General features: G+C 64.3%; 49 protein-coding genes and 1 tRNA gene (2 of these 50 cut by a window edge). 25 read left to right on the top strand and 25 right to left on the bottom strand.

Going from position 1 to position 57238, the window contains the following annotated elements:
- On the top strand, nt 1–23 hold the end of the coding sequence (locus ACQ4WO_RS00520) for a DMT family transporter (protein WP_436479802.1). The gene continues 922 nt to the left of window position 1, outside the view; only the last 23 of its 945 coding nucleotides appear in the window; its start codon lies off the left edge, out of view; its stop codon occupies nt 21–23.
- Nucleotides 20–526 (top strand): GNAT family N-acetyltransferase, encoded by a 507-nt coding sequence (locus tag ACQ4WO_RS00515; RefSeq protein ID WP_436479801.1) that lies wholly within the window; start codon nt 20–22, stop codon nt 524–526. The genes ACQ4WO_RS00520 and ACQ4WO_RS00515 overlap by 4 nt, the downstream gene beginning before the upstream one ends.
- A 304-nt stretch (nt 527–830) precedes the next feature.
- Here the strand turns inward: ACQ4WO_RS00515 and ACQ4WO_RS00510 are convergent, their stop codons facing one another.
- Nucleotides 831–1187 carry a hypothetical protein gene (locus tag ACQ4WO_RS00510; protein WP_436479800.1) on the bottom strand — a complete coding sequence of 119 codons (357 nt, stop codon included), beginning with the start codon at nt 1185–1187 and terminating at the stop codon, nt 831–833.
- Between the two features lie 3 nt (nt 1188–1190).
- Here ACQ4WO_RS00510 and ACQ4WO_RS00505 point away from each other — a divergent pair, with 3 nt between their 5' ends.
- On the top strand, nt 1191–1370 hold the full coding sequence (locus ACQ4WO_RS00505; RefSeq protein WP_034746290.1) for a hypothetical protein: 180 nt from the start codon (nt 1191–1193) through the stop codon (nt 1368–1370).
- An 11-nt stretch (nt 1371–1381) separates the two neighbouring features.
- On the opposite strand, the gene ACQ4WO_RS00500 is transcribed toward ACQ4WO_RS00505, so the two are convergent.
- The 8 genes from ACQ4WO_RS00500 to ACQ4WO_RS00465 form a co-directional block, all read right to left on the bottom strand.
- Entirely contained in the window at nt 1382–2869 is a 1488-nt protein-coding gene (locus ACQ4WO_RS00500; RefSeq protein WP_436479799.1) for a glycine betaine ABC transporter substrate-binding protein, read from the bottom strand.
- Between the two features lie 21 nt (nt 2870–2890).
- The gene (gene hutI / locus ACQ4WO_RS00495; protein WP_436479798.1) at nt 2891–4117 is read right to left on the bottom strand and encodes an imidazolonepropionase; all 1227 of its coding nucleotides are present in this window, start codon (nt 4115–4117) and stop codon (nt 2891–2893) included.
- Nucleotides 4118–4129: 12 nt separating this feature from the next.
- Nucleotides 4130–4705 carry a HutD/Ves family protein gene (locus tag ACQ4WO_RS00490; RefSeq protein ID WP_436479797.1) on the bottom strand — a complete coding sequence of 192 codons (576 nt, stop codon included), beginning with the start codon at nt 4703–4705 and terminating at the stop codon, nt 4130–4132.
- Complete coding sequence (locus tag ACQ4WO_RS00485) at nt 4705–6081, bottom strand: formimidoylglutamate deiminase (protein ID WP_436479796.1); 1377 nt, start codon at nt 6079–6081, stop codon at nt 4705–4707. Before ACQ4WO_RS00485 ends, ACQ4WO_RS00490 begins: the two co-directional genes overlap by 1 nt.
- Nucleotides 6066–6854: an N-formylglutamate deformylase gene (gene hutG, locus ACQ4WO_RS00480; RefSeq protein WP_436479795.1), complete on the bottom strand. Its 789-nt coding sequence runs from the start codon at nt 6852–6854 to the stop codon at nt 6066–6068. The genes ACQ4WO_RS00485 and hutG overlap by 16 nt, the downstream gene beginning before the upstream one ends.
- A gap of 20 nt (nt 6855–6874) precedes the next feature.
- Complete coding sequence (hutH, locus tag ACQ4WO_RS00475; RefSeq protein ID WP_436479794.1) at nt 6875–8434, bottom strand: histidine ammonia-lyase; 1560 nt, start codon at nt 8432–8434, stop codon at nt 6875–6877.
- A gap of 8 nt (nt 8435–8442) precedes the next feature.
- Nucleotides 8443–10152, bottom strand: a complete 1710-nt coding sequence (gene hutU, locus ACQ4WO_RS00470; protein WP_436479793.1) for a urocanate hydratase — start codon at nt 10150–10152, stop codon at nt 8443–8445.
- A 106-nt stretch (nt 10153–10258) separates the two neighbouring features.
- Nucleotides 10259–11932 carry an amidohydrolase gene (locus ACQ4WO_RS00465; RefSeq protein WP_436479792.1) on the bottom strand — a complete coding sequence of 558 codons (1674 nt, stop codon included), beginning with the start codon at nt 11930–11932 and terminating at the stop codon, nt 10259–10261.
- Between the two features lie 144 nt (nt 11933–12076).
- On the opposite strand from ACQ4WO_RS00465, the gene ACQ4WO_RS00460 reads away from it, so the two are divergent.
- Nucleotides 12077–12817 (top strand): hypothetical protein, encoded by a 741-nt coding sequence (locus ACQ4WO_RS00460; protein ID WP_436479791.1) that lies wholly within the window; start codon nt 12077–12079, stop codon nt 12815–12817.
- A gap of 196 nt (nt 12818–13013) precedes the next feature.
- Here the strand turns inward: ACQ4WO_RS00460 and ACQ4WO_RS00455 are convergent, their stop codons facing one another.
- The 3 genes from ACQ4WO_RS00455 to ada form a co-directional block, all read right to left on the bottom strand.
- The gene (locus ACQ4WO_RS00455; protein WP_436479790.1) at nt 13014–14690 is read right to left on the bottom strand and encodes a mechanosensitive ion channel family protein; all 1677 of its coding nucleotides are present in this window, start codon (nt 14688–14690) and stop codon (nt 13014–13016) included.
- A 75-nt stretch (nt 14691–14765) separates the two neighbouring features.
- Nucleotides 14766–15455, bottom strand: coding sequence for a 2OG-Fe(II) oxygenase (locus ACQ4WO_RS00450; RefSeq protein WP_436479789.1), 690 nt, complete (start codon nt 15453–15455; stop codon nt 14766–14768).
- Nucleotides 15452–16507 (bottom strand): bifunctional DNA-binding transcriptional regulator/O6-methylguanine-DNA methyltransferase Ada, encoded by a 1056-nt coding sequence (gene ada, locus ACQ4WO_RS00445; protein WP_436479788.1) that lies wholly within the window; start codon nt 16505–16507, stop codon nt 15452–15454. Before ada ends, ACQ4WO_RS00450 begins: the two co-directional genes overlap by 4 nt.
- Nucleotides 16508–16848: 341 nt before the next feature.
- On the opposite strand from ada, the gene hutC reads away from it, so the two are divergent.
- From hutC to ACQ4WO_RS00405, 8 genes are all read left to right on the top strand, one after another.
- The gene (gene hutC / locus ACQ4WO_RS00440; RefSeq protein WP_034746253.1) at nt 16849–17568 is read left to right on the top strand and encodes a histidine utilization transcriptional repressor HutC; all 720 of its coding nucleotides are present in this window, start codon (nt 16849–16851) and stop codon (nt 17566–17568) included.
- A 451-nt stretch (nt 17569–18019) separates the two neighbouring features.
- A complete protein-coding gene (locus ACQ4WO_RS00435) occupies nt 18020–21343 on the top strand; it encodes a PAS domain-containing hybrid sensor histidine kinase/response regulator (RefSeq protein WP_436479787.1) in 3324 nt (1107 codons plus the stop codon).
- Between the two features lie 70 nt (nt 21344–21413).
- Nucleotides 21414–21872, top strand: coding sequence for a response regulator (locus ACQ4WO_RS00430; RefSeq protein WP_436479786.1), 459 nt, complete (start codon nt 21414–21416; stop codon nt 21870–21872).
- 314 nt (nt 21873–22186) lie between these two features.
- Complete coding sequence (gene trxA / locus ACQ4WO_RS00425) at nt 22187–22513, top strand: thioredoxin TrxA (protein WP_034780502.1); 327 nt, start codon at nt 22187–22189, stop codon at nt 22511–22513.
- Nucleotides 22514–22668: 155 nt separating this feature from the next.
- Nucleotides 22669–23931, top strand: a complete 1263-nt coding sequence (rho, locus tag ACQ4WO_RS00420) for a transcription termination factor Rho (protein ID WP_034746249.1) — start codon at nt 22669–22671, stop codon at nt 23929–23931.
- Nucleotides 23932–24224: 293 nt separating this feature from the next.
- Nucleotides 24225–24494: a type B 50S ribosomal protein L31 gene (locus ACQ4WO_RS00415; RefSeq protein WP_034746247.1), complete on the top strand. Its 270-nt coding sequence runs from the start codon at nt 24225–24227 to the stop codon at nt 24492–24494.
- A gap of 151 nt (nt 24495–24645) precedes the next feature.
- A complete protein-coding gene (locus ACQ4WO_RS00410; protein WP_436479785.1) occupies nt 24646–26370 on the top strand; it encodes an ArnT family glycosyltransferase in 1725 nt (574 codons plus the stop codon).
- Nucleotides 26371–26569: 199 nt separating this feature from the next.
- Nucleotides 26570–27559: a choice-of-anchor A family protein gene (locus tag ACQ4WO_RS00405; RefSeq protein WP_436479784.1), complete on the top strand. Its 990-nt coding sequence runs from the start codon at nt 26570–26572 to the stop codon at nt 27557–27559.
- A 73-nt stretch (nt 27560–27632) separates the two neighbouring features.
- On the opposite strand, the gene ACQ4WO_RS00400 is transcribed toward ACQ4WO_RS00405, so the two are convergent.
- A complete protein-coding gene (locus ACQ4WO_RS00400) occupies nt 27633–29312 on the bottom strand; it encodes an AMP-binding protein (RefSeq protein ID WP_436479783.1) in 1680 nt (559 codons plus the stop codon).
- A gap of 133 nt (nt 29313–29445) precedes the next feature.
- On the opposite strand from ACQ4WO_RS00400, the gene ACQ4WO_RS00395 reads away from it, so the two are divergent.
- Both ACQ4WO_RS00395 and ACQ4WO_RS00390 read left to right on the top strand, forming a co-directional pair.
- Complete coding sequence (locus tag ACQ4WO_RS00395; protein ID WP_436479782.1) at nt 29446–31803, top strand: DNA polymerase II; 2358 nt, start codon at nt 29446–29448, stop codon at nt 31801–31803.
- Nucleotides 31804–32076: 273 nt separating this feature from the next.
- Nucleotides 32077–33393 (top strand): enoyl ACP reductase FabMG family protein, encoded by a 1317-nt coding sequence (locus ACQ4WO_RS00390; RefSeq protein ID WP_436479781.1) that lies wholly within the window; start codon nt 32077–32079, stop codon nt 33391–33393.
- Nucleotides 33394–33459: 66 nt separating this feature from the next.
- Here the strand turns inward: ACQ4WO_RS00390 and ACQ4WO_RS00385 are convergent, their stop codons facing one another.
- Nucleotides 33460–34224, bottom strand: coding sequence for an SDR family oxidoreductase (locus ACQ4WO_RS00385; RefSeq protein ID WP_436479780.1), 765 nt, complete (start codon nt 34222–34224; stop codon nt 33460–33462).
- 173 nt (nt 34225–34397) lie between these two features.
- On the opposite strand from ACQ4WO_RS00385, the gene ACQ4WO_RS00380 reads away from it, so the two are divergent.
- Nucleotides 34398–34484: transfer RNA gene (locus ACQ4WO_RS00380), tRNA-Leu, on the top strand.
- Between the two features lie 117 nt (nt 34485–34601).
- Here the strand turns inward: ACQ4WO_RS00380 and ACQ4WO_RS00375 are convergent.
- On the bottom strand, nt 34602–34994 hold the full coding sequence (locus ACQ4WO_RS00375; protein WP_077408640.1) for an Imm10 family immunity protein: 393 nt from the start codon (nt 34992–34994) through the stop codon (nt 34602–34604).
- Nucleotides 34995–35122: 128 nt separating this feature from the next.
- Here ACQ4WO_RS00375 and ACQ4WO_RS00370 point away from each other — a divergent pair, with 128 nt between their 5' ends.
- From ACQ4WO_RS00370 to ACQ4WO_RS00360, 3 genes are all read left to right on the top strand, one after another.
- The gene (locus ACQ4WO_RS00370; protein WP_436479779.1) at nt 35123–35539 is read left to right on the top strand and encodes a GNAT family N-acetyltransferase; all 417 of its coding nucleotides are present in this window, start codon (nt 35123–35125) and stop codon (nt 35537–35539) included.
- Nucleotides 35539–36285 carry a M56 family metallopeptidase gene (locus ACQ4WO_RS00365; RefSeq protein ID WP_436479778.1) on the top strand — a complete coding sequence of 249 codons (747 nt, stop codon included), beginning with the start codon at nt 35539–35541 and terminating at the stop codon, nt 36283–36285. Before ACQ4WO_RS00370 ends, ACQ4WO_RS00365 begins: the two co-directional genes overlap by 1 nt.
- Nucleotides 36286–36349: 64 nt before the next feature.
- Entirely contained in the window at nt 36350–36850 is a 501-nt protein-coding gene (locus tag ACQ4WO_RS00360; RefSeq protein WP_436479777.1) for a hypothetical protein, read from the top strand.
- On the opposite strand, the gene ACQ4WO_RS00355 is transcribed toward ACQ4WO_RS00360, so the two are convergent.
- Complete coding sequence (locus tag ACQ4WO_RS00355) at nt 36847–37650, bottom strand: class I SAM-dependent methyltransferase (RefSeq protein WP_436479776.1); 804 nt, start codon at nt 37648–37650, stop codon at nt 36847–36849. The genes ACQ4WO_RS00360 and ACQ4WO_RS00355 overlap by 4 nt on opposite strands.
- A 295-nt stretch (nt 37651–37945) precedes the next feature.
- On the opposite strand from ACQ4WO_RS00355, the gene ACQ4WO_RS00350 reads away from it, so the two are divergent.
- From ACQ4WO_RS00350 to ACQ4WO_RS00335, 4 genes are all read left to right on the top strand, one after another.
- Entirely contained in the window at nt 37946–41290 is a 3345-nt protein-coding gene (locus ACQ4WO_RS00350; protein ID WP_436480622.1) for an MHYT domain-containing protein, read from the top strand.
- The gene (locus tag ACQ4WO_RS00345) at nt 41287–42300 is read left to right on the top strand and encodes a response regulator (protein ID WP_436479775.1); all 1014 of its coding nucleotides are present in this window, start codon (nt 41287–41289) and stop codon (nt 42298–42300) included. Before ACQ4WO_RS00350 ends, ACQ4WO_RS00345 begins: the two co-directional genes overlap by 4 nt.
- Nucleotides 42301–42612: 312 nt before the next feature.
- Nucleotides 42613–42831, top strand: coding sequence for a hypothetical protein (locus ACQ4WO_RS00340; RefSeq protein ID WP_436479774.1), 219 nt, complete (start codon nt 42613–42615; stop codon nt 42829–42831).
- A gap of 70 nt (nt 42832–42901) precedes the next feature.
- Nucleotides 42902–43438, top strand: coding sequence for a universal stress protein (locus tag ACQ4WO_RS00335; RefSeq protein WP_436479773.1), 537 nt, complete (start codon nt 42902–42904; stop codon nt 43436–43438).
- Nucleotides 43439–43496: 58 nt separating this feature from the next.
- Here ACQ4WO_RS00335 and ACQ4WO_RS00330 read toward each other — a convergent pair whose 3' ends face one another.
- The 4 genes from ACQ4WO_RS00330 to ACQ4WO_RS00315 form a co-directional block, all read right to left on the bottom strand.
- The gene (locus tag ACQ4WO_RS00330) at nt 43497–45815 is read right to left on the bottom strand and encodes an NADP-dependent malic enzyme (protein ID WP_128141805.1); all 2319 of its coding nucleotides are present in this window, start codon (nt 45813–45815) and stop codon (nt 43497–43499) included.
- A gap of 198 nt (nt 45816–46013) precedes the next feature.
- Nucleotides 46014–46367 carry a hypothetical protein gene (locus tag ACQ4WO_RS00325; protein WP_436479772.1) on the bottom strand — a complete coding sequence of 118 codons (354 nt, stop codon included), beginning with the start codon at nt 46365–46367 and terminating at the stop codon, nt 46014–46016.
- A complete protein-coding gene (locus ACQ4WO_RS00320; RefSeq protein ID WP_436479771.1) occupies nt 46360–46953 on the bottom strand; it encodes an SMI1/KNR4 family protein in 594 nt (197 codons plus the stop codon). Before ACQ4WO_RS00320 ends, ACQ4WO_RS00325 begins: the two co-directional genes overlap by 8 nt.
- A gap of 40 nt (nt 46954–46993) precedes the next feature.
- Nucleotides 46994–48187 (bottom strand): MFS transporter, encoded by a 1194-nt coding sequence (locus tag ACQ4WO_RS00315; protein ID WP_436479770.1) that lies wholly within the window; start codon nt 48185–48187, stop codon nt 46994–46996.
- A 121-nt stretch (nt 48188–48308) separates the two neighbouring features.
- Between ACQ4WO_RS00315 and ACQ4WO_RS00310 the strand changes: the two genes are divergently transcribed.
- Nucleotides 48309–48830, top strand: coding sequence for a MarR family winged helix-turn-helix transcriptional regulator (locus ACQ4WO_RS00310; protein WP_436479769.1), 522 nt, complete (start codon nt 48309–48311; stop codon nt 48828–48830).
- Here ACQ4WO_RS00310 and ACQ4WO_RS00305 read toward each other — a convergent pair.
- Nucleotides 48827–49432, bottom strand: a complete 606-nt coding sequence (locus ACQ4WO_RS00305) for a hypothetical protein (RefSeq protein ID WP_436479768.1) — start codon at nt 49430–49432, stop codon at nt 48827–48829. The genes ACQ4WO_RS00310 and ACQ4WO_RS00305 overlap by 4 nt on opposite strands.
- A gap of 89 nt (nt 49433–49521) precedes the next feature.
- Between ACQ4WO_RS00305 and thiL the strand changes: the two genes are divergently transcribed.
- Complete coding sequence (gene thiL / locus ACQ4WO_RS00300; protein WP_436479767.1) at nt 49522–50502, top strand: thiamine-phosphate kinase; 981 nt, start codon at nt 49522–49524, stop codon at nt 50500–50502.
- Between the two features lie 6 nt (nt 50503–50508).
- Here the strand turns inward: thiL and ACQ4WO_RS00295 are convergent, their stop codons facing one another.
- The 3 genes from ACQ4WO_RS00295 to ACQ4WO_RS00285 are packed head-to-tail and all read right to left on the bottom strand — an operon-like array spanning nt 50509 to nt 55742.
- The gene (locus ACQ4WO_RS00295) at nt 50509–53097 is read right to left on the bottom strand and encodes an EAL domain-containing protein (protein ID WP_436479766.1); all 2589 of its coding nucleotides are present in this window, start codon (nt 53095–53097) and stop codon (nt 50509–50511) included.
- Nucleotides 53094–55124: a sensor histidine kinase, YfiR-like protein-associated gene (locus ACQ4WO_RS00290; RefSeq protein WP_436479765.1), complete on the bottom strand. Its 2031-nt coding sequence runs from the start codon at nt 55122–55124 to the stop codon at nt 53094–53096. The genes ACQ4WO_RS00295 and ACQ4WO_RS00290 overlap by 4 nt, the downstream gene beginning before the upstream one ends.
- On the bottom strand, nt 55125–55742 hold the full coding sequence (locus ACQ4WO_RS00285) for a TOL_0243 family YfiR-like periplasmic protein (RefSeq protein WP_181878010.1): 618 nt from the start codon (nt 55740–55742) through the stop codon (nt 55125–55127).
- 223 nt (nt 55743–55965) lie between these two features.
- On the opposite strand from ACQ4WO_RS00285, the gene ACQ4WO_RS00280 reads away from it, so the two are divergent.
- Nucleotides 55966–56448 (top strand): CinA family protein, encoded by a 483-nt coding sequence (locus tag ACQ4WO_RS00280; RefSeq protein WP_436479764.1) that lies wholly within the window; start codon nt 55966–55968, stop codon nt 56446–56448.
- Here the strand turns inward: ACQ4WO_RS00280 and ACQ4WO_RS00275 are convergent.
- On the bottom strand, nt 56438–57238 hold the end of the coding sequence (locus ACQ4WO_RS00275; protein ID WP_436479763.1) for a GGDEF domain-containing protein. Its footprint extends 972 nt past the window's final position; the window shows 801 of its 1773 coding nt (coding positions 973–1773); its start codon lies off the right edge, out of view; the stop codon is at nt 56438–56440. The two genes, ACQ4WO_RS00280 and ACQ4WO_RS00275, sit on opposite strands and share 11 nt — an antisense overlap.

Here is a 57238-nt window from a genome sequence, read left to right as displayed (position 1 = left end):
CTCCATCAGCAAAGGCAACATGAGCACCTCTTCCTCCCTCGCCATCCGTCCCGCAACCGCATCCGACGTGGCCGCCATCTTCGGCATGATCCATGAACTGGCCGTGTTTGAAAAACTCGAACACATGATGATCGCCAAGGAAGCCATGCTGCACGACAGCCTGTTCGGCGCCCATCCCGCATGCGAAGCGCTGGTCGGCACGGAAAATGGTGAAGTCGTGACCTTCGCCCTGTTCTTCCATAATTTTTCCACCTTCCTGTGCCGCAAGGGCTTGTACCTGGAAGACCTGTACGTGAAGCAATCGGTGCGCGGCAGGGGCTATGGCAAGCAGATGCTGGTGGCGCTGGCGCAACTGGCCGTCGAACGCGATTGCGGCCGCTTCGAATGGTCGGTGCTGGACTGGAATGAAAACGCGATCAACTTCTACAAGGGCATGGGCGCGGACGTGATGCCGGACTGGCGCATCTGCCGGGTCGCTGGCGATGCCTTGACGCAATTGTCGGCAGGCACTCCAAAGCTTGCCTGATTGGAGGGGAACTGTAGCGAGCGGATGTGATTTGTGGCCGAGAAGCGGAGCTGTACGAAGATACAGTGAGCATCGCAGGCCGCAAGGCGCGCCGCGCAGTAAGTTCCCAAAAAAATCCCCGCGGGCTAGCGGCACCGCGGGGTAGAACCCATTGTCAAGTGGGAGGGGGAGAATGCAATCAACGGTTATCAATATAAACGCTGCCGCTTGCGATGGCGCAGACCTTTACATTTGCTTACCGGGCCTTACATTTGACTTAAATCCGCTAACCAAGTGTCACCCAGTGTCGCTCGGATGACACTGATTATTTCCGTGGCTCAATCAATGTGCCGTGCAGGCCGATATGTTGTTGCGCAACCCCACTGCCACCCTGCGATTTTTTATAGATTTGGTACACTGTCAGGCAGGCGATGCAGCCAGCAACCACGGCAAAAATGACCATGCGACGCTCCTTGAGTATGCTTGAGGGAATCAGGGCCTGCGGCTGATGATGACCAGGCGAGCAGGGAAAATTCAGTGTGGCATCTTCGGCCTGGGGGACATTGCGGAAGATCAAACGCGCCAAAGTGACGGCACGCTGGCGTTTGATGCGACGCAAAATGGCGGCAATGCGCTCACACACAATGAACGAATCAATGAACGAATCGCATACGGGAGCCACATCATGAATGTTTCTGCCAAACCGCTCGTCATGAAAATCTACCGCGCCTACCTGCGCTCCCGCCTGGAGCGCTACACACGCGACTTGCAAGCCATCGCCGAACAGCGCGAGAACGACTTCCAGGCCGAACGCATCCTGCACCAGGCCGTCGTCTCGGTGCGCTCCAAACTGCACTCGCTGTAACCGTGATGCCGTCAGCGCCGTCGGCCGGCCACGGCCCAGCGCTCCACCAGCTCGAACAAGCCTTGCGTCAGCAGGGCCAGCACGGCTGCGGGGATCGCGCCGGCCAGCAGCATGTCGTTGTCATTGAGCGCCAGTCCGATGGTGATGCGTTCGCCATAACCGCCCGCGCCGATGAAAGCGGCGATGGTGGCCGTGCCCACGCTCATCACGGCCGCCGTTTTCACGCCCGCCAGCATCACGGGCAAGGCCAGCGGCAAGTCCACGTGCAGCAGGCGGTCGCGCCGGCTCAAGCCCAGCGCCAGCGCCGCCATGCGCAAGCCTTGCGGCACCTGCAAGATGCCCGTGCACGTGTTGCGCACGATGGGCAGCAGCGCGTACACGAATAGCGCCACCAGCGCCGGCACGGTGCCGATCATGCCCAGCACGGGTATCAATATCGCCAGCAAGGCCAGAGAAGGCACCGTCTGCAGCACGCCGACGAAGGCCAGCACCGTCTGACGCAGCGGTGCCGAAAACGCCGCCAGCACGCCCAGCGGAATACCGATCAGACACGCCAAAGCCACCGACAGCAGCACCAGGGTCACATGCTGACGCGTCAGGGGCCACAAGTCGTCGCCGATGATGTTATCGAGCAGCTTGCCGCGCGTGGCGGCCGGTTTTTCCGCCTGCGTGCCGGAAGCCAGCCACTGCCGCGCCACGTCGGAAAAACGCTTGCCATCGACTTCCACGGCCGCATTCATGGCGATCATGTCGCTCTCGCTGATGCGTCCCTGCAACCCTTGCAACGCCAGCCAGGCGGCGGGGAAACGCTGCGGCACGTCGAGCCGGTACAGGAGCATGGCGTCATAGCGGGGAAAGTATTGCTGCGTGTCGGCCAGCACGCGCAAGCCGTACTGGCGGATCTTCGCGTCCGTCGAATAGATGTCGATCACGTCCACCTGGCGCTGCGCCAGCGCTTCATAGGCGATGCCGTGATCGAGGCCGCGCGGGCGCTGCGGCAAGCCATAACGCTTGGCCAGGCCTGGCCAGCCATCGACCCGGCCGATGAATTCATGCGACAGGCCGAATTTCAGGGCCGGGTACTGGGCCAGCTGCGCCAGGCTGGCGATGGATTTTTCATCGTTGCGCACTGCCAGCGCATACGTATTGTTAAAGCCCAGCGGCACGGCCACGCCCAGGCCCAGCGCCGCCAGCTCGCGCCGCATCTGCGCCAGGTCGATGGCTTTGTCATGCTTGAGGATTTCGCTGCCGATGGTGCCCATGTATTCGGCATACACGTCGATGCTGCCCGCCTGCAGGGCGGCCAGCACGATGGCCGTGTTGCCCAGGCCCTGGCGGTGCTGCGCCTTGACGTGCGGCGCGGCGCTCTGCTGGATGATTTCGCCGAGGATATACGATTCCGTAAAGCGCTTCGAGCCCACCTTCAAGGTGCCGCCATCCTGTGCATGCGCGGGCGCGGCGGCGAAGACTAGCAATAACAACAGGTAAACAACACGCACGCGGCGCTCCAGGACGGATGATCAATCCGGCAAGCTTACCACCGGCGCGCGCCAGACACCGCCATGCACCACGCCCGCGCACGGGTTCAGGCCCAGCGCATACGCCAGGTCGGCCGGGCGCGCGATGCGCCACAGGGCGAAATCGGCGCGCTTGCCCACCACCAGGCTGCCCGTCCGATCCTGCAAGCCCAGCGCGCGCGCCGCATGAATCGTGCAGCCGGCCAGCGCTTCCTGCGGCGTCAAGCGCCACAGCGTACATGCCATGTTCATCGCCAGCAGCAAGGACGTCATCGGCGACGTACCCGGGTTGCAATCGGTGGATACGGCCATCGGCACGCCGGCCGCGCGCAATGCCGCGACAGGCGGCGGCTGCGTCTCACGCAAAAAGTAATACGCGCCCGGCAGCAGCACGGCCACCGTGCCGTGTTGCGCCATGGCGGCGACGCCCTCTTCCGACAGGAATTCCAGGTGGTCGGCCGACAAGCCATCGTAGCGCGCCACCAGCGCCGCGCCACCCAGGTCCGACAGCTGCTCCGCATGCAGCTTCACGGGTAACCCCAGCGCCCGTGCCGCGTCAAACATGCGCTGCGTTTGCGCCGGCGTAAAGCCGATGCGTTCGCAAAACGCGTCGACGGCATCAACCAATCCATCGTTCGCCAACTGGGGCAGCATCCGCGCGCACAGCAGCTCGATATACGCGTCGGGGCGGCCCGCATATTCGGGCGGCAGCGCGTGCGCGCCGAGGAAGGTGGTGCGCACGGACAGGGGCAGCTGCTTTCCTATCCTGCGCGCCACGCGCAGCATCTTCGCCTCGCTGTCCGCATCGAGGCCATAGCCGGACTTGATCTCGATCGTGGTCACGCCCTCGGCCAGCAGCGCCAGCACGCGGGGCAGGCTTTGGCGCAGCAATTCGTCGTCGCTGGCCGCGCGCGTGGCGCGCACGGTGGACATGATGCCGCCGCCGGCGCGGCTGATGTCTTCATAGCTGGCGCCATTCAGGCGCGCCTCGAATTCGTCGCTGCGGTTGCCCGCGTGGACGATGTGCGTGTGGCAGTCGATCAGGCCGGGCGTCAGCCAGCAGCCCTGGCCGTCGTGCAGCACCGCGCCGCTGGCCGGCAGCTCGTCGCCGGGGCCCAACCACGCGATGCGGCCATCCTTGACGGCGATGGCCGCGTCCAGCAGTTCGCCATAGCCGTGCTCCATGGTGGCCAGGTGAACGTTGTGGATGACCATATCCCAGTCTTGCATGTGTGTTCCCTCCTAGATGAACAGGTCGACACGGAACACGGCCGTGCGCTGCAAGGCGTCGAGCCGCCAGTCCGGCGCATCGTCGGCGTCCAGCAGCAGCGCGTCATGGCGGGCCAGCGCGAACTGCTGCTCGCCACCGCATGCCAGCACGTGGCCTTCGCCGGCGACGAACAGCAGGGTCGCCGCGCTGCGCCGCGCCAGCTTGCCCGGCGCCGTGATCTTTTCCAGCTGGTGGCGGCAGCGGTCGCGCCGCGTCATCACATTGAAATCCGTCGTCGGCCCCTTGACCTGCGCAACCACGGCAGCTTCGCCGGGAAACCACAGCATCGGTTGCGCCGGGCTCAAGGTCACCTTGCGCGCGCCATCGAGCGTCAGTTGCACGCTGTCGCCATCGACCAGCATCAGGCTGCGGTCGATGCCGGGAAAGCTGGAAAATGGCCCGCTGGCCGTGATCGTCGCCAGGCTGATGCGCCAGTCGAAATCGTCGAAGCCGGCACCCGGGGGAGCAATCGCGATTTCCGTCGTGCTGCCGCCGCCGTTTTTCCACGGCGCGGCGCGCAGGTATTCCTGCGGGATGAAGGTCGCCATCAGAGCGCCCTCAGTTGCGCCAGGGTGCGCTTGTAGGCGTTGGCGATAGCGTCCTGCGCCACGTGGCGCCCATCGCGCACCTGCCACTGGCCGCCGCACAGCACGTCGCGCACCAGATTATCGTTGCCGCAGAAAAGTACGCTGCCCAGCACATCGGCGATGGCCACGCCGCACAGGTTTACATGCGCGTCGTCGAGCACCAGCAAGTCGGCGCGGCAGCCCGGCGCCAGGGCACCGAGCTTGCGCCCGGCCGCCTGCGCGCCGCCCCGCAAGGCCGTTTTCCACAGATAGTCGCCCACATGCCGCTCATCCGGAGTGGCGGCCACATTACGCTGCTGGCGCTGCAAGCGCTGGCCATATTCGAGCCAGCGCAATTCCTCCACCGGCGACTGCGACACGTGGCTGTCGCTGCCGACGCCGAAACGCCCGCCGGCGGCGACGAATTCGGCCAGCGGGAACAGGCCGTCGCCCAGGTTCGCCTCCGTCGTCGGGCACAGGCCTGCCACGGCGCCGCTGGCCGCCATCAGCGCCACTTCATCGGGCTGCACGTGTGTGGCATGCACGAGGCACCAGCGCGCATCGACGTCGACCTGGTCGTACAGATACTGCACCGGGCGCCGGCCGCTATAGTCCAGGCACTGGCGCACCTCGCCCTGCTGCTCGGCGATGTGGATATGGATGGGGCGGTCCGCGGGCAGCGCTTGCGCCACTTCGCGGATCTGCGCCACGCCGGCCGCGCGCAGGGAATGGGGCGCAAAGCCCACCTCCACCTGCCCGCCACGCTGCGGCGCCAGCGCTTCGACGATGCGCAAGACATCGTCCGCACCGGTGCGAAAGCGTGCCTGCTCCGCTTTCAACGGTTGCTCGCCAAAGCCCGCATGGCTGTACAGCACGGGCAGCATGGTCAGGCCGATGCCGCTGATGCGCGCCGCGGCCAGCACCCGTTCGGCCGTTTCCGCAGGACGCGCATACAGCGCGCCGGCCGCACCGCGCTGCAGGTAGTGGAATTCGCAGACAGCCGTGTAGCCATGGCGCAGGCATTCGGCAAACAGCTGCGCGGCGATAGTTTCCATCTGCTGCGGCGTGATGTGATGCGCGAAGCGGTACATCAGCTCGCGCCAGGTCCAGAAGCTGTCCAAGCCATCGCCGGCGACTTCCGTCATGCCGCCCAGCGCCCGCTGGAACGCATGCGAATGCAGGTTGACCATGCCGGGCAAGACATATTCGGCCACTTCCGCGCCAGGCGGCGCTGCGGTGTTGTCCGCCACCGCCGTCAGATCGCCGGCCGCGTCCCATTCCAGCAGCACGTCGCGGCGCCAGCCTTGCGGCAGCAGCGCGTGGCGCGCAAACAAGCAGCCGCTCAACGCGCCACCCATGCCACGGCCGCTTCCATCATCTGGCGCAGCAGCGGCTGCACTTGCGCCGCCAGGTCGGGCCGGTAACCAAACGGCGTCGTCTCGTCCATGTACAGGCACTGGCACATCTCCAGCTGGATCGCATGCACGCGGCTGTCCGGCTGGCCGTAATGGCGCGTGATGTGGCCGCCCTTGAAGCGGCCATTCAAGGCCACGGCAAATGCATCCTGCGCGCGCGCGATATCGACCACGGCCGACGTCAGGCCGCCATCGCAGCTGGCGCCATCGGCCGTGCCGAAGTTCAGGTCGGGCAGCTTGCCGTCAAAGAAGCGCGGCACGCGCGAGGCGATGGAATGGGCGTCCCACAGCACCACGGCGCCATGCACGCGCAGCAGACGGTCCAGTTCCGCGCGCAGCTGCGCATGATACGGCGCCCAGTAGCGCTGCAGCCGGCGCTGCACATCGGCCGCATCGGGCTCCTTGCCGGCCAGGTACAGCGGCTCGCGATGGAAGGTATCGCTGGGCAGCAAGCCCGTCGTATCCTGGCCCGGATACAGATTCGTGTCTTCCTGCGGGCGGTTCAAGTCGATGGTGTAGCGCGACCAGCGCGCCGACAGCACGGACGCATCCATCTCTTGCAAAAAGCCATACAGTTCGCGCAGATGCCAGTCCGTATCGGCCTTGATCAAGGCCTGCGGCGTCATGCGCGCGGCGATATCGTCGGGTATGTCGGTGCCCACGTGGGGCATCGACACGAGCAGCGGGATGCTGCCTTCGTTGAAGCGGAAATCCATGCCTGTCTCCTTGCGCCCGCTCAGGCGTACAGCGGGGCGAACAAATTCTTGCACGTGCTGCTCAACTCACCATGCAGCACCATCTGCTTGGCCGCCTCGATATCGGGCGCGAAGAAACGGTCGGCGTCGAAGAACGGCACTTTCTGGCGCAACTGATGGTGCACGTGCTCGAGGTGCGGCGAGGTTTTCAGCGGACGGTGGAAATCGATGCCCTGCGCGGCGGCCAGCAGCTCGATGCCGACGATGACGGCCGTGTTGTGCGCCATGTCGTCCAGGCGGCGCCCGGCGAACGTGGCCATGCTCACGTGGTCTTCCTGGTTGGCGGAAGTGGGCAGGCTGTCGACGCTGGCCGGATGGGCGAGCGACTTGTTTTCCGACGCCAGCGCGGCCGCCGTCACGTGGGCGATCATGAAGCCGGAATTGACGCCCGGGTCGCGCACGAGGAAGGGCGGCAAGCCGGAAAGCGTGGCGTCGATCAGCAGCGCGATGCGGCGCTCGGCCAGCGCGCCGATTTCAGCAATCGCCAGCGCCAGCGTGTCGGCCGCAAAAGCCACCGGCTCGGCGTGGAAATTACCACCGGAGACGATTTCCGCCTGCCCGTTCGGGCCATCCTGGAAGATCAGCGGATTGTCCGTGACGGCATTGGCTTCGATCAGCAGGGTGCGGCCGACGTTACCGATCAGGTCCAGGCAGGCGCCCATGACTTGCGGCTGGCAGCGCAGGCTGTACGGATCCTGAACGCGCTCGTCGCCTTCCAGGTGCGAGGCGCGGATCGCGCTGTGCGCCACCAACTGGCGGTACATCTGCGCGGCCAGTATCTGCCCCGGCTGCCCGCGCACGGCATGCACACGCGCGTCGAAAGGCGAGTCGCTGCCCTTGGCCGCATCGAGCGACAGCGCACCCGTGACCATGGCCGCTTCCAGCAGGCGCTCGGCCATGAACAGGCCATGCAGCGCCAGCGCGTTCGACACTTGCGTGCCGTTGATCAGCGCCAGGCCCTCTTTCGCCGCCAGCACGACGGGCGCGATGCCTGCCTGCGCCAGCGCCTCGGGCGCCGCCATCAATTCGCCGTTGATGCGCACCTCGCCCACACCCAGCATGGCCAGGGTCATGTGCGACAACGGCGCCAGGTCGCCCGAGGCGCCCACGGAACCCTTGGCGGGAATGGCCGGCATGATGCCGGCGTTGTACAGGGCGATCAGGGTGTCGACGATCAGCGGGCGCACGCCGGAAAAGCCGCGTGCCAGGCTGCCGATCTTCATCAGCATGATCAGGCGCACGACGGCGTCCGACAGCAGTTCACCCGTGCCGACGGAGTGCGACAGGATCAGGTTGCGCTGCAATTGTTCGAGCTTTTCATCGGGGATGCGCGTCTTGGCCAGCAGGCCGAAACCCGTGTTGATGCCGTAGGCCGCATCACCCTTGGCGACGATGGCTTGCACGGCGGCGGCCGACGCTTCGATGACGGGATAGGCCTCGGCGGCGAGGATCAGTTTCGCGGGTGCGGCCCACACGGCGCGCAGGTCGCCCAGGGTCATCGCGCCCGGTTTCAGGGTCCAACTTTTGGAGTGCTGTGTCATGTTTGCTTTCACTTCGTATTAAGCATCGGCAGGTTCAGGTTGTTGCGCTTGGCGCAGGCGGCCGCTGTTTCGTAGCCGGCATCGGCATGGCGCATCACGCCCGAGCCGCTGTCGTTGACCAGCACTCTAGCCAGGCGTTTCGCCGCCGCTTCACTGCCGTCGGCCACGATGACCATGCCCGCATGCTGAGAATACCCCATTCCCACGCCGCCGCCATGGTGCAGCGAGACCCAGGTGGCGCCGCCGGCCGTGTTCAGCATGGCGTTGAGCAGCGGCCAGTCGGAGACGGCGTCCGTGCCGTCTTTCATGCTTTCCGTCTCGCGGTTCGGGCTGGCGACGGAACCCGTATCGAGGTGGTCGCGGCCGATGACGATGGGCGCCTTCAGCTCGCCCGTGCGCACCATTTCGTTGAAGGCCAGGCCGGCGATGTGGCGCTCGCCCAGTCCCAGCCAGCAGATGCGCGCCGGCAGGCCCTGGAAGGCGATGCGCTCGCGTGCCATGTCCAGCCAGTGGTGCACCTGCTTGTGGTGCGGGAACAGCTCCTTGATCTTCGCATCCGTTTTATGGATGTCTTCCGGGTCGCCCGACAGGGCCACCCAGCGGAACGGCCCGCGCCCTTCGCAAAATTGCGGGCGAATGTAGGCGGGCACGAAGCCGGGGAAGTCGAAGGCGTTCTGCACGCCCTGGTCGAACGCCACCTGGCGGATGTTGTTGCCGTAATCGACAGTGTGCACGCCCATGGCGTGGAAATCGAGCATGGCTTGCACGTGGGCGGCGCAGGAATCGGCGGCCGCCACCGTCAGGCGCGCGTGGCGCTGCGGGTCTTGCTGCGCCGCCTTCCAGTCCGACACGCTCCAGCCGCGCGGCAGATAGCCGTTGACCAGGTCATGCGCGGACGTCTGGTCCGTCACCAGATCCGGCACCAGGCCGCCCGCCTTGGCGCGGCGCACCAGTTCCGGCAGTACTTCGGCCGCGTTGCCCAAGAGGCCAATGGAAATCGCTTCCTTGCGTTCGGTATGGTATTTGACCAGTTCCAGGGCTTCATCCAGGCTGGCCGCCTGCTTGTCCAGGTAGCGCGTGCGCAGACGGAAGTCGATGCTGCTTTGCTGGCATTCGATATTGAGCGAGACGGCGCCCGCCATGGTGGCGGCCAGCGGCTGCGCGCCGCCCATGCCGCCCAAGCCCGCCGTCAGAATCCAGCGCCCGCCCCAGTCGCCGCCGAAATGCTGGCGGCCCGCCTCGGCGAAGGTTTCATACGTACCCTGCACGATGCCCTGCGTGCCGATATAGATCCAGCTGCCGGCCGTCATCTGGCCGTACATGAACAGGCCCTGGCGATCGAGTTCGTTGAAGTGTTCCCAGTTCGCCCATTTCGGCACCAGGTTGGAATTGGCGATCAGCACGCGCGGCGCGTCCGCGTGGGTCTGGAACACGCCCACCGGCTTGCCGGACTGGATCAGCAGGGTCTGGTCGTCTTCCAGTTCGCGCAAGGACGCGAGGATCTGGTCGAAGCAGGCCCAGTTGCGGGCCGCGCGGCCGATGCCGCCGTAGACGACCAGGTGCTGCGGATTTTCCGCCACTTCCGGGTCCAGGTTGTTTTGCAACATGCGATAGGCCGCTTCGGCCTGCCAACTCTTGCAAGCCATGACCGTGCCGCGCGGGGCGCGGATGGTACGGCTGGCATCAAAGCGTGGATCGGTGTCCATTGTGCTGTTCATGCTGTCTCCTCGTAGGGTGCGAGCGGGCGTACCTGGCCCGCCCTAGTGCTCCCAGCATAGGTTGTCTATACAACCAAGTCAACAGGTTTTTGCAAACGGAAACCGTCTATTTTTTCTCGTACACGCGCTTGCCCGCCACCCACGTCTGCAGCACCTGCGTCTTGCCAATCGCGGTTGGCGCCACGGTGAACAGGTCCTGGTCGACGATGATGAAATCCGCCCATTTGCCCGCTTCCAGCGTGCCGATGACCTTTTCCTGGTGCGCCGCCCAGGCCGCGTCCAAGGTGAAGCAGCGCAGCGCTTCCGTCACCGTCATGACTTGCTGCGGATACCAGCCGCCGGCCGGGAAACCCTCGCTATTTTGCCGCGTGACGGCCGCGTGGATGCCCTCGAACGGGTTCGGCGCCTCGATGGGGAAGTCCGATCCGCAGGCGATGCGCGAGCCTTGCTTGAGGAAGGTGCGCCATGCATACGCGCCCTTGATGCGCTCGTGGCCCACGCGCTGCTCCGCCATGTTCTGGTCGGACGTGGCGTGCGTCGGCTGCATCGAAGGGACGATGCCCAGCGCTTTGAAACGGGGGATGTCAATCAACTGCACCACCTGCGCATGCTCCATGCGGTGGCGCAGACCCACGCTGCGGTATTGCGCGGTCAAGGCTGCATAGCCGTCGAGAATTTGATGGTTGCCCGCGTCGCCGATGGCGTGCACGTTCACCTGGTAGCCGGCGCGCATGGCTTTTTCCATCTTCGCGCGCATGGCGGCGTCCGGGTAGAACAACAGGCCGCGGGTAGAGGGATCGTCGCTGTACGGCGCCAGCAAGGCCGCCCCGCGGCTGCCCAGGGCGCCGTCGGACAGCAGTTTCACGGCGCGCAAGGCGTACATATCGCGCGCATAGCTCGTCAAGGGACCATTTTTCGACAGCGCGTCGAAGTCTTCCGTCGTGTCGGCAATCATGCCGTACACGCGCACCGTCAGCTTGCCGTGATCCGCATAGTCGCGGAACAGACGGTCCTGCATCTGGCCGATGCCCGCATCGTGCACGCTGGTCAGGCCCACCTGCGACAGCTGCGCCAGCGCGCCATCAAGGGCGGCGCGGTTTTCCACGTCGCCCGGCTTGGGCAGCACGGCGTCCATCAAGTCCATGGCACTGTCGACCAGCACGCCGGTGGCATTGCCGTCCGCGTCGCGAACGATCTTGCCGCCCGCCGGGTCCGGTGTGGCGCGCGTGATGCCGGCCAGCGCCAGCGCGCGGCTGTTGGCCCAGCCCGCGTGGCCATCGACCCTGCGCAGCCACACGGGCCGCGCGCTTTCCGCCTCATCGAGTTCCGCCGCCGTGGGAAAGCGCCCCAGCTTCCAGATTTCCTGGTTCCAGCCATTGCCGACGACCCAGCTGCGTTCCGGATGCGCGCGCGCGAAGTCGCCCACGGCTTGCACGGCGGCCGGCAGCGACGCGGAACCGTACAGCATCACGCCGCTGGCGATGGTCCCAAGACCGAACACGTGGCCATGCGCGTCGATCAGGCCAGGCAGCACGGTTTTTCCCTGCACGTCGACGTGGGTCGCGCCCTTGGCCGCCTTGCGTTTCACCTGCGCGGCGCTGCCGACGGCGAGCAGTTTTCCAGCGTCGTCAAAAGCCAATGCCGTGAAGCGTACCACCTTGCCGTTTGCATCGAGCGTGTAGCCATTGGCGTTATCGATGACCGTATCGGCATGAGCGTGGCCAAGAGCGCCCAGGCAGGCGAGCGTGAGCAGGGTACGGCGCAAGGGCAGGGTCGGCATTTCCATCTCCAGGTCTTTAAAGTCAATGAATGAAAAGACGAGTGTATAGAAATTGGCAAAATGGTCAAAGCGCGCGCGCCTTGCGCCCAGTCAATATCTCCCCGCCGCCGCTGTCCTACGCTGGCGTTTTGTCACGGAGTCTCCATGGCCAGGCCCCATGTCATCAGCACCACCGCGTGCGACGTGTTCTTCAAGCTCGTGGCCCACCAGAAGAAAAGCCTGGGCGCGCGCTTCGACAGCATGATCGTCACGTTCAGCGCCAATGGCCAGCCCGTGCTCGGCGCCACCCTGCGCAACGCGACAAGCGGCTGCGAACTGCACCGCCTGGCCGGCCAGGCCGACGAATGCTGGTGCTGCGGCTATGACGAGCAACTGGAATCCGTCTCGCAAAACAAGGTGCCGCTGGCGCACGCCGATTACCGCCTCACCTTGAGCAATGGCGAAACGTGGACGTGGACGACGGATGCGAAGGGGCGCACGGGGCGAATTGCCAGCAAGCGCGAGGAACAGATTACCCAGGCAGAGTTCCTGCCGCACGCGGATAAATCGCCATGCTGCGCCGCCGCGCCAAAACACGCGACGCCAGCCATCAAGGTCGTCCAGCTCGATGGCATCAAGACGACCGACAAAGATGTCGGCTCGTCCGTGAAACAGGTCAAAGTGAAGGACAAAGTTCGCCCGCTAACCAAGGGCGAGATTGACATGGCGTGGATGCTGTTCCAGGATGCGACCCTACCTATGGTTATAGAGGGAAATTCTGTATCGTTGCCACCTCCGTTGGTGAACGAAAAATCATTGCAGTTGGCAGCGACTCGGAAACGTGGAGACAGGATAACTGCCCGGAACATTCGCTCATCAAATAATGCGAGAATCGCCATGCAATAGCGTGACACACTGTTATTCCTGCTTGCCACGCTGACGAGTGTCGATATCTCGGCGTGTTCGCGCATGGGCCATGCCGCCGTCATGACAGAGGCGGGCCTCCCCTGCTTCAAGATTGCCGGTGAAATACCTGCGCGCCCGAGGAAAAACCACGATAGCGCGTGTGATTTCCCCATAACGATCAGACCACTGCTGGCCTTCAAGGCTTGGGCGGAGCCGCTTCAGTCGATTCCTCCCCCCGCTTCGCCGGCGCCCTGAACCACTCCTCCGGCGGCACCACCTGCGACTCTTTCGGGTCATCGATGTAGTGCGGCGAGGTAATCTGCACGTCGAATTCGTTGAAGACGTCGATGATGTTCTGGTGCAAGCGGTTCAGCACTTCGGCGCGCTGGCGCGGGACTTCGGCACTGGCGTAGGCGACGAGACGGTATTGCACGTAGTAATCCTGCAAGGCCAGCTGCATCACGTACGGTTTTGGCGAAGTGGACAGTTCCGGCGTGCGCGACGCGGCCAGCTCCAGCATGGCGTGCACTTGCCGCCACGGCGTCGCGTAGCCGATGGTGACGGTGGAGTCGAGCACGAAGCCGCCGCCGGGCTGGGCGCGTGAGTAATTCTTCGTCGTTTGCGACATCACCCACGCGTTCGGCAAGGCGACCTCTTCGCCCAGGCCCGTGCGCAAGCGCGTCTCGAACATGCCCACGTCGACCACCGTGCCCTCGCTGTCGCCCACGCGCACATATTCACCCTTGCGCAGGGCGCGCGTGTACATCAGGATCAGGCCGCTCGCCCCCTGCCCCACGATGCTCGACGCGCCGATCGACACCATCAGGCCGACCAGCACGGACAGGCCCTGGAAGGCGGCCGTGTGCGAGCCGGGCAGATACGGATACGCCATGGCCAGCGCGAACAGCCAGATCACCACGCTGGCGATGCGGCGCGTCGGCAGGGCCGTGTCCTTGTCCAGCCAGCCGATTTGCAATTCGCCGCTTTCCACGCGCTTGAACAGCGAGGCGGCCGTGGCGGCGATCAGGCGCGCGATGGCAAAGATCACGCACACCAGCACCAGCCCCGGCAAGGCGCCGATGATGGCGTGGAAGACGTCGGCGGCCACGTCGAACAGATAGCCGCTCAGGCTTTCGCCCCAGGAACGCGTGTACGGCAAACGGCCCAGCACGAAGGCGGCCCACAGATAGGTGGCCATCAGGCGCAAGCCCCACAGCACGGCGCTCAACAGTTGATACGCGAAGGCGATGTAGTGCTCGGCGTCGAGCACGCGCACGTTTTTCAGGCGCACGTCGCGCAGGCGCGAAGCCAGCAAGATGCCGCTGCGGCGCTTGGCCCAGCGGTAAAAGCGCGTCAGGCCCATCCACACGAGCCAGAATACGAGGGTGGCGGCCGCGCACACGGCGGCGGCGATGGCCAGGTAGCGCCAGCTGCTCTGCTCGCGGTAGTCAAACACAGCCTTGCTCAGCTCGGCGGCCGCCGTTTTCGCCACGCTTTCCGTCGTGTCGCCCGCCAGCAGGTTGACGTCGCCGGGCACGACGACGAACAGCTGCACGCCATCGAGCAGCACTTGCGTGCCTTCGGGAATCATGCGCGTGCTCGCCTGCAACGGGCCGTTTTTCGCCAGTACGCTTTCCAGACGGCGCTGCGCTCCGATGGCCCGCTCATCGGGCGGATAGCCGGCCAGCGCGGCGCGGAAGACGAACACCTTGCGGTTGGCAAACATCAGCGGCGCCGTCCTGGCCGCCGCAAGCTGCGATGGCGCCACGACGGTCCCGGCCTCCGCAACGAGCCCGGGCACGCCATCGTCCGCATGGGCTGCGGGCAGCAGGAAAATGGTCAACAGGCACAACAGGCGGAGCAACGCGGACATGGCGGAAATGAAAGAGTGACAAGGAGTAGCCATCATGCCATGTAATCCTGGAAACTCAAGGATCACACGTACTGCTCAGCTCGCATCATGGAAAATGATGCCCAGGGTGTGACGCAAGCCCGAACGCAGGCGCGACACGCCGTGGCGCATGTTCACGCGGTAACTGCCGCGCGTGCCGTTCACGGGGCGCAGCGCAACGGGAAAGAGGACGGCGTCGCCCTGCGCCAGCGGCACGACCTCGGCGCGCGACTGCATGCGCGGGCGCTGCTCCGTCAGCACGAACTCGCCACCCGTGAAATCGTCTTGCGGGCGCGACAGCAACACGGCCAGCTGCAGCGGAAACACGTGCTCGCCATACAGGTCCTGGTGCAAACAGTTGTAATCGCCCTCGCGGTAGCGCAGCAACAAAGGCGTGGGCAGGGTTTGCCCGGCCGCATGGCAGCGCGCGAGGAAGTCGACGTGGCTGGACGGAAAGCGCGTCTCGATGCCCATGGCGGCGTGCCAGCGGTTGGCAATCGCCGCCAAGGGAGGATACAAGCCCGTGCGCAAGGCGGGCACCACATCCGGCAGCGGATGCGCCCAATACTGGTACTCGCCCTGTCCAAAACCGTGGCGCTGCATCACCACACGGCTGCGAAAGCGCGACGCGTCGTCGTACTGTGCCGCCAGCGCCGCGCACTGCGCGGGATTGAGCAAGCCCGGCAGGACGGCGCAGCCATGCGCATTCAGCTCATCTTCGATCCGCTGCCAATCGAGCGCCCTCACCGCTCGCCCTCGCGCTCGAGCAGCGCCTGCTTGCGCTCCACGCCCCAGCGGTAGCCGGACAGCGCGCCATCGTTGCGCACCACCCGGTGGCAGGGAATGGCGACGGCCAGCGCATTGGCCGCGCAGGCACCGGCCACGGCGCGCGCGCCTTGCGGGGCGCCGATGCGCCGCGCCAGCTCGGCATAGCTGACCGTGCTGCCGGCGGGAATCTCGCGCAAGGCTTGCCAGACGCGCTGCTGGAACACGGTGCCGCGCACGTCGAGCGGCAAGTCCAGTCCCAGGCCCGGCGCCTCGACCAGGCCGACCACCTGCGCCACCGTCTGTTCATAGTCGGCTTCCGCGCCGCGCAGCTCGGCTTGAGGAAAACGGTCCTGCAAGTCGCGCAGCAGCACTTCCGGATCGTCATCGATGAGAATGGCGCAAATGCCCTTGTCCGTGCTGGCCACGAGAATGGCGCCCAGCGAGCAGGCGCCAATCGCAAAACGGATCACGGCGCCGCTGCCGCCGGCGCGAAAGGCTCCCGGCGTCATGCCCAGCAAACCCGCCGTGGCCGCATACAGGCGGCCGCTGGAATTGAAGCCGGCCGCATACAAGGTTTCCGTGACGTTTGCCGCGCCCTGCAAGCCGGCCTTCAGGCGCTCGCCGCGCCGCGCCGCCGCGTACGCTTTCGGCGTGATGCCCGTGTGCGCCTTGAAGACGCGGTGGAAGTGAAAGCGGCTCATGCCGGCGGCCTGCGCCAGCGCATCCAGATCGGGCAGCTCGTCGCTGGCGTCGATCAAACGGCAGATGTCGGCCACGATGGCCGCCTGGCGCTGGGCCAGCGGCGGCAGGTTCGGCTTGCAGCGCAAACAGGGGCGAAAGCCGGCCGCCTCCGCTTGCTCGCAACTGGCGTGGAAGGCCACGTTGCGGCGCAAGGCGGGGCGCGCGGCGCAGGAGGGCCGGCAATACACGCCCGTCGTGCGCACCGAGTAATAAAAGACGCCGTCGGCATCGGGCGTGCGCCGCTGCAGGGCATCCCAGCGTTCATCGTCAGTCAGGTAAGCGTGTTCCATGGCGAACTCCGTGCAAGTCAATATTAAGAGCCTATCCCAGTAGATGAATACATCCCCTGCTGGCGCCCCTCAGAAGCGGGGACGGCGTTGCTCGTCGTCGCGTGGCTCGCCACGCGTCCTCCTCACGCCTTGTCCGCGCTCCTGATGAACTGCCAGCAGAAGACGCTCCCTACTGGGATAGGCTCCAAGTCACCAGCATAGCCAGCACCCGCGCGCGCCACACTCCGGCGCTTGCTTTTGAATTCAAAAAAGGCTGGCGGCAGGCATCGTGCTCGGTGCTAAAATCGGCCATCGCGCCGCCAGCCGGCGGCGCGCCCTGCCCGCGCCTCGGAGAAACCGCATTGGACGATCACAATACACAAGAAAATACGCCCATTTTCCAGCGCATCAAGGATTTTCTGCTGGCCGGTATCGCCGCCGGACGCTGGAAGGAAGGCGACGTGATTCCGTCCGAGCAAGCCCTCGTAAAACAATTCGGCGTCTCGCGCATGACGGTCAACCGCGCCGTGCGCGAACTGACGAGCGAACAGGTGCTGACCCGGCGCCAGGGTTCCGGCACTTATGTGGCGCAGCAAAAATACCAGGCGACACTGTTGGAAATCAAGAGTATCGCCGATGAAGTGCGCGCGCGCGGCCATATCCACCGCAGCAGCTTGCAATTGCTGGAACGCACCAAGGCGTCCGACTTGCTGGCCAAGCAATTCGGCCTGCCGCCCGAGCACCCGCTGTTTCATTCGCTGATCGTGCATTTTGAAAACGGCGTGCCGATCCAGGTGGAAGACCGCTGGGTCAATCCCGAGTGCGCGCCCGACTACATGACACAGGATTTTTCCAGCATCACGCCGAACGAATACCTGATGGCGGCCGCGCCCCTGCAAGGCGCTACCTACAGCATCGAAGCGCTGTCTGCGCCGCGCGACATCGCCGAAATGCTGGCCATCGACACGAAACAGCCATGCCTGGTGCTGCGCCGCCAGACGCGCTCGGGCGGCAAGATCGCCTCGATCGCCACCATGTGGCATCCCGGACACCGCTATCAGTTTGCCGGCAGCTTCACTTAAGAACACCTGGAAAAACCTACTGCGCGTCGCGCTTTGCGGCCTGTGATGCTCGCTGTGCCTCAGCACAGCTGCGCTTCTCGTCCACAAATCGCTGCCGCTCGCTACGGTTTTATCAGGTGTTCTGCAGATCGCTGATTCCGTAGCACGATTTCGCGCCAACTTTCTCTCGGATTCTCACCAAATCGCGAAAAAAACAGCCATTCCGGGGCAAAAAAAATCCCGTTTTGGCTGTTTCAGAACTTAACTACTGCGAGCAAATATTCGATGATATAGTTGCCGCCAGAAAGCGCCGCAGGCGTTTATTTGAGCGCGCATCATGCACTGTCAGCCCAGTTCCATCATGCCCCAGAAAGGGATGCATTTGTCGTATTGCAGCCACACGAGTTTCAGCGCATCACGCCCCCGGCGCCCTGCGCTGCACCGGCTCGCTCATACGATGCTGGCGGCAGGCATGGCGCTTTCGTTGCCGGTGCAGGCGGCGGTACACGGCATGGCGCCAACAGTGCTGTGGCCGTACGCTGCCGCCAGCGCCACCGCCCTGGCGGGAGTGGCTTGCTGGCAAGCATGGCGGCTGCGGCAACAGTTGCGCCGCCTGCTCCTGCCCGCACACACCCTGGCCGAACAGGATGCCGGGCAAGCCTTGCGCGGCGCGGCATTGGCTGGCTGGACCTGGCGGCGCCAGTCCGGGCGGCTGCAGTTCGCGCCCCAGTACCAGGACGTACTGGGCGACAAGAGCGCCAAACTCGACCATACACTGGACGAGTGGCTGGCCGAAGTGCACCGCGACGACCGCGCGCGCCTGAGCCTGGCATTTCGCCAGCATCTGGATGGCCAGGCACCCGGCACCTTCAATTGCGAATTCCGTTTGCGCCACAGCGACGGCCACTGGCGCTGGCTGCTGGCGCGCGGCGCCGTGCTGACACGCGCTTCGGATGGCGCCGCCACGCAGGCCAGCGGCATCATCTGCGATATCAGCGAACGCAAGCAGGACGAGCAATCGCGCATGCGCTCGATGCTGGAAGCGGCGCCCGAAGCCATGCTGGTGGCCGACGTCGAGGGCAAGGTGCATTACGCCAACCAGATCGGCGCGCGCTGCTTCGGCTATCCGCTGGCCGAATTGACAGGTATGTCGCTGGAGCAATTGGTACCGGAAAGCACGGCCAGCCATTCCGTGGGCGACCCGCAAGCGCGGCACAGCCTGCCGGGCCGGGTAATGATGGCGCGCCGCCGCGACGGCACGCATTTTCCTGCCAAGGTCAGCCTGTCGCCGCTGCGCATGGCCGGGCAAGTGTTTTCCATTGTCTCGCTGCGCGACATGACGCAGCGGCAACGCGCCGAGGAAGCGCTGCACGCCAGCTCGGAACGCTACCGCCTGATCGTGCAGACGGCCGCCGAAGGCATCTGGATGACGGGTGCGGACGGCAAGACCACCTTCGTCAATCCGAAGATGGCGCACATGCTCGGCTACACGGTGCAGGAAATGCTGGGCCGTCCCCTGCTCGACTTCATGGATCGCGACAGCCAGCTGCTGATGCAGCGCCGCCTGGCCAGCCACGGCAGCTTCGCCAGCCAGCCTGACCAGGTCGATTTCCGCTTCTTCCGCAAGGACCAGTCCAGCCTGTGGGGCTTGCTGTCGAGCACCAGCATCCAGTCGGACAACGGCGAGCCGGGCGGCACCCTGGCAATGATCACCGACATCACGGAACGGCGCCAGGCGTCGATCGCGCTGTCGAACTCGAGCCAGCGCATGGCGTCCGTCTTCGGCGCCGTGACGAACGGCCTGGTGGTGCAGGACAGCCACGGCCACATCCTGGAAAGCAACGCCGCCGCCGAGCGCATGCTGGCGGCCAGTCCGGCCGGCAACAGCCTGTGGCAAGCCATCCACGAGGACGGCTCCCCCTTCGACCAGCGCAGCCATCCCGTGCACATCACCCTGTCGACGGGTGTCGCCATGCGCGACGTGCTGATGGGCGTGCAGCAGCCCGACGGCAGCCTGTCGTGGCTGTCCGTAAATACCGAGGCCATCCGCGATGAGTACGGCAAGGTGGGCATGGTGGTGGCCAGCCTGACCGACATCACGTATCACAAGCGCAGCGAAAGCGCCTTGCGTGAACTCAATGAACATCTGGAAGAGCGCGTGGCGCAGCGCACCGAACAGCTCGACCAGGCCAAGCAGGTGGCCGAAGAAGCGAGCCTGGCAAAGGGGCAATTCCTGGCCAACATGAGCCATGAAATCCGCACGCCGATGAATGGCGTGATCGGCATGGCGTATCTGGCCCTGAAAACCGACCTGGAACCGCGCCAGCGCGATTACCTGGAAAAAATCCGTTTTGCCGGAGAACACTTGCTGGGCATCATCGACGATATCCTCGACATCTCGAAAATCGAGGCGGGCAAGCTGGAGATCGAGCGCGTCAACTTCAGTTTCGACCATGTCGTGCAAACCCTGATGACGGTGGTGGCGCCGCGCGCCGCCGGCAAGAACCTGGAACTGCTGTTTGAAATCGACCCGCAATTGCCGGCAGTACTCGTGGGCGACCCGCTGCGCCTGGGGCAAGTGCTGATCAACTACGCCAATAACGCCATCAAGTTCAGCGAACAGGGCAGCATTACCGTGAAAGTGCGCAAGGTCGTGGCGGACGCGAAACACTGCCTGGTGCGCTTTGAAGTGTGCGACCACGGCATCGGCCTGTCGCAGGATGAAATGAGCAAGCTTTTCCAGTCCTTCCAGCAGGCCGACACCTCCACCACGCGCGAGTATGGCGGCACGGGCCTGGGCCTGGCCATCTGCAAGCAGCTGGCGCAGCTGATGGGCGGCGACGTGGGCGTCGACAGCCGCCCCGGCGCCGGCAGCACCTTCTGGTTCACGGCCAACCTGGGCATTTCCGACCAGGCGGCACCGGCCATGCTCGACAGCATGGTGCAGACGGCGGCGGCCATGCGCGCCAGCGCCGACGCGGCTCTGGTGATGCGCACGCTCAAGCATGCGCGCATCCTGCTGGTGGAAGACAATACGTTCAACCAGCAAGTGGCGCTGGAATTGCTGGAAGAAGCGGGCGCCTCCGTCTGCCTGGCCAACAATGGCGAGGAAGCGCTCGATTTGCTGCGCCAGACGCAGTTCGACTGCGTGCTGATGGACGTGCAGATGCCGCTGATGGATGGCTTGCAAGCGACGCGCCACATTCGCGCCGACCCGCAGCTGGCGCATTTGCGCGTGCTGGCCATGACAGCCACGGCCACGAGCGAAGACCGCGTGCGGTGCCTGGACGCGGGCATGGACGATTTCATTTCCAAGCCTATCCAGCCGGCCATGATGTACCAGACCATCGCCAGCTGGCTGCCGGCCCGCGAGATGCCGCAGCCACCGGCGCGCAGCCGTGCCGCGCCCGCCTTCAAGACCACCCTGGCCGGCGACCCGCAGGTGATCGACCTGTCCATCCTGGCCAAGTTGCTGGGCTACAACCCGGAAAAGGTGCGCAAGTTCGCCTTCAAGTTCCTGCAGACCACGCAGGATGGTTTTGGCGACATGGATGCCGCCCTGGCGCGCGGCGACGTGCACCAGGTGCGCGAACTGGGGCACCGCATCAAATCGTCGGCGCGCACCGTGGGCGCCCTGGGATTGGCCGAGCTGTGCCACAACCTGGAAACCCTGGCGCCGGGCGAACCGGCCGACGAGGCGGAGCGGGCACGGCGCATCGTCGCGCGCCTGTGGCCCCTGCTGGAACAGATTACCGAACAAATCATGAATAACACCAGCTTTGCCAATGACGATTAGCTACCGCCAAATTACGCTATGGCAAGGTTTCGGCATCGACAGCGATGCATATCAACAGAAAGACATGACGATGAACACTGCACCAAACCAAACAAGCGGGGAACACAATGAAGCAGGCCTGGCGCCGTTGCGCGTGCTGCTGCTGGACGACGACGTTTTCATGCTCGACGTGCTCAGCGACATGCTCGAGCAGATGGGCCCGTTCGACATCCGCTGCGAGTCGCACAGCGAACAGGCGCTGTCGACCCTGAAGCAGCACCAGCCCGACCTGCTGATCTGCGACCTGTCCATGCCCGACATCGACGGTATCGAATTCTTGCGCATGGCGGCTGAAAACGGCTTCCGCGGCGGCGTGGTCCTGCTGTCGGGCCTGCATTCGGCCGTGCGCCTGGCGGCCGAGCGCCTGGCCATGGCCAACGGCCTGCATATATTGGGCACCTTCCGCAAGCCGATGGAAAGCGCGGAATTGCAGCTGATGGTGAACTTGCAACTGCAGCACACGGCGCGTCAGGCCGGCGCGCAAGCCTGATCACAAGACCAGGCCGGGGAGACGGGCATGGCGCTGCAGGCCAGCAGGCATGCGGCTTTGCCGCCCTGCAGGCGCCTGCGGAAGCGATATGCTGGCGATATGCCTCAAGTTTTTCTGCAATAATCGCCACGCTTTGAAAAAATGGGTTATTATTTCAGCCATCCCCGCCTGCATACCTCTGGTCGCACCTTCCAAGAACATTGAAGTCGTGCCCATTGTCCCCATCTTCTAACTGCATTCCAGGAAGCATGGATGGCGAACCAGCGTATGGTTAATTCCAGGCATTATTGATCCCACCCTCATTTGAGGAAAATATGAGCGAAAATATCAAACACATTAGCGATGCATCTTTTGAAGCAGACGTCCTGAAATCCGAGTTGCCAGTACTGGTCGACTTCTGGGCAGAATGGTGCGGTCCCTGCAAGGCCATCGCCCCGATCCTGGAAGAAGTGGCCAAGGAATACGCCGGCCGCATCCAGATCGCCAAGATGGACGTGGACGCCAACCAGGCAGTACCTGCCAAGTTCGGCATCCGCGGCATCCCGACCCTGATCCTGTTCAAGGATGGTGTTGCAGCTGCTCAAAAAGTAGGCGCCATGGCCAAGGGCCAGTTGACCGCTTTCGTCGACAGCAATATTTAATGTATGATGGGCAGCGCTGCGCCCGCAGCGCCGCCTGACTGAACAACCGGGAAGCGGCTTTTCCCTCATTCGTGCACAGCCTTCCCCAATAATTAATCAACGCCACGCAGTCCCCTCCCCTACCTTTACATCCCGTCTCGGGACACTCAACACATATGCATTTATCCGAACTAAAGGCCCTACACGTATCCGCCCTGCTTGAGATGGCGATCGGTCTTGACATTGACAACGCAGCCCGCTTGCGCAAACAGGAGCTGATGTTCGCTATCCTGAAAAAACGCGCCAAGTCCGGCGAACAGATTTTTGGCGATGGCGCCCTGGAAGTGCTGCCCGACGGCTTCGGCTTCCTGCGCTCGCCCGACGCCAGCTACATGGCGTCCACCGACGACATTTACATCTCCCCTTCGCAAATCCGCCGCTTCAATCTGCACACCGGCGATTCGATCGAAGGCGAGGTACGGACCCCGAAAGATGGCGAACGCTATTTCGCATTGGTCAAAGTCGACAAGGTCAACGGCGAATCGCCGGAGATGTCGAAACACCGCATCCTGTTTGAAAACCTGACGCCGCTGCACCCGAACGAGCCGCTGCGCCTGGAACGTGAAATGAATGGCCAGGAAAACATCACCGGCCGCATCATCGACCTGATCGCCCCGATCGGCAAAGGCCAGCGCGGCTTGCTGGTGGCGTCGCCGAAATCCGGTAAATCCGTGATCCTGCAGCACATCGCGCATGCGATCACGGCAAATCACCCGGATATCACCCTGATCGTGCTGCTGATTGACGAACGTCCGGAAGAAGTGACCGAAATGCAACGCTCCGTGCGCGGCGAAGTCGTCGCCTCGACCTTCGACGAGCCGGCCACGCGCCACGTGCAAGTGGCCGAGATGGTGCTGGAAAAAGCCAAGCGCCTGGTCGAAATGAAAAAAGACGTGGTCATCCTGCTCGACTCGATCACCCGTCTGGCCCGCGCCTACAACACCGTCATCCCTGCCTCGGGCAAGGTCCTGACCGGCGGTGTCGACGCGAACGCGCTGCAACGTCCAAAACGCTTCTTCGGCGCCGCGCGCAATATCGAAGAAGGCGGCTCGCTGACCATCATCGCCACGGCGCTGATCGAAACGGGTTCGCGCATGGATGACGTGATCTTTGAAGAATTCAAGGGTACCGGCAACATGGAAGTGCATCTGGAACGCCGTCTGGCCGAGAAACGCGTCTACCCGGCAATCAACCTGAACAAATCGGGTACCCGCCGCGAAGAACTGCTGATCAAGCCGAACGAACTGCAAAAAATCTGGATCCTGCGCAAGTTGCTATACTCGATGGACGAGATCGAGGCGATGGAGTTCATTCTGGACAAGATGAAAGCCACGAAAAATAACGCCGAGTTCTTCGACATGATGCGCCGAGGGGGGTAAACCTACTGCGCGTCCCGCTCTACGGCCTGTGTTGCTCGCTGTACCTTCGTACAGCTGCGCTACTCGGCCGTATATCGGGCCTGCTCGCTACGGTTTCCCTCCCCTCGGTGGCACATATCAATGTACTACCGGCCCAAGCCGCTCATTGAGCGGCTTTTTTATTGCCTCCAGCCAGAAAGCGCTATATAATCTGCGGTTGCATTATTTTAAACCCTGGCAAGTGATCGGCAATCGGGTCAAGAAGCTGGACGACCGACGAAGTGCTGTTTGGCTACCAAACTAGAGAGAAGACCATGAAAGTCGATACCCATCCAGAATACCGCGAAGTTGTTTTCCACGATCTGTCGTGCGATTTCAAATTCGTCACCCGCTCGACCATCCAAACCCGCGAAAAAATCACCCACGACGGTAAAGAATACCCACTGGTGAAGATCGAGGTTTCGGCTGAATCGCACCCATTCTTCACGGGCAAGCACAAAATCGTCGATACCGCTGGTCGCGTCGAGAAGTTCCGTCAGAAGTTCGGTTCGGTTGGTTCGAAAACCGCAGTCGCAGCAGGCTAATTTTTGCCGCTTTGCGGCAAAAAAGGGCAGCTTCGGCTACCAGAGAAAAGGCAGCCACGGCTGCCTTTTTTGTCTTTGGCCGCTTTACTTTATACTCGCGCATACCCGACGCCATTCGTCGCGTCTTGCCACTATTCTGATACAACTATCGATGAAGCCAGTCCGCCTTCCCGCCGCTGCCACACTCGCGCTGCCACGATGGGCCTTGTTTGCACTCGGCCTGCTGTACATCCTGCCTGGCCTGATCGGCCGCGAACCGTGGAAGAACGATGACGCCGCCAGTTTCGGCATCATGTGGACCATGGCGCATGGCGGCCTGAACGACTGGCTGTGGCCCAACATCGCCGGCCTGTCGCAGCCCGATGAAGGCCCGCTGGCCTTCTGGCTGGGCGCCATCTTCATCAAACTGTTCGGCTGGATCGACGGCGACGTCTTCGGCGCGCGCATGTCGACCATCGGCATCTTCGTCGTCAGCACCCTGTCTGTCTGGTACACGGCCTTCAACCTGGGCCGCCGCAACGACGCCCAGCCGCTGCGCCTGGCCTTCGGCGGCCAGCCCGAGCCGGACGACTTCGGCCGCACCCTGGCCGATGCCGCCGTCCTCATCTACCTGGGCTGCCTGGGCTTGCTGCAGCACAGCCACGACATCACGGCCGAAGCGCTGTACGTGTCCCTGATGGCCTATTTGCTGTACCGCGCCGTGCGCTACGTGGAAGGCCCGTCCGTGCGCAATGCAGCGCTGCTGGGCCTGGCGCTGGGCGGCCTGACCCTCGCGCGCGGCTGGATCACGCCGGCGGCGCTGAGCATCTCCCTGCTGCTGTGCACCGTCTTCCTGCGCCTGCCGCTGCTGCGCAGCGTGCGCCACCTGGCGCTGGCCATCGTGATCGGCGCCGCGCTGACCCTCGTCTGGCTGCTGCCGGGCGAATGGCTGCGTCCTTACGGCCATTCGCCGCTGCAAGCGTGGATGGAATGGAATTGGCGCCAGCTCAGCGCTCCGAGCCTGATCAGCCTGCAGTATTTCTTGCGTGTCGGCATCTGGTTCTTCTGGCCCGCCTGGCCTTTCGCCGCCTGGGCCGTGTATGCCTGGCGCCGCCAGCACCACGTGCTGCACATCGTCGTGCCGCTGACCTTTGTCGCCATGCTGGCCATCCTGGGCCTGTGCCATCCCGATCCCGACCCGAGTCAGCTGCTGCCGCTGCTGCCGCCGCTGGCCGTGATGGCCGCGTTCGGCTTGCTGACCATGAAACGGGGCGCCATCAACGCCATCGACTGGTTCTCCGTGATGGTGCTGACCATCTGCGCCCTCGCGCTGTGGCTGTTCTGGTTCGCCATCCTGACGGGCTGGCCGCCGAAACTGTCGCATAACGCCCTGAAACTCATGCCCGGCTTCAAGCCCGAGCTGGACTTGCTGGCCTTCTTCGTCGCCGCCTGCGCCAGCGCGGGCTGGGTGGCGCTCGTGCACTGGCGCATCTCGCGCCAGCCGGCCGTACTGTGGCGCGCCGTGGTGCTGTCGTCCGGCGGCCTGATCCTGATCTGGGTGCTGATCATGACCTTGTTCCTGCCGCCGCTGAACTACAGCAAGAGCTACGCCAGCGTGGCGCACCAGATTTCCGTCCACCTGCCGCCAGGCAGCAAGTGCATCAACAGCAACGTCGGCGCCGCCCAGCGCGCCTCGTTCGCCTACTTCGGCCACCTGCCGTTTGCCAGCGTAGGGCAGCAGGAATGCGATGTGTTCTTGCTGCAAGACAGCATCAAGGTTCCCGACAACAAGGAAAAGCTGCCCGAGCATCACGGCGCGGACTGGATCAAGCTGTGGGAAGGGCGCCGCCCCACGGATGACGTGGAACGTTTCCGCCTGTACCAGCGCGTCAGGTAAGCAGCAAAAAAAACCGGGCCAGCCCGGTTTTTTTATGTCCGCCAGACAATTGCTGCCCGTAGGAAAAGTGTTGCCTTAAAATATAGTTAATTACCTAAATTGAACTAGAATTGCTTTTTATATTATAATAGCGGACTGCGCGATAGCGGTGTCTTGCTTTCCCGCCCTAATCGTCCCCCAATTTACTATGAGATTGTCCATGAAATTATTTGCTACCCGCACCTTGCCGCTCATCAGCGCCGCCCTGTTCGCTTTCTCCTTCAGCGCGTCGGCCCAGGCTACCGTGGTTGACCTTGGCGTCGCCAATGGCTACTCGGCCTTCATCTTCGGCAACATCGGCAGCAGCGGCGCCAGCGGCTTTACCAGCGTCGGTGGCAGCATCGCCGCTGGCGGCAATATCTACCTGGACAACTACAACGTTGGCACGAACAAAAAGCCAGGCAGCGCCGTCAATTCCGTCGTTGCTGGCGGCAACCTGAACACGGGCTGGGGCACGCTCGGCGGTTCGGCCGTGTACGGCGTCAGCAACCCCAATGCCACCCTGACGGCACCACAATGGTTCCCAACCAACAACATCAGCAAAGGCAACGCGTCCACCCTGGACTTCGCGGGCGCCAAGCAGCAATTGGCGACCCTGTCGGGTGACGTGGCCAAGCTGCAATCGAACGGCACCGTGATCTCGCAATACGGCAACATGACCCTGGTAGGCAATGTCAACGCCGACGTGAATATTTTCAACATCGACGCGTCGAACCTGCATAACCTGACCCTGGACCTGTCCTCGCTGAAAAGCACGGCCAGCATCATCATCAACGGCACGGCCACCAACATCACCATGAGCGGCGGCTTCGACAATTTCGCCAGCTTCGCCAACCGCACGCTGTTCAACTTCGCCAACGCCACCACCACCAACCTGCAGAACGTCGGCATCAACGGCAGCATCCTGGCGCCGAACAGCGCATTCTCGGGTTCGGGCGACATGAACGGCACGCTGATCGCCAATTCGGTCAGCTCGATCAATTATGGCCACGTCGCGATGAACGGTGCCGGCTTCAACACGGTCAACGTGTCGGCCGTGCCGGAACCAGGCACCTACGCCATGCTGCTGGCCGGCCTGGGCTTGCTGGCATTCCTGCGCCGCCGCACGCCAGCGCGCGCACCGCAAGCCGCGATGGCCGCCATGGCTTGAGCTTTACGCTGAATCCATAAAAAACACCGGGCCGCGCGAGCATCCCGGTGTTTTTTATGGGCTGGCGAAAACCCTACTCCGTGCTCAAGCCCAGATCCGTCGCCACCTGCTTGCGCAAGACATATTTCTGGATCTTGCCCGTCACCGTCATGGGGAATTCCTCGACGAAACGCACGTAGCGGGGAATCTTGTAATAGGCGATCTGTCCATCGCAAAAAGCGCGGATGTCGTCGCTGGTGGCCTGTGTGCCGGGCCGCAAGATAATGCAAGCGCATAACTCTTCGCCATACTTGGCGTCCGGCACGCCCACGCACTGCACGTCGAGCACGCTCGGGTGGCGGTACAGGAATTCCTCGACTTCGCGCGGGTAGATGTTTTCGCCGCCGCGTATCACCATGTCCTTCGAACGGCCGACGATGCTGCAAAAGCCGTTGGCGTCGATCACGGCCAGGTCGCCCGTGTGCATCCAGCGCGCCGCGTCGATGGCCTCGCCGGTTTTTTCAGGATCGCCCCAGTAGCCCTGCATCACGGAATAGCCGCGCGTGAGCAATTCGCCCTTCTCGCCGCGCGGCACGATCCGGCCTTCCGCATCGATGATTTTCACTTCCAGGTGCGGGTGGACCCGGCCGATGGACGACACGCGCATTTCGCGCGGGTCCTCGATCGACGTCTGGAAGCTGACGGGCGACGTTTCCGTCATGCCATACGCAATCGTGATCTCGGCCATATGCATCAATTCGATGACCCGCGTCATGACTTCCATCGGGCATGGCGAACCGGCCATGATGCCGGTACGCAAGTTCGACAGATCGTATTGCTTGAAGTCGGGATGGTCGAGGATGGCGATGAACATGGTCGGCACGCCATGCAAGCCCGTGCAGCGCTCCGCTTGCACGGTTTCCAGCACGGCTTTCGGATCGAAGCCTTCGCCGGGAAACACCATGGCCGCGCCATGCGTGACGCAGGCCAGATTGCCCAGCACCATACCGAAGCAGTGGTACAGGGGCACGGGTATGCACAGGCGGTCCTGTTCGGTGAGGCGCATGGCTTCGCCAATAAAAAAGCCGTTGTTCAGGATATTGTGATGCGTCAAGGTGGCGCCTTTCGGCGCGCCCGTCGTGCCGGACGTGAACTGAATGTTGACGGCGTCGTCAAATTGCAAGCCAGCGCTCACTTCTTCCAGGTGCGCCAGGTCGGCGTCGGCAATGCCGTCCATCAGGGCGTCAAAGTTGTGCATGCCCGGCGTGGCGGCCGCGCCCAGGCGGATGACGTGGCGCAACTGCGGTAGGCGCGGCGACTGCAGGGCGCCGGCGCGCGAACGGGCGATTTCCGGCACCACGTCCTGCACAATGGCCAGATAGTCGCTGGACTTGAAGCTGGGCGACAGGATCAGCGCGCTGCATTGCACCTTGTCGAGCACGTATTCGAGTTCCGAGCGCCGGTAGGCGGGGTTGATGTTGACCATGATCAAGCCGGCTTTCGCCGTGGCAAACTGGGTCAATACCCATTCGGCGCAATTTTGCGACCAGATGCCGACCCGGTCACCAGGCTGCAAGCCCAGTTTCAGCAAGCCGGCGGCCAGCCGGTGCACGCGCTGCTGGAATTCAAGATACGTCCAGCGCACGTTCTGGTGCGCCACGATCAGGGCGTCGTGCTGGCCATAGCGGGCGGCAATGCCGTCCAGGTAGGCGCCTATGGTAGCACCGATCAACGGCGTCTCGTGGGCGCCGTGTACATAACTGATTGCTTGCATGCTGTCTCCGGGGTGGGTGGCGCGGCGCGCTCTTGTTATCGTCTTCGATGCAGAAAATTATAGCCGCAACCGTCCCCGCCCTGCGTCAGCTTGCTGTAATGTGCAGGCCAGCACATCCGACACTCACGGCACCATGACAGGCAACACCCAGCACACGCCCGAACAGGGCTTCATCCTGACCCGCCACTGGCGCGACACGAGCGCCGGCACGGAAGTCGATTTCTGGCTGGCAACGGATGCCGGGCCCCGCCACGTGCGCCTGCCCGTACAGACGGCCGTCGCCTTCCTTCCCATGGAGCAACAGGAACAGGCGCAACAGCTGCTGCGCGGCGAACGCCATGCGGAGCTGCGGCCCCTGTCGCTGTGCGATTTTCACCACCGTCCCGTACTGGGCCTGTACTGCAAGCAATACCGGCATTTGCTGAAGCTGGAAAAGCAGTTGCGCGCGCACGGCGTCGACGTGTACGAAGCCGACATCCGTCCGCCCGAGCGCTACCTGATGGAGCGTTTCATCACGGCGCCGGTCACGTTCAGCGGAGAAACTGAAGTACAGCTGAAACCGGCGCCCGGCTACCGCCCCACATTAAAACTGGTGTCGCTCGATATCGAGACGACGGCGCATGGCGAACTGTATTCGCTGGCCCTGGAAGGCTGCGGCCAGCGCCAGGTCTACATGCTGGGGCCGCCAAACGGCGGCGATGACGCCCTGGACTTCGACCTCGAATACTGCGACAGCCGCGCACAAATCCTCGAGCGCCTGAACATCTGGATGGAGCGCCACGATCCCGACGCCATCATCGGCTGGAACCTGGTGCAGTTCGACTTGCGCGTGCTGCGCCAGCACGCCGAGCGCTGCCAGGTGCCATTGAAACTGGGACGCGGCGGCGCCGTCATGGAATGGCGCGAACACGGCGGCAAACAGGAACACTATTTTGCGGCCGCTGCGGGACGGTTGATCATCGACGGTATCGAAGCCTTGAAATCGGCGACGTGGAATTTTTCTTCGTTCAGCCTGGAAAACGTGGCGCAGACGCTCTTGGGCGAAGGCAAGTCCATCGACAACCCCTACCAGCGCATGGCCGAGATCGACCGGCGTTTCCGCGAAGACAAGCCGGCGCTGGCCCGCTACAACCTCAAGGATTGCGAACTGGTCACGCGCATCTTCGCGAAAACCGAGTTGCTGACCTTCTTGCTGGAACGGGCCAGCGTGACGGGCCTGGCGGCCGACCGCAGCGGCGGCTCCGTGGCCGCCTTCGAGCATTTGTACTTGCCGCTGATGCACCGGCAGGGTTATGTGGCGCCCAACCTGGGCGATGTCTCCGGCGAAAACAGCCCGGGCGGCTTCGTCATGGATTCCCAGTCGGGCCTGTACGATTCCGTGCTCGTGCTCGACTACAAAAGCCTGTACCCGTCCATCATCCGCACCTTCCTCATCGACCCCGTGGGCCTGGTGGTGGGCACGGGTGGCGATGAAGCCGATACCGTGCCCGGCTACCGGGGCGCGCAGTTTTCACGCATCAAACATTGCCTGCCAGCCATCGTGAAGCAGGTGTGGCAGGGGCGCGAAACGGCCAAGCGCGAACGCAACGCGCCGCTGTCGCAAGCGCTAAAAATCATCATGAACGCGTTCTATGGCGTGCTGGGATCGAGCGGCTGCCGCTTTTTCGATCCGCGCCTGGCGTCGTCGATCACCCTGCGCGGCCATGACATCATGCACCGCACGCGCGAATTGATCACCGGACACGGTTATCAGGTGATCTATGGCGACACGGATTCCACGTTTGTGTGGCTGAAAACGGCGCATACGGATGAAGAGGCGGGCAAGATCGGCCGCACCCTGGTGACACACGTGAATACCTGGTGGAATACATACTTGCGCGACGAATTCGGCCTCGAGAATGCGCTGGAGCTGGAATTCGAGACGCATTACCGGCGTTTCCTGATGCCCACCATCCGCGGCTCGGAAGAAGGCAGCAAGAAGCGCTATGCGGGCCTGGTCGGCAAACCCGATGGCAGCGAGGAGATGGTCTACAAGGGCCTGGAAACGGTGCGCAGCGACTGGACGCCGCTGGCGCAGCAATTCCAGCAGGACTTGTACCGCCGCATCTTCCAGCGCGCCGCCTATCAGGACTATGTGCGTGACTACGTGACGCGCACCGTGCGCGGCGAATTCGACGCTTTATTGGTCTACCGCAAGCGCCTGCGCCGTCCGCTCGATGATTACCGGCGCAACGTGCCGCCCCACGTGCGCGCGGCGCGCACGGCCGACGCCTACAACAAGTCGCAGGGCCGGCCGCTGCAATACCAGAATGGCGGCTGGATCAGCTATGTCATCACGGTGGCGGGGCCGGAACCGCTGGAAACGCAGCGTTCGCCCATCGACTACCACCATTACCTGACGCGCCAGCTGCAACCGGTGGCCGACGCCATCCTGCCGTTCCTGGGCGACGATTTTTCGCGCCTCGTGTCGGGCCAGCAGGATTTGTTTTAGATCAATTTTTCTGACCTGGGTGGCCAAGCTGAGGTAATATCGGCGCCTTCCGGGCTTATCTGACCCTGTCCGCAGGCGCTGTGCGCCGTGGCAGCGTAAAATACGCCATGGCGAAAGAATAAGAGCTGCATGCAGAAGAAGATGCCATTCCAGACGAGAATCGTTCGCAACAGAATTTTCCTCGCTGAAATGGCGCATAATTTACAACTATGTTGAACCAGCGGGCAGTCGCACCAGCCATCTGCCCTGCTAATTTTAGAATGAATTGACACCATGACCGAGATCACGTCCTTAAGAGACATCCCGCAAAAAAATATCTTCCGCAAGGGCGACACCTTTGTGCTGTTCGGCGAGCTGTTCGGCCGCGGCTATGTAAATGGCTTGCTGGACGAAGCGCGCAAGGCGGGCATGAATATCGTCGGCATGACGGTCGGCCGCCGCGATGAAAACATGGCGCTGCGCCCGCTGAACGCGGAAGAGCTGGCCGAAGCGGAAGCCAACCTGGGCGGCCGCATCATCAACGTGCCGCTGATGGCCGGTTTCGACCTCGACGCGCCAGCCGGCGAACCGACGCCGACGGCGCTGCTGGCCGACATGACCCTGAAGAGCTGGCAAGAAGACAAGCTGGACTGGGCGCAGATCGAGCGCTGCCGTGAAGCCGGCATCGCCCGCTTCAGCGCTTCCGTGGCCAAAGCCATGGCCGAGCTGGACAGCCTGATTCCTGACGGCAGCAATGTGTATTTCGCCCACACCATGGCCGGCGGCATTCCAAAGGTCAAAGTTTTCCTGGCGATCGCCAACCGCATCTACAAAGGCCGCGGCGAGCGCTTCATGTCCTCGCGCGCCCTGCTCGACAGCGACCTGGGCAAGCTGATCCTGATGAACTTCGACGAAGTCACGGCCAACACCCTGCAGCACCTGATCGACGGCAGCGCCGCCATCCGCGCCCGCATCGAGCAAACGGGCGGCCAGGTGCGCTACAGCGCCTACGGCTACCACGGCACCGAGATCCTGATCGACGGCAAGTACCAGTGGCAAACCTACAGCAACTACACGCAAGGCCTGGCGAAGATACGCCTGGAAAACGTGGCCAAGGCCGCGTGGGACAAAGGCATCAAGGCCACCGTCTTCAATTGCCCGGAAATCCGCACGAACTCGTCCGACATTTTCGTCGGCGTGGAACTGTCGCTGTTCCCGCTGCTCGACGCACTGAAAAAAGAAGGCGGCAGCGCCTGGGCCGAAGAGCAATGGAAAATCTGCCAGGGCTTGCTGGAAGACGGCGTTTCGCTGCAAGACTTGCTCGACCGTATCGCCGCCTACAATGGCGACGCGACCAGCGTGCAATTCCGCAACTTCGCCGCCTGGCCGATGGACAACACGCCAGAGCTGGCCGACGTCATGATCGGCACCTCGGACGACATCACCAAGCTGCACAAGGACCGCAAGGAACTGATCACCGACCACCTGAGCTCGCTGGTTCTGGAAGGCACGGGCCCGCTGATGTTCCACACCATGTCGGAACCGCCAGCACCGGTCGTCTGGCTCAACCACGACATCATCGCGCGCCAGCTGAACTCGGCTCACAACTGAGCTTGATGTAGCAGTACAACACCGACGGCCCGGCTCATCCCCGGGCCGTCGGCGTTTCAAGCCGACTTAGGTGCGCACGATGGACACGCCACCGTCGGCCAGCAGCGCCGTGCCGGTAGTAAAGCTCGATGCATCGGAGGCCAGATACAGCGCCGAACGGGCGATCTCGTCCGGCGAGGCCAGGCGTTTCAATGCGTGCAGTCCCGCCACGAAGGCCCGCGCCTCGGGCGTATTGGCCACTTGCCGCCCCAACGGTGTATCGGTACCGCCTGGCAACAAGGCATTCACGCGGATGCCCGCCGCGCCATACTCGGCCGCCAGAGCCTTCGTCAAGCCGATCACGCCCGCCTTGCTGGCCGCATACGCCGCCATGCCGGGCATGCCCAAGGTATGGCCGACAAACGTGGACGTGAAAATCAGCGAGCCGCCGCCGCGCGCCGCCATGGCAGGCAGCTGGTATTTGGCCGCCAGGAAGGCGCTCGTGAGATTGGTATCGACCGTCGCCCGCCAGTCTTCCAGGGCAACTTCCTGCGTGGGCCCCATGGGCCCCAGGGTGCCCGCATTATTCAAAGCGATATCGAGGCCGCCAAAGCGTTGCAGCGCCAGCGCCACGGCCCCTTGCGCGCACGCCGCGTCGCCCACATCGCCCACGCAAGCCACGGCTTGCGCGCCGCCGTCCGCCAGTTGCGCCACGAGCGCATCGAGTTCCGTCTGCCGCCGCGCCACCAGCACCAGCCGCGCGCCATGGCGGGCAAACAGCTGCGCCGCCGCATGGCCAATGCCCGAGCTGGCGCCCGTGATGATGGCGACCTTGTTTTCCAGTTGCTTCATGGGATATCCCTCCAGGTGAATGAAGGAATACGATAGGGCGGCAGGCCAGGCGCTGCACTCCGCTTCTTGCGCTGGAATCGGCGCGTTCAAGGACTCGCCATGCTTGCGCAAATCACGCGCCAAGCATAAAACTTGCCAGATTGTGACAAATCAGTGATAATGCGTCTCGCGTTGCCGGGATGGCGGAATAGGTAGACGCACGGGACTCAAAATCCCGCGCTGGAAACAGCGTGCCGGTTCGATTCCGGCTCCCGGCACCACAGAACACTTTAGTCGCACCTGATCAAGCCCGCCCATCGCCAGATGCTGCGGGTTTTTTTACGTCAGCGCCCGCATGGGCAGCAAGCCGGCCAGCTGGCCGGCGCCGTCCCCGCAGATCAACGTTCCTCGCGATAATAATCACAGCCCTCGAAAGTGGTGCGCAGCGCCTGCTGCAACTGGGCGTAGCGCTCGGGCGTCAAGTTGAAACGCACGTCGATCTGGCCGTCGTCATCCATTTGCATGGCGGCCTCGGCATCCATCTGCACGGACAATCGGTTCGGATGCAAAATCACGGCGTGCATGTGGCCATACCAGGCGAATTCCTGGCCGCCGTATTCGATGTAGGGCTCGTCCATGCCCATGGCCACGTCCTGCTCGTCGTATTCGTCGGCGCGCTGCAGCATCAGGTAGACGGGCTCGCCTTTGCCAGCTGGCGCGGCCAGGGTGGTGATCAGGGCGTCGTCTTCATTAATGACGGACAACTCGGTGGCGGTAAATCCTGCGGACATGGCGTGCTTTCAACAAATAGATGGATGACGCCACCATAGCGCAAAAGGGCCCCGGACAACATAGCGCGCGGCGAATAAAGCGTGCCGCCTATAATGGCCATTCCATCCATATTGCACAGGAGACCGCCTTGACCGCAGCATCGTCCTACACCACCCGCCTGGCCATCCCCTCCAGCGCCACCTACCAGCACCTGCGCGTCGCCGCCGGCATGAGCGCGAAAAGCACGGCAGCGGCGGCCAAGGGCTTGCCGAACTCGCTGTTTGCCGTGCAAATCCTGCATGGCGACGAGGTGGTGGGTATCGGCCGCGTCATCGGCGATGGCGGCTGCTTCTTCCAGGTCACCGATATCGCCGTGCTGCCGGCCCACCAGGGCAAGGGCCTGGGCAAACGCATCATGCGCGAGATCATGCAATTCATCGAGACGGAGGTGCCGGAAAGTGCGTACGTCAGCCTGATCGCCGACGGCCAGGCGCAAGACTTGTACGCGCAATTCGGTTTCAAGCACACGGCGCCCGCCTCGGTCGGCATGGCGTTGACACGCTAGTGCCGGTCTGGCTGGTTTGCAGCATGGCGCTGGCGCTGCTGTTGAGCGCTGCCGCCTGGGGCGCCGAGCGCCTGCTGCAGCGGCGCGGCCGCACGACGCGCTGGCTGTGGCTGGCTGCCATCGCCGCGTCCGTCCTCCTGCCGCCGGCATGGCTGCCCGGCGTGCTGGCGGCCATGCCGACGGAACAGGCGCAGCTGAAGCTGGGCTGGTTTGTCTTGTCGACGGGCATGCTGTTGATATTGCTGCTGCGCAGCGTCTGGCTGCTGTCGCACCAGCGCCGCTGGCAAAAGAGCACCTTGCTGGGCACGCCCGTCTTCCTGAGCGGCGGCATCGGTCCCTGCGTGGCGGGACTGCTGCGGCCGCGCATCGTGATGCCCGTCTGGCTGCGATTGATTCTGCCGCAGCAACAAGCGCTGCTGCTGGCGCACGAACAATGCCGGCTGGCTGCGCGCGATCCGCTGCTGCTGACCGTGGCGTACGCATTGATTATTCTCATGCCGTGGAACCTGCCCCTGTGGTGGCAACTGCACCGGCTGCGCTTTGCCATCGAGGTCGATTGCGACGCGCGCATGCTGGCGCACGGCCACGCGCTGCGCGACTACGCCATCGTGCTGCGCCGGCACGGCCAGTATTATTCCGGCTTGACGGGCGCCTCGCCGATCGTGCTGAGCGACCCGCTGGCACTGCGGCGCCGGCGGCAAATCATGGGCAGATTTACGCGGGACCAGGCGGCGAACTTGCTATAGTAGCGGCAACGCCGCGCGGCGCGCCCGCGAGCCCGGCTCCCCCCTTAGAAATCAGAGAGATACCATGCTTTACCTGCTTGCCATCGTGATCGTCACCGCCCTGCTGTACTACGTCTTCAGCGGCCGCACGCCCGTCAAACCGCTGCACAAGCCGCTCGTCTCGGTGCGCCAGTACGTGCCGGCGATTCCTCCCGGCGCCCCTGCGCACCACTGGAGCGATGAGGGGCGCTTTGCGTCAGAGGTGGAAAACGAAGCGATGTACCAGCCCGCCATCGCCAAGCTGGCCGGCGAGCACGGTCCCGGCAATGCGGAAGAAAAATGCCTGGCCCTGCTCGTCTGCGACGATGCCAACCCGTTCCAGGACAAGGCCATCGCCGTCTTCATCGACGGCCTGCTGGTCGGCTACCTGTCGCACAACGACGCCCTGCGCCTGCGCCGCAACCTGGGCCGCATGGACCTGGTCGGCCAACTGACCTCATGCGATGCCGTCATCCGTGGCGGCGGCCTGTGGAACGGCAAGCGCCTGGCGTATGCCGTATGGCTCGATCTGCAGCCCTATAACTAAGCTATCGCGCGCGCCAGCCTGACGGCGCGCGTGGCGATAAAGCTGGGCAGGTATTTTTCAATTTCAAAGCGCGGGTGAGGATGCATTTCCTCGTGGTAGCCTGCCAGCACGAAACCCGCCGCCAGCTGGCCGCCGATCTGGCTGTCCAGGCCATGGCCGAAGATCAGCGCCTCGCCCCTGTCCATGCGGGCCGCCAGCGCATCGGCTGGCATATCCTCCACATCCGAATACGGCAGCATAAAACGGGGACGTATCAAGCCCTGCTTTGCCCATTGCGGATCGCGGTCGCCGATGAACACGGCCGGATTGAAGAAACTGCTCAGCAACACGCCGCCATCCGCCAGCACGCGTGCGCATTCGCGCCACACGGGAGCGATGTCGGGCACGTACTGGTTCGACACGGGGTGCACGATGAGGTCGAAACTGGCGTCGGCAAAGCGGCGCAGGTCGCGCATGTCACCCTGCACGGTGGCCAGGTGCAAGCCGTCGCGTTCAGCCACCATGCGGTCTTTCGCCAGTTGCTGCTCAGACAAATCGAACACGGTCACGTGTGCGCCGGCCGCGGCCAGCACGGGCGCCTGCTGCCCGCCGGCACCGGCCAGGCACAGGATACGCGTGCCTTGCACATCGCCCAGCCAGCCGGCCGGCAAGGGGCCGGGCGTCAAATGGATTTGCCACTGCCCGGCGCGCGCTGCGGCGATGGTGGCGCGGTCGACAGGCTGCGACCATGGGCTGTTCTGTACAGCCTGGGCATCCCAGGCTTGCTGATTATGCCGCAAGAAGTTGTCACTTAAAGGCATCGTCATCCTTTCAGAAAAAACAGGACGCGAATGTAGCACGACACCCGGCAAGGCGTCGCACCTTGCAAAAAAACCACACAATTCTTGATGGCAACTTCCTCGCCAGCATCGCCATTCCACGGGCACGGCAAGTCCGCGACCCACCTATCCCGCTCGGGAATCGCTTGCACGACACGGAAAATAATTACAATTAAGATATTTGTTTCCTGAAATCTGGTAAGGTAATTCGCATCGATCACCCGCAGTGGCGGCAGGCGTCCATGCCGGCGCCCAACGCGCCACCTGTTTGCCTACGATGATACCTGCCAGCGTCCAGCACCTGTTCCACCTTCCCGCCGATCCGGCCCAGCTGCACCACGGCCAGCATGCGCCGGGTCTCGTGCTGCTGTCGCTCGTGATCGCCATTTTTACGTCGTGGATGGCTTTCCAGATGACGGCGTACAGCCGCGCGCAGGCGAGCATCAGCCGCCGCTTGCACTTGCTGTGCCTGCTGGCCGGCAGCCTGGCGCTGGGCTGCGGCGTGTGGGCCATGCACTTCATCGGCATGCTGGCCTTCGAGCTGGGCACCAGCGTTGCCTACGATCCGGGCCTGACCTTGCTGTCCATCGTGCCCAGCGTGGCGGCCTCGTTCGTGGCACTGGCCACCATCAGCCGGCGCGCCGTCACGGCGCCGCTGCTGCTGCGCAGCGGCTTGCTGGTGGGCCTGGGCATCGGCGCCATGCATTACACGGGCATGCAGGCCATGCGCATGGGGCTGTCGCTGCGCTACGATCCGCTGCTGTTCGTGCTGTCGCTCATCGTTGCCGTCGCGCTGGCCACCCTGGCCCTGTGGATACGTTTCGGCTTGCGCGGCTGGAGCAGCCGCGTGCCCTCGTCGCAACGCACGCTGATCAGCGCCTGCGTCATGGGTTGCGCAATTGCCGGGATGCATTACATGGGCATGCAGGCGGCCCGCTTCGTGGGGACGATTCCCCCGGGCAATGATGCCGATGCCAACCGGCCCATGCTGGTGATCAGCGTGACCCTGCTGACCATTGCCCTGACGATACTGGTCGCCTCGGCCGTGGGCATCTTGCGCTACCGCGAACTGTTTCGCCACCTGAACCAGAGCGAACACTGGACCCGTTCGCTGCTGACGAGCACGGTCGACGGCGTCATCACCATCAATCGGCACGGCAGCATCATCGACTTCAACGGCGCCGCCGAGCGCATCCTCGGCTGGCGGCCGGCGGAAATTGTCGGCCGCCATGTCAGCGTGCTGGTCAGCGACGTGCGCCAGTCGGAACAGCACGGCCTGCTGCACTACCTGCGCACGGGCGAGGCTGGCGCTTTCCAGTCCAGCGAGGAAATCGTCTACCTGCGCAAGGATGGCATACCGGTCGCCGTGCAGCGTTCGGTGGCCAGCGCGCGCCTGGCCGACCAGGATTTGTATGTGCTGTTCATTACGGACATCAGCGAACGGCGCGCCATGCTGGCCGCCCTGCGCGAAAGCGAGCAACAGTTGCGCTCGCTGATCGGCAATATTCCCGGCATCGCCTTCCGCTGCACCACGGCGGAAAACCAGCCCATGCTGTTCATCAGCGATGGCGTGGAAGCCGTCACCGGCTATCCGCCCGCCGACTTTCTCGGCGCAACACCGCGCCGCAGCATCACGGGCCTGATTGCCAGCGAAGAGCGCGCCTACGTCGTCGACGTCTTCAACCGCAGCGTGGCCAGCGGCGAGCCCTACCTGCTGGAATACCGGCTGCTGCATGCCGACGGCACGGCCCGCTGGCTGTGGGAGCGGGGCACAGTCGTGCACGATGCGGCAGGCGCCGTGCGCTGGGTCGACGGCGTCATCCTCGATATCAGCGAACGGCGGCAGATGGAGGAAGACTTGCGCAAGGCCAAGGAAAAAGCGGAGCTGGCGGCCGCCACGCGGGCCAGCTTTGTCGCCAACATGAGCCATGAAATCCGCACGCCGATGAATTCCATCCTCGGTTTCACCGATGTGCTGCTCGACTCGCCGCTGGCACCGGAGCAGCGGCGCCACCTCAATACCGTGCGGCAGTCCGGCCGCTCGCTGTTGCGCCTGCTCAACGAAGTGCTCGATACGGCCAAGCTGGACAAAGGCGCCGTGGTGCTGGAAATGCGCGACTACAGCCTGCTGGCGCTGGTCGATGAACTGGCGTCCACGTATGGCATCCATGCGCGCAACAAGGGTTTGCGCATGGAGGTGCAGTACGATCCGCAACTGCCGGCCGTGCTGCATGGCGACGAATTGCGCATGCGGCAGGTGCTGGGCAACCTGCTCGACAACGCCATCAAGTTCACGGCCAGCGGCGGTGTCAGCCTGGCGGCGCGCCTCGACGGTGGCCAGCTGCACCTGCTGGTGCGGGACAGCGGCATCGGTATCGCCGCGGAACGGCGCGATGCCATTTTTGACCCCTTCGTGCAAGCGGACGCTTCGACCACGCGGCGCTTTGGCGGCACGGGCCTGGGCACCACCATCAGCAGGCAGCTGGTGACCCTGATGCAGGGGCGCATCTGGGCCGACGCCAGCGTGCCGCACGGCAGCGTATTCCATATCATGCTGCCCTTGTTGCCGGCACGCCAGGCGGCGCTGCCCGCCAGCGAACGCCGCAGCGTGCGCCTGCCGCCCCTGCGCGTGCTGGCCGCCGACGACGTGCCGCAAAACCTGGAACTGCTGAGTCTGCTGCTGGGCAAGCGCGGCCACACGGTGATCACGGCAGGCGATGGCGTGGAAGCCTTGCAGCTGACGCAGCAGAACGACTTCGACATTCTGCTGCTGGACTTGCAAATGCCGCGCATGGATGGCCTGGCCGCCACGCAAGCCATCCGCGCCGCCGCCCTGCGCGACGGCCGCCCGCGCGTGCCCGTGATCGCCATGACGGCCAGCGTGCTCGATGCGCACCGCAAGGCGGCACGGGCAGCCGGCATGGACGGTTTCGCCATCAAGCCCGTCGAATGGCAGGCACTGTCGCAGGAAATCGCCCGCGTGCTGGGCCTGACGGCGGATCCTGCCGATGACAGCCCCGCGCCCGCTGGAGGAAGAGTGCTGCACCATGCGGGCGCCCTGCAGCGCTGGGCCGGCAACGACAGCGCCTACCGCGCGGCGCTGGCCCGTTTCGGACGCGAACATCCGCGCGTGCCGCCTGCCCTGCTGGCCGCCATCGAGGCACGCGACCACGCGGTGCTCCTGCCGCAAAGCCACCGGCTGCGCGGCGCGGCGGCCAACCTCGGCCTGGAACAGCTGGCCGCCAGCCTGGCGACTTTGGAACAAGCGTGTGCCAGCCCTGGCCCCGCCACGGCGCCGCAGCTCGATGAGACGCTGGGCAAGCTGCTGACGCAATGGCCGGCGGCCCTGGCCGCCATCGCCCGGCTGGCGCCGCCTGCATTACCAGAGACAACGACGAGCGCCATCGACGCGCCCGCCGCCCGGCAAGCGGCAAGCGCCCTGCTGCAGGCCTTGCAGCGCGGCGAACTCGATGACGCGGCGCAAGCACAATTGCAGCACGCCATGGGCGCGCAAGCGGATGCGCTGGCGCCGCTGCTGCACGCCATCGACGACTTTGATTTCCCCTTGGCACAGTCGCTCCTGCACGGCCTGCTGCCCACCTTCGCCCCGGAGTCCCCATGAATGCACGAGCCAGACCCGTGATTCTCGTCGTCGACGATGAAGCGGCCAATTTGCAATTGCTGCGCCAGATCTTGCAGAACGACTACGCGCTGCTGTTCGCCAAGGATGGCGCACGGGCCCTGGAACTGGCGCAGCAGGAACGCCCGGCCCTGATCCTGCTCGACGTGATGATGCCAGGCATGAGCGGCCACGACACCTGCCGCCAGCTGAAAGCGGCGCCGCTGACGGCCGCCATCCCCGTCATTTTCGTCACGGCCCTGAACGACATGCGCGACGAACTGAGCGGTTTTGAAGCGGGCGCCGTCGATTACATCACCAAGCCGCTCAGCCCTGCCATCGTGCGTGCCCGCGTGCGCACGCATCTGTCGCTGGTGCGCATCGACGAACTGAAGGAAACGCGGCTGCAGATCGTCCAGCGCCTGGGCCTGGCGGCCGAGTACAAGGACAATGAAACGGGCTTGCACGTGATCCGCATGAGCCATTACGCACGCCTGCTGGGCGTGGCCGCCGGCATGGACGAGGCCGCCGCAGACGACCTGCTGCACGCGGCGCCCATGCACGACGTGGGCAAGATCGGCATCCCCGACCGCATCCTGCAAAAGCCGGGCAAGCTCGACGCGGACGAATGGACCGTCATGCAGACGCACGCGCGCATCGGCGCCGACATCATCGGCGAACATGCCGCAGGCGGCATGCTGGCGCTGGCCCGCGAGATCGCCCTGTCGCACCATGAAAAATGGGATGGCAGCGGCTACCCGAACGGCTTGGCGGGCGAGGCGATCCCGCTGGCGGGACGCATCATCGCCGTGGCCGACGTCTTCGACGCGCTGACCTCGGTGCGCCCGTACAAGCGCGCGTGGTCGGTGACGGACGCCGTGGGCTATTTACAAGCGCAACAAGGCAGCCATTTCGATGCGCGGCTGGTCGAGCTGTTTATACAGCAATTGCCGGCCATCAACGCCATCCGGCTGCGCTGGGCAGAGAAAGAGGAAAGCCACGCGGCCACTTGAAAAGTGAACTCCCGCCACGGCCAGCGTTGTTGCGTCACACAAAACAGTGCCGGACAGATGGCGCCGGCGCCGATGCAGACCACTGGAAGGGCAAGGAGTTCGATGCCATTATGGCCGACAGCGAGCCGAGCATTTTGATGCACATCAAACAGCTCGCAATTTCCTGGCGACGGCCTTGCAGATGGCCACCGCCCGCGTTTTTTTGACGCACATCAAGCGCGGCATAAGAAAAACGCCCGCCAGCACGGCAATGCTGGACTTGCCCGTGTTGCCGTTCTAGCCTTGTTGCCATCCTGACTAGCGAATGACAACATGGCTTATCAATCCATCCTCGTCCACGCCGACCTGTCGCGCCATGCGCCGCAGCGCATCGCCATCGCGGCACGGCTGGCGCACGCGCACCAGGCGCACCTGATCGGCGCAGCCATGACGGGCGTGTCGCGCTTTACCCTGGAAAACAACCGCGGCATGCGCGGCGGCGCAGATCAACGCCCTGCACGGGCAGGCGGAGCAGGCGCTCGACCAGTTTGAAAAACTGGCGCGCCAGGCCGGCGCCGTCTCGCTCGAGCGGCGCCTGATCGAAGACGATGAAGATGGCGGCATGGCCGTCAGCGCCCGCTACAGCGACTTGACGGTACTGAGCCAGCACGACGACAGCGAGACGCTGCCCGGCGCCATGAGCGACCTGCTGCCCTACGTGATGCTCAACGCGGCCCGTCCCGTGCTGATCGGGCCGCGCAGCGGCCAGTTTGCGCAAATCGACAATACCGTCGTGGTGGCCTGGGATGGCAGCATGGAAGCGACGCGCGCCATCGGCCACGCCCTGCCCCTCTTGCGCGCGGCGCGCCGGGTGGTGCTGGCCCTGCTGCACCCGCCGGCCGGCCATGCGCAGCCGGCCCGCCACCCGGGCGCCGACATCGCCGCCTACCTGAGCCGCCATGGCGTGCCCGTCGAAGTGCGCCCCGCCGTCACCACGGGCGACGTCGGGGCGGCCCTGCTGGCCATGGCCGCCGAAGTGCATGCGGACTTGCTGGTGATGGGCGGCTACGGCCATGCGCGCTTCCGCGAAATTTTACTGGGCGGCGTGACGGAAACGGTCTTGCGCCAGATGAAGCTACCGGTGCTGATGGCGCACTGACGTCAAAAAGCCGCGCCACCCCTGCGGATGACGCGGCTTTTAACTGACAGCGACAGCCTTAGACTTTGCGCTGGGCGACTGCGTCAACGACACAGAGCGCCGTCATGTTGACGATGCGGCGCACGGTGGCCGATGGCGTCAAAATGTGCACGGGCTTGGCGCAGCCGAGCAGGATCGGGCCCACGGCGATGCCGTTGCCGGCCGCCGTTTTCACCAGGTTATAGGCGATGTTGGCCGATTCGATATTCGGCATGACGAGCAGGTTGGCGTCGTTCTTCAGTGCCGAATTTGGCATCAGTTTGTGACGCAGCTTGCTGTCGAGGGCCGTATCGCCGTGCATTTCGCCGTCGATTTCCAGGTCCGGCGCGCGGTCCTTGACGATGGCCAGGGCGGCGCGCATTTTTTGCGCCGAGGCGCTGTCGCTGGAACCGAAGTTCGAGTGCGACAACAGGGCCGCGCGCGGCGACAAACCGAAACGGGTCATCTCTTCGGCGGCCATGATGGTGATCTCGGCCAGCTGCTCGGCGTCCGGGTTTTCATTGACGTGCGTGTCGACCATCACCAGCTGGCGCTCCGGCATGATCAGGACGTTCATGGCCGCATACACATTGCTGCCGGCGCGCTTGCCCAGCACCTGGTCGATGTATTTCAGGTGCAGCTGGGTCGTGCCGAAGGTGCCGCAGATCATGCCGTCGGCGTCGCCCTTGTGGATCATCATCGAACCGATCAGGGTGTGGCGGCGGCGCATTTCCAGCTTCGCGTATTCCTCGGTGACGCCCTTGCGGCTCGTCATCGCGTAATACGTGTTCCAGTAATCGCGATAGCGCTCGTCGAAATCCGGGTTGATGACGTCGAAGTCGACGCCTTGCTTGAGGCGCAGGCCGAACTTCTGGATGCGCGCTTCGAGCACCGGTGGACGGCCGACCAGGATAGGACGCGCCAGTTTTTCATCGACCACCACTTGCACGGCACGCAGCACGCGCTCTTCTTCGCCTTCGGCGTAGACGATGCGTTTGAGTTCGGCCGGCGTGGATTTGGCCATCAGGAACAGCGGCTTCATGAAGGTGCCGCTGCGGTAGACGAATTGCTGCAGGCTGTCCGCGTACGCTTGCAAGTCCTTGATCGGACGCGTGGCGACGCCGGAATCCTCGGCCGCCTTGGCAACGGCCGGCGCGATCTTGATCAGCAGACGCGGATCGAACGGCATCGGGATCAGGTATTCAGGACCGAACGACAGGTTGCTGATGCCGTACGTGGTGGCCACGATGTCGGACTGCTCGGCATGCGCCAGGTCGGCAATCGCGTGCACGACGGCGATTTCCATTTCGCGCGTGATCGTCGTCGCGCCGCAATCGAGGGCGCCGCGGAAGATGTACGGGAAGCACAGCACGTTGTTGACCTGGTTCGGGTAATCCGAACGGCCCGTGGCGATGATGGCGTCGCTGCGTACGGCCTTGACTTCTTCCGGCAGGATTTCCGGATTCGGGTTGGCCAGCGCCAGGATCAGCGGGTTCGGCGCCATCTTGCGCACCATGTCTTGCTTCAGCACGCCGCCTGCGGAAACGCCGAGGAAAATGTCGGCGTCCGGGATGATCTCGGCCAGGGTACGCAGCGGCGTGTCTTGCGCGAAGCGTTCCTTGTCCGGGTCCATCAGTTCCGTGCGGCCCTTGTAGACGACGCCGGCCAGGTCGGTGACGTAGATGTTTTTGAGCGGGAAGCCCAGGTCGACGATCAGGTCCAGGCAGGCCAGCGCCGCAGCACCCGCGCCCGAGACGACCAGTTTGCAGTCCTCGATTTTCTTGCCGACGGCTTTCAGGCCGTTCAGGATGGCCGCGCCGACGATGATGGCGGTGCCGTGCTGGTCGTCATGGAAGACGGGAATCTTCATGCGGTCGCGCAGCTGGCGCTCGATGTAGAAGCATTCAGGGGCCTTGATGTCTTCCAGGTTCACGCCGCCGAAGGTCGGTTCCAGCGAGGCGATGATGTCGACCAGTTTATCGGGATCCGATTCGTTGATCTCGATGTCGAAGACGTCGATGCCGGCGAATTTCTTGAACAGCACGCCCTTGCCTTCCATCACCGGCTTGGCGGCCAGCGGACCGATATTGCCCAGTCCCAGCACGGCCGTGCCGTTGGTGATGACGGCCACCAGGTTGCCGCGCGCCGTATATTTATAGGCATTGGCCGGATCGATGACGATTTCTTCGCACGGTGCCGCCACGCCTGGCGAGTAGGCCAGTGCCAGGTCGCGCTGGTTGGTCAGTTGTTTGGTCGGCGTCACGCTGATTTTGCCGGGGCGCGGGCACTCGTGATACTCGAGTGCGGCCAAGCGCAATTGTTGACGCAATTCTTCTTTTTTATCAGATGACGAATCCATGCTGTGCTGCCTTCCTGTTTGGTCGATCGGGTGTTCCGGATTTTATCAGACCGATTCTTTCAATTAGCTAGGTATTTTCCGCTAGCCACAGTCTGATATCACGAAAACGCATAACCTAGCATTGTAAGGCCGTCCGGCGGCCCAAACGTCCTCAACAGGAAAAACTATCGAATTTTACATTTCAATTAGTTTTTGTGATCACTGACCGGGAGCACGCCACAGCGGCAGCGCGGCGACGGCGCGCTCGATATCATCCATCTCGTCCGCACCCAGGGTGTCGTCGAACGGCGCGGACAAAATGCGGCGCATCAGCGCCAGGCGCGTCGTCGCCTGCTGCGCGTCGATGAAGCGCGTCGTCTCCGCGCAATACTGCGCGCGGCGCCGGGCATCGGCGCCGTCATCGTCGCCGTCGGGATAATAATGGCGGCCGATGTGCTGCAGCGACTGCAGCAGGAATTCGATCTCGCGCAGGATGCGCAGCGCATCCTCGCCGGACAGCACGATGCGGCGGTTGGCGGGCAGCAGGGATGGCGGCGTGGCGCGACTATTCAAAATAGTCCTCGATCAGGAATGCATAGCCGCCATCGATCAGCATTTGCAGATAAGCGTCGAAGCTGTCGGCGATGACCTGGTAATTGTCGGGATCGTGCAGGAAGCGCACGACCTGCCCGACCTTGCCCGACCCCGTGGGCGTGAAATCGACATACAGCCGCGAGGAGCCGCCATTGTTCATGCAATGCGAAAAACACAGGCGCTGGCCTTGCTGGATACCGGCGTCGATGCGCACGTCGACGATACCGGGATCTTCCTCCAGGTAATGGCCATAGATATCGGCGATGCTGCGCTGGTTCGCCTGCCCGTCCTTGAGGATCTGCTCGACGGAACTCAGGTAATACGGATACTCGAACACGTCCGAGCCCAGCATGTACACCAGCACCATGCCGCCGGCGTACGCCTGATAATAGGTGCCGTTGTACTGGCCCAGCAAGCGCAGCAGGCTGTCCGGGCACAGCGGATACGTGTGGCGCAAGCTGGCCAGTTGCGCCGCGCTGGCGCCGCTGGCCAGCGCCAGCTCCGCCAGCGGCTCCGGTGGCAAGGCCTGGCGCAATCCTGCCAAATAGTGGTCGACGATGTGCATGGGCGAAATATATCAGCTGCCGGCACACGGCACGCGCACCTTAGCGGGCATTGGCCAGCCGCGCCCCCGGCGCGAAACGCACGGCGATCAGCAGCAGCACCACGATGCCGGCCGCCATCACCATCCACGCCTGGGCCAGGCTGGACGAGTGCTGGCGGATCAGGCCGGCGATGAACGGCATGCTGCTGGCGATGATGTAGCCGCCGCCCTGCACGAAACCGAGCAGTGCGCCGGCGCCGGCCGGATCCCGCACGTGGTCCATGCTGACGATCAGCGACAAGGGGAACAAAGCGCCGATGCCGCAGCCCAGTAATATCACGGCGGGCAACGCCAGTTGCGCGGGCGCCACAATCAGGCAGGCCAGGCCGCCCAGCACGGCCAGCAATACGGACAGCAACAGGATGCGGCGGTCGGGAAAACGGTGGATGATGCTGGAAATCACCAGTCCCGCCAGCACTTCCACGAGGGTCAGGCCACCGAGCAGCAAGCCGCTGTCGGCCGCGCTCCAGCCCAGCTCCGTGTAAAACGGCGGCAGCCAGGCCAGCACCAGCGTGTACGCGCCCGTGCCGATGCCAAAGAACACCATCAACAGCCAGGCGCGGCCACTGCCCACGGGCAGGCTGGCGCCCGCGCCGCCGGGCACCTCCACGCACGCGGCCGATGCACGGCGCCACAGCAGCGCGGCGGCCACGGCCGGCAGCGCCCACAGGGCTAGCAGCGCCTGCCAGCCCAGCACTTGCGCCAGCGGTGAAGCGGACGCGGCGGCAATGGCCGCGCCGCCCATGATGCCCGTCGTGTAAAAGCCCATCAGCTGGCCCGCCCGCTCGGGGAAATGGCGCTTGATGAAAGCGGGCAGCAGCGCCTGCACCAGCGCGATGCCCAGGCCGCCCAGGGCCGCCGTGGCGATCAAGCCGCCGCTGCCATGCAGGGGCCAGCGCAGCGCGCAGGCGGCAGCGATGATGGCGATGCCCAGCGAGATGCCGCGCGCCACGCCCAGCCGGCGCTGCAGCTGCGCGCCCGCCAGTGCGCACAGCCCCATGGCGAACACGGGCACCGTGGTCAGCAAGCCCGCATCGGCATTGCTGAGGCCTGTGCCGGCCTGGATGCTGTCGAGCAAGGGGCCGATGGCGGCCAGGATGGGCCGCAGGTTCAAGCCCAGCAGGATGATGGCGGCCACCAGCAGGGCCGAAGAAGCTGAAGCAGAAAGAGATGCGGCAGGTCGGGCGGAAGGCATGGGATAGTCCTTGCCTCGCTGGGAGGCACATGGTTTAATGCGTCATCAAATATGACTCGATGAAAAGTATCTTAACATAAAGATAGAAATCTATCTTGATGTCCAGATAAATGGATAGCCCATGACAACTACCCCGCAAGAACACGCGCGCGCGCAATTTGCCGCCGCACAATGGCAGCGCGAACTGCCGCAGATGGATACGCGCGCCATGCAGCTGGTAGGCCAGCTGGGCACGGTGGCGCAACTGATGGCGCGCGACTGGCTCAATCCGCTGTTCGCCGAACACGGCTTGCAGCCGGGCGAATTCGACGTGCTGGCGACCTTGCGCCGCTCGGGCACGCCCTACAGCCTGACGCCGACGGCCCTGTACGAGGCGGCCATGCTGTCTTCGGGCGGCATGACCAACCGCATCGACCGGCTGGAAGCGGCCGGCCTGATCGAACGCCAGAAGCATCCGACGGACCGGCGCGGCGTGCTGGTGGCCCTGACACAAAAGGGATTGGAACTGATAGAAAAGCTCGTGCTGCTGCACGTGGAAAACGAGCGCGCCATGCTCTCGGCGCTCAATGCGGACGAACAGCGCCAGCTCGACCAGTTGCTGGCCAAGCTGCTGCACGGCATGGCGCAGGCAAAGAAAGGCTAGGCGAGCAGACTCGCCAGCTCGCGCAGCGCCGCATTGCCGCGCCGCGCCAGTCGCTGCAGTTCGGCAGGGTCGCGGCTGTCGTAGATGGCCTGGACATGGCGCGCGCTGGCCGCGCGCAAGTCGATATCGCTGTCGCGGTCCGGCAGCTGGGCATCGGCCACATGTCCCTCGACCAGGGTCAGATAGTAATGACGGGGCTTGCCGCGCAAATTGGTGGCGAACTGCAGCACCAGTCCGTTGTCGAACAGCAGGGCGCCGCTGCGGCCACCGTGTTCCAGCAGCACGCGACATGCCGGCAAGGGCTGCCGCGCCGCACGCAGAAAACCGGCCAGATGCACCTGATAACCGAGTTCCAGGCCATTCGCGCCCAGCTGGCCGCGCTGCAGATACACTTTGAACGACGCCGGCACGGGCCGGCCGGCGCGGCGGAACAGGCGCGCATCTTCGTACAGGCACAGCTGGCCGCCGTCGCTGATGGCGTCGAAGCCGCGCGCCGCCAGCTCCTGCGCTTCGAAGGTGCGCAAGCCGACGGCTTGCGGGTCGCGCAGCCAGCCGTGGTCGAGCCAGGATTGCAGCAAGAAGTGAATATCGAGGATGGGCATGGCAAGCGGATCGGCAGTGGCAAAGGCGCCTATTGTATGCCAGCCTATAATAGCCGGGCCACAACCTCACTCAACGAACTGACCACGCCATGGCCCCACACGACGCGCTTTCCGAATTCGACCTGATCAAACAATATTTCGTGCGCCAGCGCCCCGGCCGCGCCACCCTGGGCATCGGCGACGATTGCGCGCTGATCACGCCCGGCGCGGGCAAGCAGATCGCCATCTCGTCGGACATGCTGGTCGAGGACCGGCACTTCTTTGCCGGCGCCGACGCCCGCATGCTCGGCCACAAAAGCCTGGCCGTGAACCTGTCCGACCTGGCCGCCATGGGCGCGCGTCCCGTGGCATTTACGTTGGCCCTGGCCCTGCCGCAAGCGGAGCGCGCCTGGCTGGCCGGCTTTGCCGAAGGCCTGTTTGCGCTGGCCGACGCGTTTAATTGCGAACTCATCGGAGGCGACACCACCAAGGGCCCTTTGAATATCTGCATCACCGTGTTTGGCGAGCTGGCGCCGGGCCAGGCCCTGCGCCGCAGCGCGGCCGTGGCGGGTGACGACATCTGGGTCAGCGGCACCCTGGGCGACGCGCGCCTGGCCTTGGCCGGCTACCGCAAGGAACAGGCATTGTCGCCAGCCGACCTGGCCATGGCAGGCGCGCGCATGCACACGCCGACGCCGCGCGTGGCGCTCGGCTGCGCGCTGGCCGAAGCGGGCCTCGCGCATGCGGCCATCGACATTTCGGATGGGCTGGTGGGCGATTTGGGTCACATATTGAAAGCGTCACAGGTGGGCGCCACGCTCGACGTGGACGCCCTGCCTGCCGGCCCAGTGCTGGCGCAGCAAGCGACCGACCTGCGCCGCCGCTACACGGCCGCCGGCGGCGACGACTATGAATTGTGCTTCACGGCGCCAGCTTCCTCGCGCGACGCCATCGCCGCCCTGGCGGCCAGCTGCGCCACACCAGCCACGCGCGTGGGCAGCATCGAGGCCAAAGCCGGCTTGCGGCTGGTGGATGCGGCCGGGCAGCCGCTCGATCTGCAGCTGTCTTCCTTCGACCATTTCAGCGCATAAGGACGGCTAGCGGACCGCCACCCGCGCCAGCCCCGGCTGGTTCACCATCCAGTAGTGCTGGAAGGCCAGGCGGATGTTGTCGCGCAGCTGGGTATCGTCCCACGGTTTCGTATAAAAACGGTAGATGGCGCCCCGGTTGATCGAGTCGAGCACGGCTTCCAGGCCCGTGTAGCCGGAGAGGATGATGCGGATGGTTTCCGGGTACAGCTCTTTTACTTTACTGAGGAATTCCGTGCCGCTCATGCTCGGCATGCGCTGGTCGCAGACGATCACGTGCACCCGGTGCAGGGCCAGCATTTCAAACCCTTCGGCCGGCGTGCTGGCCGTAAGAATCTGATAGCCCTCGGGACGGAACAGGCGGTGCAATGAGGACAGCACGTTGACGTCGTCATCGACGATGAGCAGCGTCTGCGCCGGCTGCGCGGCCGGGTCGTGGCCGGGCGGCAGGCCGGCGCCGGCGACGATCATCTGCCCCAGTTCCAGCGCCGGCAGGGCGCGGCTGAAATAAAAGCCCTGGATCTCGTCGCAGCGGTTGCGCCGCAGGTATTCGAGCTGCGGGCGCGATTCCACGCCCTCGGCCACGACGCTCAGTTTCAGGCTGTGCGCCATGCTGACGATGGCCAGCGCGATGGCCGCGTCGTTCGGGTTGCTGGTGATGTTGCGTACGAAGGCGATGTCGATCTTCAGCTTGTCGATGGGGAAGCGCTGCAGATACGCGAGGCTCGAGTAGCCGGTGCCGAAATCGTCGATCGCCACCTTCACGCCGATTTTCTTCAGTTTGCCCAGCACGACGATGGTGCGCTCGGCGTTCGACATCAGCGCCGTTTCCGTCAGTTCCAGTTCCAGCAATTCCGGTGCCACGTTGTGATGCGCCAGCGCGCGCGTCACTTCGCCTTCCAGGTCGCCTTCGGCAAACTGGCGGCTCGATACATTGACGGCCACGTGCACTGGCCCCACTTCGCTGTCGCGCCATTCGGCGATCTGGCGGCAGGCGGCCTGGATCACCCAGGCGCCCACGCGCACGATCAGTCCCGTGTCTTCCAGCACGGGCACGAATTCGGCGGGCGCCACCAGGCCGTAGCCGGGACGGCGCCAGCGCAGCAGCGCTTCCACGCCGCTGATGCGGCCCGTGCGCAAATCCACCTTGGGCTGGTAGTACAGGATGAACTGGTCGTGTTCGAGCGCATGGCGCAGCGCCAGTTCCAGGTCCAGGCGCGCCAGCACCTGCACGTTCATCCCGGCCGTGAAAAAGCGGTAGCCGTCGCGGCCCGCCTGCTTGGCGCCGCCCATGGCCGTATTCGCGTATTTGATCAGGGTTTCCGGGTCGGTGGCGTCGTCCGGATACATGGCGATGCCGATGCTGGCCGTCAGGGTGGCCGCGTGGCCGCGCAAGTCGAATGGCGCCCTCAGGGTTTCGCGCACCTGGTTGGCCACAGCCACGGCTTCCTGCTGGTTGCGGCTCATCGTCAATATCAGCGCGAATTCGTCGTTGCCCAATCGCCCCACCGTGTCGCGCAGGCGCACGCATTCGACGAGGCGGTTGCTGAACTGGCGCAGCAGCTCGTCGCCCAGCGCCGCGCCCAGCGTGTCGTTGATGCTTTTAAAACGGTCGAGCGCGATGAACAGCACCACGATGCGCCAGCTTTTCTCTTGCGCCAGTTCCACGGCCTGGGCCAGGGTCTGGTAGAACAGGCTGCGGTTCGGCAGCCCCGTCAAGCCATCGTAATGGGCCAGGTGCTTGAGGCGCTCCTGCGCCTGGCGCCGCTCGCTGATGTCGCGCGCCACGGCGATCAGCAGCAGGCCGCCCGCGCCAGGGGTGCCAGAATAGCCGCCCGTCACGGGCGCTTGCGCATACCAGTGCCAACCCAGTTCCACGGGGATCAGGCTCAGGTCGCGCCGCACCAGTTCGCACTCCGTCACTTCCGTGGCCAGATGGGCAGGGCCGCCCGGCAGCGCGGCCAGCGGCGGGGCCGGCGGCGATGGCAGCAAGGTGCCCGGCGCCAGCGCCAGCAGTTCGTTGCGCGCATAGCCGAGCAGGCGGCAAGCGCCGTCGTTGACGTCGACCAGGTTCATGCCCACCACGTCGACGAGGAAAATGGCGTCCGTGGTGGCGTCCATGGCGCCGCGAAAGCGCTGCAGTTCGGCCGTGCGCTGGCCCACCGTTCGTTCGAGCAGGGTGTTGTAGTGGCGCGCAGCGCGGTGCAGCAGCCGCACTTCGAGCATGTTGCGGATGCGCGTGAGCACCTCCAGGGCATCGAAGGGCTTGCTGATGAAGTCGCGCGCGCCCGCTTCCAGCGCCGCCAGCTTGGCGTCCGGGTCGGCGGCGATCACCAGCACGGGCAGGTAGCCTTCCAGCTCCAGCGGACGCAGGGCATCCATCACCTCGTAGCCGCTCATGCCGGGCATCACCAGGTCGAGGATGATCAGATCGAACTGGTGGCGCTGGTGCAGGCCGGCCACGGCGCGCGCATCGAGGGTGCTGGTGATGGCCGTGTAGCCGCCGCTTTGCAGCAAATGCTCGAGCAGGCGCAGATTGACTTCCTGGTCGTCGACGAGGAGAATTTTCGCCGCGTAGATATCGGCCTGGCTGATCATGGCGCGCCTGTTCCCTTCTGCCGGCGCTGCTGCGCCACATAGGCCAGGGTGCTGTTGATCGCCTCGGTAAATTCATCGAGGTTGATCGGCTTGGTCAGGTAGCGGTAGAAGCCCAGCGCCATGCTGCGCTCGACGTCGCCCGGCATGGCGTTGGCCGTCAGGGCGATGACGGGGATGTGCGCCGTGCGCGGATCGGCGCGCAGCAGTTTCAGCGCATCCGTGCCATTCACGTTCGGCAGGTTGATGTCCATCAGGATCAGCTGCGGCAGGTGCGTGCGCGCCATTTCCACGCCCAGACGGCCATCGGTGGCCGTCAACAGCTGCAATTGCGGGCAGTAGCGCACGATTTCCTCGACCAGGGTCAGGTTGGCGGGATTATCTTCCACGTACAGCAAGGTCACGGGGGCGCTGTGATCGAGCAGCGCCCCGGCCAGGTCCGGCCGCGGCAAGGCGGGAGCCGCAGGCATGGGCAAGGCATCGACCACGCGCAGCTCGATCCAGAAGGTGCTGCCCTCGCCGGGCGCGCTGGTCACGCCGATGCTGCCATCCATCAGCTCCACCAGGCGCTTGGTGACCACCAGGCCGATGCCACTGCCTTCTTCCGTGCCGCCCTCCTGTCCCAGCCGGTTGAAAGGCTGGAACAGCAGCGCCACCTGTTCGACGTCGAGGCCCACGCCCGTATCGCGCACGCTGATGCGCGCCCGCCCGCCCGCCTGCGGCGCACAATCGATGGCTACCTGCCCCTGCTCGCGGTTGTACTTGAGCGCATTCGACAACAGGTTCAACAGGATTTGCTTGAGGCGCGTGCGGTCTGCCAGCACGTTCAGGGGGCAGGCGTCAGGGAAGGTCATGCCGATGCCGCGCTGGCTGGCCAGCGGCGCGATCATGTCGCGGCATTCCTGCAAGATGGCGTCCAGGCCCACCGGTTCGAGCGACAGGCTGACGGTGCCCGACTCCACCTTGGCCAGGTCGAGGATTTCATTGATCAGTGTCAGCAGGTGGCGCCCCGATTTCAGGATATGGCCGGCGAACTCCTTCTTTTGTTCCAGGGTCGACGGCAGGCGGTCGGAACTGAGGATTTGCGCGAAGCCCAGGATGGCGTTGAGCGGCGTGCGCAATTCATGGCTCATCGACGACAAAAACGCCGACTTGGCATAGTTGGCGCTGCGCGCCTCTTCCATCGCCATGGCCAGTTCGCCATTCGTCATTTCCAGCTGCATCGTGCGCTCGTGCACGCGCACTTCCAGTTCCTGGTTCAGGCGCATGACTTCCTGCTGCGCCTCGGCGCGCTGCTCGCCTTCGCGCGCCAGCTCGCCGTTCGAGCGCTCCAGCGCCTGCGTGCGCAGCTCGATCTCGGCCAGCATCTTGTTGAAGGAATCGACCAGCTGCGCCACTTCGTCGACGCTGAGCTTGCGCGCGCGGCGCGAGTAGTCGCCCGTCTCGATCACTTCGCGCGCCACGTCGGCGATGTCGAGGATCGGCTGCGTGATGACGAAATCGAGGCGGCGCAGCAGCAGCAGGGCCACCAGCAGCGCCAGCACCGTCACGCTCAGCGCGATGGCCAGGTAATCGGCCGTGCGGCCGGCCAGCTCGTAATCGGCGCGCAGATACACGGTGCCCAGCAATTCGCCATTGTCGACGATGGGCTTGAACAATTCGACGGATTTGCCCGCGATGCTGACGCCTTCCTTGCCCGCCTTCGCCGGCAGCTCGCCCACATGCTGATGCGCGCGGTAGCTGGCAAACAGGCTGCCGTCGGCCTTGTACAGGGCGCCGGCCGTCACGCGCGGACGGATGCGCATCAAATTGAGGTTTTCCAGTGCCAGGCGCTCGTCGTCGAAGGCCAGCGCGGCCGAACTCATATGCCCGAGCAGCTCGGCCTGGGTACTGATGTCGGCCACCAGATTGCGGTGGTAGGCGCGCAAGTCGTAGACGACGATGGTGCCCAGCGAAATGACGAGCGCCACCAGGGTGGTCAGCAAGACCACCGACATCAGCTTGTGGCGGATGGAACGCAGTCTGATCATCTAGGCGCCCCCAGTCTGCACGCGGTAGGCGGCCAGCAGCATGCGCGCGCTGATGCGGATATGCGCCTGCGCCACGGGTTTCAAGGCCACGTCGAAGCGGACCTTGTCTTCGGCCATCACAAAATTGATCATGCTGCCCATCGCGTAGACCTCATCCGAATCGGACACCGTCAGCAACGCCAGGCCACGGCTGGCGGCCAGCATCTCCTGCAGCGCCGTTTTCTCCAGCGCGCCCAGGTACAGCACGTGCAGCCCGGCCAGCGCTTCGCCGCGGCGCACTTTTTTCACCTGCACGACGCGGCCGTGGACACTATGCCCGGCCACGCTCTGCTCGAGCTGCTCGGCCAGCGCATCGGCGCCCGCCACGCCGATCACCAGCGGCGAGTCGGGCCGGGCAAAGCTGCCGTCTGGCCACTCGACATAGCCGGCAAACTTGTACAGATACGCGGCCTTGACCTGGCGTTCCAGCTCCCCCGGCACCTGCGATCGCGCATCGGCGCACAGCACGCCCAGAAGCAGCAATAGCCAGCCCCAGCGCAGGGAGCGGCGAGCAGCGCCGCGCGCGGGGCGGCGCAAGGGGCCAGGATGATGCCACCAGGTCCAGTTCAGAATTGCCATGACAACCGAGTAAAGATAATGCATACGAAGGCGCGGCACCATGCCGCTTGCCTGTTCGGGCGATGCGCACCAGGGTGGCGCAGCGACAGAGCGCCTGCCGGCCCGAAGTGGTAGCAAATGTATAAAAGAGTGTACGCATTTTCGCTGTGACCGGGGAAAGTTTCTTTTACCATTGGCCATGCTACAGTCTTGCCACCATTTTCACCGCATGCAGGAGTCATCCATGAGCAACGAACTCGTCCCCCTCTCCACCGCGCTCGGCCTGGCCTTGCAGGCGAAAGGCCTGCTGCTGGCCACGGCCGAATCGTGCACGGGCGGCGGCGTGGCGCAGGCCGTCACCGATATCTCGGGCTCGAGCGCCTGGTTCGAACGGGGCTTCGTCACCTATTCCAACGCAGCCAAGAGCAACATGCTGGGCGTGCCCGCCGAACTGATCGCCGCACACGGCGCCGTCAGCGAGGAAGTGGCCGCCGCCATGGCGCAAGGCACCCTGGCCCACAGCGAAGCGCAGGTGGCCGTCTCGACCACAGGCATCGCCGGCCCCACAGGCGGCGTGCCGGGCAAGCCCGTCGGCACCGTCTGCTTCGGCTGGGCCATGGACGAGCGCATCCAGACGCAGCGGCTCGTGTTTGCCGGCGACCGCCAGGCTGTGCGCGAGCAGGCCGTGGCGCACGCGCTGCGCGAACTGCTGCGCTTTATTCAGTAGCGTCGGCGATGCAGGCGCGGTCGCGGCCCGCCTGCTTGGCCGCGTACAGCGCGCTGTCGGCGCGCATCAGCAATTCGTGGCGGCCGGCGCCGTGGCGCGGATACTCGGCGATGCCGGCCGAAAAGGTGCAGCCCGTCAAGCTGTGCGGCGCCTGCTGGATCAGCAGCTGGCGGTAGCGCGCGGCGATATCGTCGATCTTGTACGCGGCGATAAGGCTGTCGGCTTCGCGCAACAGCAGGCAGAATTCCTCGCCGCCATAGCGGCAGACCATATCGGTGCCGCGCAGCTGGCCTTCCACCAGGCGCGCGAACTGGATCAGCACTTCATCGCCAAAGTTGTGCCCGTAGGTGTCGTTGACGCGCTTGAAAAAATCCAGGTCGATGATGGCGATGGCCACGGGCGCATCCGCGTCGGCCTCGTGCAGGATGGCATTGAGGCAGGTTTCAAAATGGCGGCGGTTGTACAGCCCCGTCAGATGGTCGCGCATTGCCTGTTCCTTCAGGCTGTCCTGCAGGGAATTGACGTGCAGGATCTGGTGCGCCAGTTCACGGTTCAGGTGCTCGAGCTTGACGTTTTCCGATTCGCGCGCCGCCTGCAGTTCCAGCGCCTTGTCGCGCTCGGCCTTCAGGCTGTGCATTTCCTTTTCCAGGTTGCGCATCAGGCTGCGCGAGGCGCGCGCCGACTTGCTGCTGGCCTCGTAGGCTGCCTGATATTGCTGCAGGAAGCCATACGCGGCCTGCCATTCGCCCAGCTGGGCGTTGATGTCGGCCAGTCCCCGCAGGATCTGCTG

The sequence above is a fragment of the Janthinobacterium aestuarii genome (genome assembly GCF_051380835.1).
GTDB lineage: Bacteria > Pseudomonadota > Gammaproteobacteria > Burkholderiales > Burkholderiaceae_D > Janthinobacterium > Janthinobacterium aestuarii.
The sequence above is the reverse complement of the archived record's forward strand: the minus strand, read 5'-3'. Positions and strand labels throughout refer to the sequence as shown.

Excerpts from the sequence above, each read along its gene's own strand:
- ACQ4WO_RS00335 (WP_436479773.1), top strand. The coding sequence starts at position 42,902 with ATGGCCGTCAGCGCCCGCTACAGCGACTTGACGGTACTGAGCCAGCAC.
- ACQ4WO_RS00400 (WP_436479783.1), bottom strand. The coding sequence starts at position 29,312 with ATGCAAGCAATCAGTTATGTACACGGCGCCCACGAGACGCCGTTGATC.
- ACQ4WO_RS00405 (WP_436479784.1), top strand. The coding sequence starts at position 26,570 with ATGAAATTATTTGCTACCCGCACCTTGCCGCTCATCAGCGCCGCCCTG.
- ACQ4WO_RS00385 (WP_436479780.1), bottom strand. The coding sequence starts at position 34,224 with ATGAAGCAACTGGAAAACAAGGTCGCCATCATCACGGGCGCCAGCTCG.
- ACQ4WO_RS00345 (WP_436479775.1), top strand. The coding sequence starts at position 41,287 with ATGAATGCACGAGCCAGACCCGTGATTCTCGTCGTCGACGATGAAGCG.
- ACQ4WO_RS00290 (WP_436479765.1), bottom strand. The coding sequence starts at position 55,124 with ATGATCAGACTGCGTTCCATCCGCCACAAGCTGATGTCGGTGGTCTTG.
- ACQ4WO_RS00490 (WP_436479797.1), bottom strand. The coding sequence starts at position 4,705 with ATGGCGACCTTCATCCCGCAGGAATACCTGCGCGCCGCGCCGTGGAAA.
- ACQ4WO_RS00465 (WP_436479792.1), bottom strand. The coding sequence starts at position 11,932 with ATGCCGACCCTGCCCTTGCGCCGTACCCTGCTCACGCTCGCCTGCCTG.
- ACQ4WO_RS00280 (WP_436479764.1), top strand. The coding sequence starts at position 55,966 with ATGAGCAACGAACTCGTCCCCCTCTCCACCGCGCTCGGCCTGGCCTTG.
- trxA (WP_034780502.1), top strand. The coding sequence starts at position 22,187 with ATGAGCGAAAATATCAAACACATTAGCGATGCATCTTTTGAAGCAGAC.
- ACQ4WO_RS00315 (WP_436479770.1), bottom strand. The coding sequence starts at position 48,187 with ATGCCTTCCGCCCGACCTGCCGCATCTCTTTCTGCTTCAGCTTCTTCG.
- ACQ4WO_RS00295 (WP_436479766.1), bottom strand. The coding sequence starts at position 53,097 with ATGATCAGCCAGGCCGATATCTACGCGGCGAAAATTCTCCTCGTCGAC.
- hutG (WP_436479795.1), bottom strand. The coding sequence starts at position 6,854 with ATGGATTTCCGCTTCAACGAAGGCAGCATCCCGCTGCTCGTGTCGATG.
- ACQ4WO_RS00390 (WP_436479781.1), top strand. The coding sequence starts at position 32,077 with ATGACCGAGATCACGTCCTTAAGAGACATCCCGCAAAAAAATATCTTC.
- ACQ4WO_RS00460 (WP_436479791.1), top strand. The coding sequence starts at position 12,077 with ATGGCCAGGCCCCATGTCATCAGCACCACCGCGTGCGACGTGTTCTTC.
- rho (WP_034746249.1), top strand. The coding sequence starts at position 22,669 with ATGCATTTATCCGAACTAAAGGCCCTACACGTATCCGCCCTGCTTGAG.
- ACQ4WO_RS00410 (WP_436479785.1), top strand. The coding sequence starts at position 24,646 with ATGAAGCCAGTCCGCCTTCCCGCCGCTGCCACACTCGCGCTGCCACGA.
- ACQ4WO_RS00435 (WP_436479787.1), top strand. The coding sequence starts at position 18,020 with ATGGCGCTTTCGTTGCCGGTGCAGGCGGCGGTACACGGCATGGCGCCA.
- hutH (WP_436479794.1), bottom strand. The coding sequence starts at position 8,434 with ATGACACAGCACTCCAAAAGTTGGACCCTGAAACCGGGCGCGATGACC.
- ACQ4WO_RS00485 (WP_436479796.1), bottom strand. The coding sequence starts at position 6,081 with ATGGGTGGCGCGTTGAGCGGCTGCTTGTTTGCGCGCCACGCGCTGCTG.
- ACQ4WO_RS00375 (WP_077408640.1), bottom strand. The coding sequence starts at position 34,994 with ATGTCCGCAGGATTTACCGCCACCGAGTTGTCCGTCATTAATGAAGAC.
- ACQ4WO_RS00415 (WP_034746247.1), top strand. The coding sequence starts at position 24,225 with ATGAAAGTCGATACCCATCCAGAATACCGCGAAGTTGTTTTCCACGAT.
- ACQ4WO_RS00285 (WP_181878010.1), bottom strand. The coding sequence starts at position 55,742 with ATGGCAATTCTGAACTGGACCTGGTGGCATCATCCTGGCCCCTTGCGC.
- ACQ4WO_RS00395 (WP_436479782.1), top strand. The coding sequence starts at position 29,446 with ATGACAGGCAACACCCAGCACACGCCCGAACAGGGCTTCATCCTGACC.
- hutI (WP_436479798.1), bottom strand. The coding sequence starts at position 4,117 with ATGCAAGACTGGGATATGGTCATCCACAACGTTCACCTGGCCACCATG.
- ACQ4WO_RS00305 (WP_436479768.1), bottom strand. The coding sequence starts at position 49,432 with ATGCCCATCCTCGATATTCACTTCTTGCTGCAATCCTGGCTCGACCAC.
- thiL (WP_436479767.1), top strand. The coding sequence starts at position 49,522 with ATGGCCCCACACGACGCGCTTTCCGAATTCGACCTGATCAAACAATAT.
- ACQ4WO_RS00505 (WP_034746290.1), top strand. The coding sequence starts at position 1,191 with ATGAATGTTTCTGCCAAACCGCTCGTCATGAAAATCTACCGCGCCTAC.
- ACQ4WO_RS00330 (WP_128141805.1), bottom strand. The coding sequence starts at position 45,815 with ATGGATTCGTCATCTGATAAAAAAGAAGAATTGCGTCAACAATTGCGC.
- ACQ4WO_RS00360 (WP_436479777.1), top strand. The coding sequence starts at position 36,350 with ATGCTTTACCTGCTTGCCATCGTGATCGTCACCGCCCTGCTGTACTAC.
- ACQ4WO_RS00350 (WP_436480622.1), top strand. The coding sequence starts at position 37,946 with ATGATACCTGCCAGCGTCCAGCACCTGTTCCACCTTCCCGCCGATCCG.
- ACQ4WO_RS00430 (WP_436479786.1), top strand. The coding sequence starts at position 21,414 with ATGAACACTGCACCAAACCAAACAAGCGGGGAACACAATGAAGCAGGC.
- ACQ4WO_RS00340 (WP_436479774.1), top strand. The coding sequence starts at position 42,613 with ATGGCTTATCAATCCATCCTCGTCCACGCCGACCTGTCGCGCCATGCG.
- ACQ4WO_RS00515 (WP_436479801.1), top strand. The coding sequence starts at position 20 with ATGAGCACCTCTTCCTCCCTCGCCATCCGTCCCGCAACCGCATCCGAC.
- ACQ4WO_RS00455 (WP_436479790.1), bottom strand. The coding sequence starts at position 14,690 with ATGTCCGCGTTGCTCCGCCTGTTGTGCCTGTTGACCATTTTCCTGCTG.
- ada (WP_436479788.1), bottom strand. The coding sequence starts at position 16,507 with ATGGAACACGCTTACCTGACTGACGATGAACGCTGGGATGCCCTGCAG.
- ACQ4WO_RS00320 (WP_436479771.1), bottom strand. The coding sequence starts at position 46,953 with ATGCACATCGTCGACCACTATTTGGCAGGATTGCGCCAGGCCTTGCCA.
- ACQ4WO_RS00355 (WP_436479776.1), bottom strand. The coding sequence starts at position 37,650 with ATGCCTTTAAGTGACAACTTCTTGCGGCATAATCAGCAAGCCTGGGAT.
- hutU (WP_436479793.1), bottom strand. The coding sequence starts at position 10,152 with ATGAACAGCACAATGGACACCGATCCACGCTTTGATGCCAGCCGTACC.
- ACQ4WO_RS00310 (WP_436479769.1), top strand. The coding sequence starts at position 48,309 with ATGACAACTACCCCGCAAGAACACGCGCGCGCGCAATTTGCCGCCGCA.